This is a genomic window from Rhizobium sp. P1_E6, from assembly GCF_056405875.1.
This window is the reverse complement of record NZ_JBFUBG010000001.1, coordinates 115,343-170,728: the sequence shown is the minus strand read 5'-3', so window position 1 is coordinate 170,728 and position 55,386 is coordinate 115,343. Positions and strand designations below refer to the sequence as shown.

Annotated in this window: 59 protein-coding genes, 1 tRNA gene, 1 pseudogene and 1 riboswitch (2 of these 62 only partly in view); of the genes and pseudogenes, 26 read left to right on the top strand and 35 right to left on the bottom strand. The window is 61.2% G+C overall.

The genetic code is table 11. The annotated features are described in order from the left end of the window. Window positions 1-35 carry the 5' portion of a glycosyltransferase family 2 protein gene (locus AC1D35_RS00835; protein ID WP_113311142.1) on the bottom strand. It extends 1,045 nt beyond the left edge of the window, so 35 of the gene's 1,080 nt are visible here — the first part of the coding sequence; its start codon is at window positions 33-35; its stop codon lies beyond the left edge, outside the window. A 189-nt stretch (window positions 36-224) separates the two neighbouring features. Here AC1D35_RS00835 and AC1D35_RS00830 point away from each other — a divergent pair, with 189 nt between their 5' ends. Further along, window positions 225-914: a methyltransferase family protein gene (locus tag AC1D35_RS00830; RefSeq protein ID WP_113311143.1), complete on the top strand. Its 690-nt coding sequence runs from the start codon at window positions 225-227 to the stop codon at window positions 912-914. Between the two features lie 15 nt (window positions 915-929). Here the strand turns inward: AC1D35_RS00830 and AC1D35_RS00825 are convergent, their stop codons facing one another. From AC1D35_RS00825 to AC1D35_RS00790, 8 genes are all read right to left on the bottom strand, one after another. Beyond that, window positions 930-1,586 carry a DUF1442 domain-containing protein gene (locus AC1D35_RS00825; protein ID WP_113311144.1) on the bottom strand — a complete coding sequence of 219 codons (657 nt, stop codon included), beginning with the start codon at window positions 1,584-1,586 and terminating at the stop codon, window positions 930-932. Window positions 1,587-1,813: 227 nt separating this feature from the next. Beyond that, window positions 1,814-1,889, bottom strand: a tRNA-Lys gene (locus tag AC1D35_RS00820). Window positions 1,890-2,015: 126 nt separating this feature from the next. After that, a complete protein-coding gene (locus tag AC1D35_RS00815) occupies window positions 2,016-2,927 on the bottom strand; it encodes a PhzF family phenazine biosynthesis protein (protein ID WP_113296712.1) in 912 nt (303 codons plus the stop codon). Window positions 2,928-2,991: 64 nt separating this feature from the next. Then, complete coding sequence (locus tag AC1D35_RS00810) at window positions 2,992-3,735, bottom strand: NUDIX hydrolase (protein WP_113311145.1); 744 nt, start codon at window positions 3,733-3,735, stop codon at window positions 2,992-2,994. Further along, a complete protein-coding gene (locus AC1D35_RS00805) occupies window positions 3,732-4,841 on the bottom strand; it encodes an endonuclease/exonuclease/phosphatase family protein (protein WP_477938167.1) in 1,110 nt (369 codons plus the stop codon). The genes AC1D35_RS00810 and AC1D35_RS00805 overlap by 4 nt, the downstream gene beginning before the upstream one ends. 68 nt (window positions 4,842-4,909) lie before the next feature. Next, window positions 4,910-5,929: an ABC transporter ATP-binding protein gene (locus AC1D35_RS00800; RefSeq protein ID WP_113311147.1), complete on the bottom strand. Its 1,020-nt coding sequence runs from the start codon at window positions 5,927-5,929 to the stop codon at window positions 4,910-4,912. Next, window positions 5,917-7,611, bottom strand: coding sequence for an ABC transporter permease (locus AC1D35_RS00795; RefSeq protein ID WP_113311148.1), 1,695 nt, complete (start codon window positions 7,609-7,611; stop codon window positions 5,917-5,919). Before AC1D35_RS00795 ends, AC1D35_RS00800 begins: the two co-directional genes overlap by 13 nt. A 7-nt stretch (window positions 7,612-7,618) precedes the next feature. After that, window positions 7,619-8,596: an ABC transporter substrate-binding protein gene (locus tag AC1D35_RS00790; RefSeq protein WP_113311149.1), complete on the bottom strand. Its 978-nt coding sequence runs from the start codon at window positions 8,594-8,596 to the stop codon at window positions 7,619-7,621. Between the two features lie 236 nt (window positions 8,597-8,832). Here AC1D35_RS00790 and AC1D35_RS00785 point away from each other — a divergent pair, with 236 nt between their 5' ends. The 3 genes and pseudogenes from AC1D35_RS00785 to AC1D35_RS00775 all read left to right on the top strand — a co-directional run bounded on the left by AC1D35_RS00785 (window position 8,833) and on the right by AC1D35_RS00775 (window position 11,543). Further along, window positions 8,833-9,171: a hypothetical protein gene (locus AC1D35_RS00785; RefSeq protein ID WP_113296706.1), complete on the top strand. Its 339-nt coding sequence runs from the start codon at window positions 8,833-8,835 to the stop codon at window positions 9,169-9,171. A gap of 169 nt (window positions 9,172-9,340) precedes the next feature. Continuing rightward, entirely contained in the window at window positions 9,341-10,399 is a 1,059-nt protein-coding gene (locus AC1D35_RS00780; RefSeq protein ID WP_477938166.1) for an aldo/keto reductase, read from the top strand. A gap of 95 nt (window positions 10,400-10,494) precedes the next feature. Beyond that, window positions 10,495-11,543, top strand: a pseudogene (locus AC1D35_RS00775) (DUF2278 family protein). 25 nt (window positions 11,544-11,568) lie between these two features. On the opposite strand, the gene AC1D35_RS00770 reads toward AC1D35_RS00775, so the two are convergent. After that, window positions 11,569-12,786: an aminotransferase-like domain-containing protein gene (locus tag AC1D35_RS00770; protein WP_113311151.1), complete on the bottom strand. Its 1,218-nt coding sequence runs from the start codon at window positions 12,784-12,786 to the stop codon at window positions 11,569-11,571. Between the two features lie 313 nt (window positions 12,787-13,099). Here AC1D35_RS00770 and AC1D35_RS00765 point away from each other — a divergent pair, with 313 nt between their 5' ends. From AC1D35_RS00765 to AC1D35_RS00750, 4 genes are all read left to right on the top strand, one after another. Continuing rightward, entirely contained in the window at window positions 13,100-14,197 is a 1,098-nt protein-coding gene (locus AC1D35_RS00765; RefSeq protein ID WP_477938165.1) for a branched-chain amino acid aminotransferase, read from the top strand. Between the two features lie 167 nt (window positions 14,198-14,364). Next, entirely contained in the window at window positions 14,365-14,574 is a 210-nt protein-coding gene (locus AC1D35_RS00760) for an AbrB/MazE/SpoVT family DNA-binding domain-containing protein (RefSeq protein ID WP_113311153.1), read from the top strand. Continuing rightward, a complete protein-coding gene (locus AC1D35_RS00755; RefSeq protein WP_113296700.1) occupies window positions 14,574-14,951 on the top strand; it encodes a type II toxin-antitoxin system VapC family toxin in 378 nt (125 codons plus the stop codon). Before AC1D35_RS00760 ends, AC1D35_RS00755 begins: the two co-directional genes overlap by 1 nt. Further along, a complete protein-coding gene (locus AC1D35_RS00750; protein WP_113311154.1) occupies window positions 14,948-15,523 on the top strand; it encodes a class I SAM-dependent methyltransferase in 576 nt (191 codons plus the stop codon). Before AC1D35_RS00755 ends, AC1D35_RS00750 begins: the two co-directional genes overlap by 4 nt. A 51-nt stretch (window positions 15,524-15,574) precedes the next feature. On the opposite strand, the gene ilvC is transcribed toward AC1D35_RS00750, so the two are convergent. Then, window positions 15,575-16,594, bottom strand: a complete 1,020-nt coding sequence (gene ilvC, locus AC1D35_RS00745) for a ketol-acid reductoisomerase (RefSeq protein ID WP_113296698.1) — start codon at window positions 16,592-16,594, stop codon at window positions 15,575-15,577. Between the two features lie 47 nt (window positions 16,595-16,641). Then, entirely contained in the window at window positions 16,642-17,292 is a 651-nt protein-coding gene (locus AC1D35_RS00740) for a TetR/AcrR family transcriptional regulator C-terminal domain-containing protein (protein ID WP_113296697.1), read from the bottom strand. Between the two features lie 174 nt (window positions 17,293-17,466). Between AC1D35_RS00740 and AC1D35_RS00735 the strand changes: the two genes are divergently transcribed. Then, entirely contained in the window at window positions 17,467-17,823 is a 357-nt protein-coding gene (locus tag AC1D35_RS00735; protein ID WP_113296696.1) for a DUF4087 domain-containing protein, read from the top strand. A gap of 16 nt (window positions 17,824-17,839) precedes the next feature. On the opposite strand, the gene AC1D35_RS00730 is transcribed toward AC1D35_RS00735, so the two are convergent. Then, complete coding sequence (locus tag AC1D35_RS00730; RefSeq protein WP_113296695.1) at window positions 17,840-18,748, bottom strand: AraC family transcriptional regulator; 909 nt, start codon at window positions 18,746-18,748, stop codon at window positions 17,840-17,842. 192 nt (window positions 18,749-18,940) lie between these two features. On the opposite strand from AC1D35_RS00730, the gene AC1D35_RS00725 reads away from it, so the two are divergent. Next, window positions 18,941-19,987, top strand: coding sequence for an NAD(P)-dependent alcohol dehydrogenase (locus tag AC1D35_RS00725; RefSeq protein WP_113296694.1), 1,047 nt, complete (start codon window positions 18,941-18,943; stop codon window positions 19,985-19,987). A 56-nt stretch (window positions 19,988-20,043) separates the two neighbouring features. Here AC1D35_RS00725 and AC1D35_RS00720 read toward each other — a convergent pair whose 3' ends face one another. From AC1D35_RS00720 to AC1D35_RS00710, 3 genes are all read right to left on the bottom strand, one after another. Then, window positions 20,044-21,324, bottom strand: a complete 1,281-nt coding sequence (locus tag AC1D35_RS00720) for an NAD(P)/FAD-dependent oxidoreductase (protein ID WP_477852468.1) — start codon at window positions 21,322-21,324, stop codon at window positions 20,044-20,046. 111 nt (window positions 21,325-21,435) lie between these two features. Beyond that, the gene (locus tag AC1D35_RS00715) at window positions 21,436-21,981 is read right to left on the bottom strand and encodes a PH domain-containing protein (RefSeq protein WP_113312304.1); all 546 of its coding nucleotides are present in this window, start codon (window positions 21,979-21,981) and stop codon (window positions 21,436-21,438) included. A gap of 26 nt (window positions 21,982-22,007) precedes the next feature. Next, window positions 22,008-22,472: an Lrp/AsnC family transcriptional regulator gene (locus AC1D35_RS00710; RefSeq protein WP_113312307.1), complete on the bottom strand. Its 465-nt coding sequence runs from the start codon at window positions 22,470-22,472 to the stop codon at window positions 22,008-22,010. Between the two features lie 151 nt (window positions 22,473-22,623). Between AC1D35_RS00710 and AC1D35_RS00705 the strand changes: the two genes are divergently transcribed. The 4 genes from AC1D35_RS00705 (at window position 22,624) to AC1D35_RS00690 (ending at window position 26,331) form a co-directional block, all read left to right on the top strand. Beyond that, the gene (locus AC1D35_RS00705) at window positions 22,624-23,346 is read left to right on the top strand and encodes an aspartate/glutamate racemase family protein (protein WP_113312305.1); all 723 of its coding nucleotides are present in this window, start codon (window positions 22,624-22,626) and stop codon (window positions 23,344-23,346) included. A gap of 62 nt (window positions 23,347-23,408) precedes the next feature. Further along, window positions 23,409-24,332 carry a bifunctional helix-turn-helix transcriptional regulator/GNAT family N-acetyltransferase gene (locus AC1D35_RS00700; protein ID WP_113296690.1) on the top strand — a complete coding sequence of 308 codons (924 nt, stop codon included), beginning with the start codon at window positions 23,409-23,411 and terminating at the stop codon, window positions 24,330-24,332. Window positions 24,333-24,391: 59 nt separating this feature from the next. Further along, window positions 24,392-25,030, top strand: a complete 639-nt coding sequence (locus tag AC1D35_RS00695; RefSeq protein ID WP_113312306.1) for a TetR/AcrR family transcriptional regulator — start codon at window positions 24,392-24,394, stop codon at window positions 25,028-25,030. Between the two features lie 92 nt (window positions 25,031-25,122). Next, window positions 25,123-26,331: an MFS transporter gene (locus AC1D35_RS00690; protein ID WP_477938164.1), complete on the top strand. Its 1,209-nt coding sequence runs from the start codon at window positions 25,123-25,125 to the stop codon at window positions 26,329-26,331. Window positions 26,332-26,419: 88 nt separating this feature from the next. Here AC1D35_RS00690 and AC1D35_RS00685 read toward each other — a convergent pair whose 3' ends face one another. After that, complete coding sequence (locus tag AC1D35_RS00685; RefSeq protein ID WP_113311971.1) at window positions 26,420-26,851, bottom strand: winged helix-turn-helix transcriptional regulator; 432 nt, start codon at window positions 26,849-26,851, stop codon at window positions 26,420-26,422. 117 nt (window positions 26,852-26,968) lie between these two features. Between AC1D35_RS00685 and AC1D35_RS00680 the strand changes: the two genes are divergently transcribed. Beyond that, window positions 26,969-27,856: an SDR family oxidoreductase gene (locus AC1D35_RS00680; protein ID WP_113311970.1), complete on the top strand. Its 888-nt coding sequence runs from the start codon at window positions 26,969-26,971 to the stop codon at window positions 27,854-27,856. Window positions 27,857-27,916: 60 nt separating this feature from the next. Here the strand turns inward: AC1D35_RS00680 and AC1D35_RS00675 are convergent, their stop codons facing one another. Then, window positions 27,917-28,669 (bottom strand): pyridoxine 5'-phosphate synthase, encoded by a 753-nt coding sequence (locus AC1D35_RS00675; RefSeq protein ID WP_113296685.1) that lies wholly within the window; start codon window positions 28,667-28,669, stop codon window positions 27,917-27,919. A 414-nt stretch (window positions 28,670-29,083) separates the two neighbouring features. Between AC1D35_RS00675 and AC1D35_RS00670 the strand changes: the two genes are divergently transcribed. After that, a complete protein-coding gene (locus AC1D35_RS00670) occupies window positions 29,084-29,776 on the top strand; it encodes a MerR family transcriptional regulator (RefSeq protein WP_113296684.1) in 693 nt (230 codons plus the stop codon). A 68-nt stretch (window positions 29,777-29,844) separates the two neighbouring features. On the opposite strand, the gene AC1D35_RS00665 is transcribed toward AC1D35_RS00670, so the two are convergent. Further along, entirely contained in the window at window positions 29,845-30,972 is a 1,128-nt protein-coding gene (locus tag AC1D35_RS00665) for an ATP-dependent DNA helicase (RefSeq protein ID WP_113296740.1), read from the bottom strand. Window positions 30,973-31,129: 157 nt separating this feature from the next. Between AC1D35_RS00665 and AC1D35_RS00660 the strand changes: the two genes are divergently transcribed. Continuing rightward, window positions 31,130-32,806, top strand: a complete 1,677-nt coding sequence (locus tag AC1D35_RS00660) for a DHA2 family efflux MFS transporter permease subunit (protein ID WP_477938163.1) — start codon at window positions 31,130-31,132, stop codon at window positions 32,804-32,806. A 10-nt stretch (window positions 32,807-32,816) separates the two neighbouring features. Here the strand turns inward: AC1D35_RS00660 and AC1D35_RS00655 are convergent, their stop codons facing one another. Continuing rightward, the gene (locus AC1D35_RS00655) at window positions 32,817-34,118 is read right to left on the bottom strand and encodes a bifunctional folylpolyglutamate synthase/dihydrofolate synthase (RefSeq protein ID WP_477938162.1); all 1,302 of its coding nucleotides are present in this window, start codon (window positions 34,116-34,118) and stop codon (window positions 32,817-32,819) included. 21 nt (window positions 34,119-34,139) lie between these two features. Next, window positions 34,140-34,220, bottom strand: a riboswitch (ZMP/ZTP riboswitch). A gap of 173 nt (window positions 34,221-34,393) precedes the next feature. On the opposite strand from AC1D35_RS00655, the gene AC1D35_RS00650 reads away from it, so the two are divergent. The 4 genes from AC1D35_RS00650 to AC1D35_RS00635 all read left to right on the top strand — a co-directional run bounded on the left by AC1D35_RS00650 (window position 34,394) and on the right by AC1D35_RS00635 (window position 37,201). Next, complete coding sequence (locus AC1D35_RS00650) at window positions 34,394-35,425, top strand: sensor domain-containing diguanylate cyclase (protein ID WP_113311969.1); 1,032 nt, start codon at window positions 34,394-34,396, stop codon at window positions 35,423-35,425. Window positions 35,426-35,515: 90 nt separating this feature from the next. Next, a complete protein-coding gene (locus AC1D35_RS00645) occupies window positions 35,516-35,896 on the top strand; it encodes a COG4315 family predicted lipoprotein (protein ID WP_113311968.1) in 381 nt (126 codons plus the stop codon). Window positions 35,897-35,906: 10 nt separating this feature from the next. After that, on the top strand, window positions 35,907-36,422 hold the full coding sequence (locus AC1D35_RS00640) for an RNA polymerase sigma factor (RefSeq protein ID WP_113296681.1): 516 nt from the start codon (window positions 35,907-35,909) through the stop codon (window positions 36,420-36,422). Further along, complete coding sequence (locus AC1D35_RS00635; protein ID WP_113311967.1) at window positions 36,419-37,201, top strand: anti-sigma factor family protein; 783 nt, start codon at window positions 36,419-36,421, stop codon at window positions 37,199-37,201. Before AC1D35_RS00640 ends, AC1D35_RS00635 begins: the two co-directional genes overlap by 4 nt. Before the next feature lie 28 nt (window positions 37,202-37,229). On the opposite strand, the gene AC1D35_RS00630 is transcribed toward AC1D35_RS00635, so the two are convergent. The 4 genes from AC1D35_RS00630 to nthA form a co-directional block, all read right to left on the bottom strand. Next, complete coding sequence (locus tag AC1D35_RS00630) at window positions 37,230-37,754, bottom strand: hypothetical protein (RefSeq protein ID WP_162748643.1); 525 nt, start codon at window positions 37,752-37,754, stop codon at window positions 37,230-37,232. A 221-nt stretch (window positions 37,755-37,975) separates the two neighbouring features. Continuing rightward, on the bottom strand, window positions 37,976-38,347 hold the full coding sequence (locus AC1D35_RS00625) for a nitrile hydratase accessory protein (RefSeq protein WP_113296678.1): 372 nt from the start codon (window positions 38,345-38,347) through the stop codon (window positions 37,976-37,978). Further along, window positions 38,334-38,993 (bottom strand): nitrile hydratase subunit beta, encoded by a 660-nt coding sequence (nthB, locus tag AC1D35_RS00620; RefSeq protein WP_113311965.1) that lies wholly within the window; start codon window positions 38,991-38,993, stop codon window positions 38,334-38,336. Before nthB ends, AC1D35_RS00625 begins: the two co-directional genes overlap by 14 nt. Further along, entirely contained in the window at window positions 38,990-39,652 is a 663-nt protein-coding gene (nthA, locus tag AC1D35_RS00615; RefSeq protein ID WP_477938161.1) for a nitrile hydratase subunit alpha, read from the bottom strand. Before nthA ends, nthB begins: the two co-directional genes overlap by 4 nt. 97 nt (window positions 39,653-39,749) lie before the next feature. Between nthA and AC1D35_RS00610 the strand changes: the two genes are divergently transcribed. Beyond that, window positions 39,750-41,030 carry an SDR family oxidoreductase gene (locus AC1D35_RS00610; protein WP_113311963.1) on the top strand — a complete coding sequence of 427 codons (1,281 nt, stop codon included), beginning with the start codon at window positions 39,750-39,752 and terminating at the stop codon, window positions 41,028-41,030. Then, window positions 41,030-41,500 carry a DUF2269 domain-containing protein gene (locus AC1D35_RS00605; RefSeq protein ID WP_113311962.1) on the top strand — a complete coding sequence of 157 codons (471 nt, stop codon included), beginning with the start codon at window positions 41,030-41,032 and terminating at the stop codon, window positions 41,498-41,500. The genes AC1D35_RS00610 and AC1D35_RS00605 overlap by 1 nt, the downstream gene beginning before the upstream one ends. Here AC1D35_RS00605 and AC1D35_RS00600 read toward each other — a convergent pair. Further along, on the bottom strand, window positions 41,492-42,085 hold the full coding sequence (locus AC1D35_RS00600; protein ID WP_113296673.1) for a LysE family translocator: 594 nt from the start codon (window positions 42,083-42,085) through the stop codon (window positions 41,492-41,494). The two genes, AC1D35_RS00605 and AC1D35_RS00600, sit on opposite strands and share 9 nt — an antisense overlap. Before the next feature lie 150 nt (window positions 42,086-42,235). On the opposite strand from AC1D35_RS00600, the gene AC1D35_RS00595 reads away from it, so the two are divergent. Beyond that, window positions 42,236-43,081, top strand: a complete 846-nt coding sequence (locus tag AC1D35_RS00595) for an aldo/keto reductase (RefSeq protein WP_113311961.1) — start codon at window positions 42,236-42,238, stop codon at window positions 43,079-43,081. Between the two features lie 80 nt (window positions 43,082-43,161). Here AC1D35_RS00595 and ilvN read toward each other — a convergent pair whose 3' ends face one another. Further along, the gene (ilvN, locus tag AC1D35_RS00590; protein WP_113311960.1) at window positions 43,162-43,734 is read right to left on the bottom strand and encodes an acetolactate synthase small subunit; all 573 of its coding nucleotides are present in this window, start codon (window positions 43,732-43,734) and stop codon (window positions 43,162-43,164) included. A 26-nt stretch (window positions 43,735-43,760) separates the two neighbouring features. Beyond that, window positions 43,761-45,554: an acetolactate synthase 3 large subunit gene (locus AC1D35_RS00585; RefSeq protein ID WP_113311959.1), complete on the bottom strand. Its 1,794-nt coding sequence runs from the start codon at window positions 45,552-45,554 to the stop codon at window positions 43,761-43,763. A gap of 330 nt (window positions 45,555-45,884) precedes the next feature. On the opposite strand from AC1D35_RS00585, the gene AC1D35_RS00580 reads away from it, so the two are divergent. Continuing rightward, window positions 45,885-47,915, top strand: a complete 2,031-nt coding sequence (locus AC1D35_RS00580) for a helicase HerA domain-containing protein (protein WP_113311958.1) — start codon at window positions 45,885-45,887, stop codon at window positions 47,913-47,915. 7 nt (window positions 47,916-47,922) lie between these two features. Here AC1D35_RS00580 and AC1D35_RS00575 read toward each other — a convergent pair whose 3' ends face one another. Further along, window positions 47,923-48,180 (bottom strand): hypothetical protein, encoded by a 258-nt coding sequence (locus AC1D35_RS00575; protein ID WP_113311972.1) that lies wholly within the window; start codon window positions 48,178-48,180, stop codon window positions 47,923-47,925. An 88-nt stretch (window positions 48,181-48,268) separates the two neighbouring features. Next, window positions 48,269-49,165: a tRNA (adenosine(37)-N6)-dimethylallyltransferase MiaA gene (miaA, locus tag AC1D35_RS00570; RefSeq protein WP_113311957.1), complete on the bottom strand. Its 897-nt coding sequence runs from the start codon at window positions 49,163-49,165 to the stop codon at window positions 48,269-48,271. Here miaA and serB point away from each other — a divergent pair. Continuing rightward, window positions 49,164-50,054, top strand: coding sequence for a phosphoserine phosphatase SerB (gene serB, locus AC1D35_RS00565; RefSeq protein ID WP_113311956.1), 891 nt, complete (start codon window positions 49,164-49,166; stop codon window positions 50,052-50,054). The two genes, miaA and serB, sit on opposite strands and share 2 nt — an antisense overlap. Before the next feature lie 80 nt (window positions 50,055-50,134). Here serB and AC1D35_RS00560 read toward each other — a convergent pair whose 3' ends face one another. From AC1D35_RS00560 to AC1D35_RS00535, 6 genes are all read right to left on the bottom strand, one after another. After that, on the bottom strand, window positions 50,135-51,886 hold the full coding sequence (locus AC1D35_RS00560; RefSeq protein WP_113311955.1) for a Do family serine endopeptidase: 1,752 nt from the start codon (window positions 51,884-51,886) through the stop codon (window positions 50,135-50,137). A gap of 103 nt (window positions 51,887-51,989) precedes the next feature. Beyond that, a complete protein-coding gene (locus AC1D35_RS00555) occupies window positions 51,990-52,175 on the bottom strand; it encodes a DUF2065 domain-containing protein (protein WP_113311954.1) in 186 nt (61 codons plus the stop codon). An 11-nt stretch (window positions 52,176-52,186) separates the two neighbouring features. Next, a complete protein-coding gene (gene hflC, locus AC1D35_RS00550; RefSeq protein WP_113311953.1) occupies window positions 52,187-53,152 on the bottom strand; it encodes a protease modulator HflC in 966 nt (321 codons plus the stop codon). Window positions 53,153-53,155: 3 nt separating this feature from the next. Further along, window positions 53,156-54,247: an FtsH protease activity modulator HflK gene (gene hflK / locus AC1D35_RS00545; protein ID WP_477938160.1), complete on the bottom strand. Its 1,092-nt coding sequence runs from the start codon at window positions 54,245-54,247 to the stop codon at window positions 53,156-53,158. A 146-nt stretch (window positions 54,248-54,393) separates the two neighbouring features. Next, complete coding sequence (locus AC1D35_RS00540) at window positions 54,394-54,915, bottom strand: dihydrofolate reductase (RefSeq protein ID WP_113311951.1); 522 nt, start codon at window positions 54,913-54,915, stop codon at window positions 54,394-54,396. Window positions 54,916-55,028: 113 nt separating this feature from the next. Next, on the bottom strand, window positions 55,029-55,386 hold the 3' end of the coding sequence (locus AC1D35_RS00535; protein ID WP_113300157.1) for a thymidylate synthase. 437 nt of this gene lie beyond the right edge of the window; the window shows 358 of its 795 coding nt (coding positions 438-795); the start codon falls outside the window, past its right edge; it ends in the stop codon at window positions 55,029-55,031.

Genomic DNA, 55,386 nt, shown 5'->3' with positions numbered 1-55,386 from the left:
GTCTTCACGTCAGCACCATCAACGGATTTGCCCATTTCCACCGAATCTCCCAATCCCCGCAGGGCAGCATGATCAATCGCCTGAAGGCACACAAGACAGAGCACCCTTGCCCTGATGATCGGAATCCGTGCCTCCGGCGGTGGTTTGATATCACGCGTCTGCTTTGCATATTCTAAAGGCGAAGCCGCAAAGTGGATTGCGGATCATGAGTACAAGGAGGTGTCATGCAGAATGCAGCACCCGATCTCGGCCGCAGGGCCGCCGAAGCCAACGCCAAGTTCCTGGTGGCCCTCGCCGTCATGGTCTTCCTGGTGGCAGGCACGCTCGCCTATTGGCAGGGCTGGCTCTTCATCGCCAATTTCGCCGCCTGGTCGGCCGGCTCATCGGTGTATTTCTACTATCGCGACCCGGCACTTCTGGAAAAGCGCATGCGCGCCGGCCCGGCCGCCGAAACGGAGCCGGTCCAGAAGCGCATCCAGCTCTTCACCAGCGTGGTGATGATCGCCCTCATCATCGTCTCGGTGCTCGATTACCGGTTCGGCTGGTCGGCGGTCCCGGTGTGGGCAATCATTCTTGGCAACCTGCTGATATCGGCAGGTTTCCTCTTCGTCGTCTTCGTTCTCAGGGAAAATACCTTTGCGTCGGCCACCATCCAGGTCTCCGAGGACCAGAAGGTCGTCTCCACAGGCCTCTACGCCCTCGTGCGCCACCCGATGTATGCCGGCGTCCTGCCGCTTGCATCAGGCATTCCGCTTGCGTTGGCCTCCCTGTGGGGCCTCGTCATCGTACCGCTGATCTTCGTCGGCCTGATCCTGCGCCTCATCGACGAGGAGCGCCATCTGCGCCGGGACCTGCCCGGTTATGAGGATTATTGCCGCAAGGTGAAGTACCGGCTGTTTCCCGGCCTCTGGTGAAAATCCGTCTGAGACTCACTCCGGCTCGTAGCGGCTGACCTCCAGCCCCGATCCGACCGGCAGCAGCACGCTCGTGATCCCGGGCTTGCCGCGGATGGCCCGAGCATAGATCGTCACGTCTTCTGTCGCCGGATAAATCATGTTGTCGGCAACGACGATCGCACCCGCATTGAGCCTCGGATAGAAGGCTTCGAGGCACGGCAGATAGAGATCCTTCCAGAGATCGACGAGCACGAAATCGACCTTGCCCCGCAATTCGCGGATCATCGCGACCGCATCGCCCACCCGGAAATCGATATGGTCGCCAAGCCCTGCCCTCTCCGCCATTGCCTGCGCATGCGCAGATTTATAGCCGTGCACTTCCATGGTGATCAGCCGCCCGCCGGTCGCCCGTGCCGCCTCGGCGAGCCAGATGCCGGAATAACCGAAAGACGTGCCCAGCTCGAGAATGGTCGGCGCCGTCAGGCTCCGGACGAGAATGTTGAGAAACCGCCCCGTCTCGGGGCCGACCGCCCGCATCCGCTGATCCTGCCCGCCGTCGCGTCCGCCCGGCGCCTCCTGGCGCGGATTGCCGCGCTCCTCGTCGATCCGCTGGTGATAGGCACCGAGCACATTGAGCACCTTCTCATCCAGCCGATATGCGCCGACATTGTTCTCTTTGTCACCGCTCATTGGGCACTCCTCCGGGGATAGGGTTGCGAGGGTAGATACCGCAGCAAGGACTTCGCTCCAGCGAGTTAAATACCGGAGACGACTTCGGGCAAGGGCAGAATGTCTGGAAAGGGCAATTCGCTGATTCCCGCCAACGGAGGCGCCGGAATCAGAAAAACAGAAAAAGCCAACAAGCCTTTGATATCAAAGGCTTTGTTTCTGGCTTCTCTTCTCTTTGAAGGAGAAAGTGGTGGGTGATGTAGGGCTCGAACCTACGACCCGCTGATTAAGAGTCAGCTGCTCTACCAACTGAGCTAATCACCCGTCCGCGCTTGGCTGCGCGGTGTGACGGGGCATATAAATAGGATCGTCCGGCTTGTCTAGCGCCCTGTCGAAAATTCTTTGGTTAATTGCGAAGTTTTTTTGTCAGGTGCCGGAAATCCAATGAAATCAAAGGTCGAGCGTGCCGGTCGCAATCCGCACTGCCTGGCCGCCGATCCGGGCATTCGAAATAGCGCCGCCTTCGATATCCATATGCAGGTGAATGAAGGACGGGCGGCCCATTTCCAAACCCTGCTCGATGAGGAGCGGGTGATGCCCATCCGTCAGCCGGTCGAAATGGTTGATCGCGCCCGAGAGAGCGGCGGCTGCCGAGCCGGTGGCCGGGTCCTCGGAAATGCCCATGCCGCTTCCAAACATGCGAGCATGGAACTTGGCCACATGGTTCACGCCGCCGCGGCAGTAGATATAGGCCGAGGCGAGCGCGCCATCGACGAAGGGCACCGTCTTTTCCCAGAGCTGCGGGTCGAACTCCAGGCGCTCTGCCGCGCCGACGTCATGGACCGGCACCAGGAGAAAGGGAACGCCTGCGCTCCAGATCGACGGCACATGATTCTCGAAGCCGATTTCGGTCGTCTTCAGCGATAGCGCGTCGGCAATGCCGAGCTTGTCGAGCGGCAGTGGTATCTGGTGCGATTTGCGCGGCAGGTCGAATTCGGCAAAGCTCGCCTCACCTTCCCGCAGCCTGACGGCACAGCGCACCGGCCCGACATTTTCCTCCAGTACCGAAACGAGGTCGATTGTTCCCGCCCCATGCGCCTTCTCCGCCAGCGCAATCGCCGTACCGACGGTCGGATGACCGGCAAAGGGCAGTTCACGGCCAGGCGTGAAGATGCGGATACGCGCCGTATAGGCGGGATTGTCGGCCGGCTGCACGAACACCGTCTCGGACAGGTTCGTTTCGCGGGCGATCGCCTGCATCGCCGTGTCCTCAAGTCCCTCGCCGTCAAAGATCACGGCCAGCGGATTGCCGGCAAGCTTGATGTCGGTGAACACGTCATAGACACTGTAGCTTAACGCCACATCGGCCTCCCTGAATCGGTCATCGAGCCGCCAACCTGCCCGACGGGACGCCCGAGCGCAAGCTTCAGGCCCGCTTGCCTGTGAAATACCAGTCGATGATCGGCAGCATGGCGGCATTGTAAGGCTGAGCCTTGGGATCGGCGGAGCGGATCGCAACAGCGCCTGCGATTTCCTTGTCCTCGGCAACCAGCATATGACGGCTAATGAAATCGACCATCTCGTCGGCCGTCATATCGAAGCGGAAAAGCTTGAAAATCGAGACCGAGCGCCTGATGTGGCTGGCGTGGAGCCCGTCACCTGCAACGGCATCGGAGAGGTCGAGACCTGTCTCCTCCATCACCTCACGGGCCATGTTGCTGTCGATATCGCAGCGCCCGTCAACGATATCCTCGGGCTCCAGTGAGCCGGCGGCGAAATAGACCTGGCCGGCATTGGCCGTATGCGCGCCCATGCGAATCGCGACCAGCGCACCGTCGGCTGATTCCAGCACCGGATAGGCGAAGAGATGAATGGCGCCCTTCCGCTCCGGCTGCCTACGCCACCACATGAAGGTCGAGAACGGAACGGAATAGGCCTCGCTCGCAATCCCCTCTCGGGAGAGCTTCAGCCGGTGCTGCAATACCATGCGACCATCGAAGAGCGCCGGATTGGCGGCGATTTCCCGCTCCCAGTTCTCGCGGATCGCCGGTCTGTTCTCAACGAGCAGCGGGTGATCGCCATCGAGTACGCGCAGATTCGAGCCTGCGATCGGAAACACCGTCTGTTCCGGCGGAAAGGCTGAAAGATCTTCTGAAAAGTTTGGTGTCATAAGAGATCCAGTGTCATGACGACGGGGCAATGGTCGGATGCCTTCGGCCTGTCCCAGCCGGTGCGCGGGTAGCGCTCCACCTCCTGCCCGGGCGGGAAGATGGTACGGTAGGGCTGTCCGTGGCGGATGATTTCAGGGATGCGCTTGGCGTTGGCGGCGGCAAKGGCGGGCGATAGCCAGAGATAATCGAGCTGGCAGAGCCACTGCTCCTCCGGCCCGCGCGAATGATAGAGCGTCCAGCGATCAAGCGGCTCGCGGCGACGCACGACATTTTCCGCAAAGCCATCCTGACTGAACACATCGAGCGCGCTTTCGACCTCGTCCTGATGCTCGAAGCGATAACCGATGGTGCGCCGGCCGATGACGTCGACGCGCTCCTGGTAGTCGTTCATGTCGCCGCAGATAACGAAGTTCTTGCTTGCCGTATGCGCAGCTCCGAACCGGTTTTCGATGATTCGGCGAACGGCACGCGCCTCGGCCCGGCGGATCGGCAGGGTCGATTGCCGCCCGTCCAGCCCGTCGCGCGGGCTGCCCATCGACTTGAAATGAACGACATAAAGCGTCATCGGCACCCCGCCGATCCTCAAGTCCAGTTCCAGGCAATCGCGCTTGAAGACCTTGTCGTCGAGCCGGTTGGTCTTGCCGATCTCTTCATCGAAGAGGTCGAAATCGCGATAGGTCACCATCGCATGGCTCTTGATATCCTTGAGCTCGATCTTCTGCCCGTCGCGCGTTTCCTCGCGCATCAGTACGGCGACATCGATGCCGCGGCTGTCATTGCCCTCGACGAGGTATTTCTGCCGGTAGCCATTGCCGACCATGCGATAGAGATAGCCATATTCGAAGGCCTGAAGTGCAGCCATATTGTCGATTTCCTGCAGGCAGAGAATATCGGCATCCGCATCGGCGATGGCGAGCGCCGTCATCTGCCGCGTATCGTCGGTCGACGCGATCACCCGCGCCTGCTCCAGCTGCTGATAGGTGCCCTCGTTATTGACCTCGAAGAGCTTGATGACGCGATCCTGTCGAAGCTGGTTGCGATAGCCTGTAAAGTCGAAACGGGTGAGCAGGTTCTCGACATTGAAAGTAGCAAGGCGAAGCGACATCAGGCATTCCCGGTTGGCATCAGGGCATTACTAGACACGAATAAGCGGCTAGCAAAGCCTATTGTCCCTCAAAGCCGCCAGCCGGCGCGGATGACGACGCGCACCGCCTCGCCGGTCTCGACAACCACGCGGCTGTAGGCGCGCAACGCCTGGCCGTTGCCGAGCGTCAGCTTCACCGCATAACGCTCGCCTTCGAAGAGCACGGATTCGACGATCGCAGGAGCCCCCTCGCCGCCGATAACAACATCTTCCGGACGCACCAGTATATCGGCGCCATCGGTATTGGCGGCCACCAGCGCATCTTCCAGCTCGTCCCATTCCAGATGACGTTCGCTGCCCATGACAGGCAGCGTGACGATCGCGCCGCGGCCGATCAGCCCGCCGACCATGCGCCCTTCCGGCCGTGCATAGATCTCGGCCGGAGGCGCCACCTGCAACAGCCGTCCTTCGGACATGACGGCGACGTCGGTGGCCAGCGCCATCGCCTCGCTCTGGTCATGCGTCACATAGATCATCGTCGCACCGGAGCGCTGGTGAAACTCCCGGAAGGTTTCCTCCATCTCCTGCTTCAGATGCCGGTCGAGATTGGCGAGCGGTTCGTCGAGCAGCACGACATCGGGCGATGTCACCAGGCAGCGGGCAAGCGCCACGCGCTGACGCTGGCCGCCGGAGAGATCGGCCGGCCGCCGTTCGGCATAATCGACGAGCCTAACAGTCGATAGCGCTTCGCGCACCTTCGCCTTGTAGACTTCGCCGGAGATGCCGCGCACCTTCAGCGGATAGCCGACATTGTCTGCCACGCTCATATGCGGCCAGAGCGCATAGGACTGGAAGACCATCGCCATGTTGCGCTTTTCCGGCGGCAGCGATTGCGAGGCATCGGCAAGCAACCGCTCGCCGAGATGGATGGAACCATCGCTCGGCGTCTCAAAGCCGGCAATCATGCGCAGCACCGTCGTCTTGCCGCAGCCGGAGGGGCCGAGCAGCGCCAGGAAACCGCCCTCGCGCACGTCGAGCGAAAAGCCGCTGACCGCCGCCCGTCCCGTGCCGAAATCCTTGGCAACCTGATTGAGGATCAGCTTCGCCACGGCACCACTCCCTTGGGCAGATGTTTCGCCAGAAGCTCCAGAAGCAGCATCATGGCGACGACCATGAAGACGACGAGCACTGACAGAGCCGAGGCAAGGTCGGAACTGCCGCTGTCATCGAGATTGTAGATGGCGACACCCAGCGTCTGCGTGCCAGCCGACCAGAGCAGCGCCGAAATCGTCAGCTCGTTGCAGGCGATCAGAAAGACGAGGATGACCGAGGCACCAGCCGCCGGGGCAATCAGCGGCACGATGATATCCTTCAGCCGCCGGAAGAAGCCGGCGCCCGAAAGCCGTGCCGCCTCTTCCAGTGCCGGATCGAGCTGATGAAAGGCGCTGACCACAGGCTTCAGGCTGACGGCGAAAAAGGAGGAGAAATAAGCGATGAGAATGATCCAGACCGTGCCGTAGAGCGTCACGTTCAGCACCGGGATGGGTGCGGCGAAGACAAGAATGAAGCAGACCGCCATGACGATGCCCGGCAGCGAATAGGGAATCTCGACAAGGCTGGAAACGATTCGCGAGAGCGTATCCCTGCGCCGCGTGAGCGCATAGGCAGCCAGCACCGTCACGAAGAGCAGTCCGACCGCCGCCCCGCTCGCGAGCGACAGCGAATTAACGAAGGCCGTGCGTGTCACCGCCTGCCGGAAGAGGATCTCCTCGAAGGCATGAAACGTCATGGTCTTGAAAGTCAGCGGCACGCCGTAAGCCGGCACCAATGCGCCGGCCACCAACGCAAAGAAGGGTGCCGCCAGCATGAAGAATAGCACGATCCACAGCAGCGGCGTGAAAATGAGCTTCCAGCCGCCGAGTTCGAAGGCGGCCGTTGCGCCAGACAGGCCGATCACCCGGTAATCGCGCCCGCGCAACGCCCGGTCCTGGATGGCAAGGCCGGCGACAGAGATCAGCGCGATGATGGCAGAGAGCAGCGCCACATCGCCGAAGGTGCGGCCGGTAAAGGCGGTGAACTTCGAAAAGATCAGCGTCGGCAGCGTGAAGATCGAGGCCGGAATGCCGAGAATGGCGGGAATGCCGAAATTGCCGGTACAGGACACGAAGGAAATTGCCGCCCCCGCAATGACGCCCGGCAGCGACAGCGGCAGGATGATATCGCGAAACACCCTGAGACTCGATGCGCCCGACAGCCGCGCCGCTTCCACGCCGTCGCGCGGCAGGGTCATCAGCCCTGCCCTCAGCGCCAGATAGACAAGCGGCGCATGCTGCACGCCATAGAGCAGCGCAATACCGCCAACCGAATAGAGCGGCTGCGGCGATCCCATCGGCGGCGCAATATGCAGCGCCTTCAGAAGCGGGCTTGACGGTCCCGACATCTGCACCCAGGCAAGCGCCGTCACCTGCGGCGGGATCATCATCGGCAGCACGAAGAAGAAGCTGAGCGGCCCCTTGGCCGGGATGTCCGTCAGCGTCAGCAGATAGGCGAAACCGCAGCCGACGATAAGCGAGATAACAGTGCCGAGGATGGCCGTGACGATGGTGTAATAGACCGCCGACCAGACCATGGGATCGGAGAGAACCACCATGACGCCGCCATTGGCAAAGGCGGAAATGCCGACGACCGCGAGCCGTGCCAGAGGCAGCACGCTGAGGAAGAGAACCACTGAAACAATGAAAGGAAACAGCCAGACGGGCTGGCTGCTCCCTGCACGTACATAACCCTGCATGGGTCTATTATTTCGAACCGAAGAGATCCGTAAAGGTCTTCAGGTCCTTGTCGGTATTTTTCAGCGCCTCGGCGGCGTTGATGGGCAGAACCTTGATCGTGTCGCGTGCCGGGAAACCTGCGGGCAGCTTCATGCCGTTGCGGGCCGGAATATAACCGAGTTTCAGGAAGCCTTCCTGGCCTTTTTCGGAGAGAACGTAGTCGACGAACTTCTTAGCGGCATCGGCATTCTTGGCGCTGGCGAGAATACCGACCGGCTCGGTCACAGCCGAAACGCCTTCGCTCGGGAAGACGAATTCAACCGGAGCGCCCTTGGCCTTTTCGCGGATCGGCAGGTAATCGACGACCACGCCGTAAGCCTTTTCGCCAGTGGCGACGGACTTCAGGACAACGCCGTTGCCGCCGGAAGCGACAGCAGCATTATCGGCAAGCGATTTGTAGAAATCCCAGCCGAGGCCGGGAACGGCGGCCAGCGTCTGGGCATGAATAAGAGCTGCACCCGAAGCAAGCGGGCTCGGCATGGTGACGAGGCCCTTGGCTTCCGGCTTGGCAAGATCTTTCCAGCTCGTCGGCTTCATGGCAGCCGACGTGTTGTACATGATGCCGGTCGTGATCAGCTTCGTGGAATAGTAATAACCGCCGGCGTCATAGAGAGCAGCGTCGTAGTTTGCTGCTTCCGGCGACTTGTAGGCGAGCAGCTTGCCGTCTTCCTTGAGGCGCTCGAGCGTCACGACATCGGCGATCAAGAGAACGTCGGCAACCGGATTGCCGGCCTGGATTTCAGCCTGGAGCTTTGCCATGATCTTCGGCGTGCCGTCGCGCACCCAGTCGACCTTGATATCGGGGTTGGCGGCCATGAAACCATCGACGGTCGCCTGCGCATCTTCGTTCGGCTGGCTGGTGTAGAGAACGAGATTGGCGGCGGAAGCCGGGACGGCGAGAAGGCTCGCGGCAAGCAATGCAGCGGCGGAAACTAGCGTTTTCATGGATGACCCTCGGATTGCGATACCCCTCCCTTATTAGGGGCGTTTGACAGCGATGTGACAGGGCACAGCGGCCTCGGCTTGGTCAACCAGGCCAGCCGATTGCCGCGCCTTCCTATCTGCTTTCTCAACAAAACACGCATTTTTCCGATAGGGGTAAAAGCAAATCATATAAACTTTAGATTGAATCATCTACGGCTCTGCGATGCCCGATCCGCTTTCAACACGCTGGAGCCCCAATGAAGATCTGTATTGCGACCGTGCTTGCCTGTGCGATTCTCGCCGGATGTCAGACGACAGCCAATAAACCGTCCAAAGAATTGAAGGATTATCCCGAGGGGGTAGCCTATCAGGACTGCCTCTTGTCGCGCGCAGTCGCCTATGCCCCGCAACAAGGCTCGCCATTGGAATTGGGATTGATCGCCGCCAACTCCTGCAGCTCCGCTCGCCAGGCCCTGCTCGACGCAGTCAGCAAAAATGAAAGCCCGGGCTTTGTGCGTGAACTGTCACGCGCTATGGAACGAAATCAACCGCTAGTCGCGGCAGATATGATCCTCGCGCTGCGGACAAAAAAATAGCGTTTATCCCGAAGTCTGCTCGCCGACCTCGTGTCGAAATCCGCTGGCTATTGTCCTCGCGCAAGCGTCGGCAAGAGCGTAATCTCACGGAGGCGTGAACGTTTTGCTGTTTGACGATCAGCTGCCCTGCGGTACGTCAATCAGGCCATTTTCATGAGGAGGAATTTCAATGGAATATCGTTTGCTCGGCCGTTCCGGCCTGAAAGTTTCCACTGCAACCATGGGCACGATGACCTTCGGCGGCGTCGGCTGGGCAAAGACGGTCGGCGATCTCGGCGCGCAGGAAGCCCGCCGTATGGTCGATATCTGCCTCGATGCCGGCGTCAACCTGATCGATACGGCCAATGTCTATTCTTCCGGCGAATCCGAAAATATCATCGGTGAAGTGCTCGGCGGCAAGCGCCCTGATGGAGTGCTGCTCGCCACCAAGGCCCGCTTCGGCATGGGCGATGGCCCGAACGACCGCGGCCTGTCGCGCTACCACCTGATCCGCGAATGCGAGGCGAGCCTCAAGCGCATGAAGACCGATGTCATCGACCTCTATCAGGTCCATGAATGGGACGGCCAGACGCCGCTCGAAGAAACCATGGAAGCGCTCGATACCCTGATCAAGCAGGGCAAGGTGCGTTATGTCGGCTGCTCGAACTATTCCGGCTGGCACATCATGAAGGCGCTAGGCGTCGCCAACGAACACAAGTACCAGCGCTTCGTCAGCCAGCAGATCCACTACACGCTGGAAGCCCGCGACGCCGAATACGAACTGCTGCCGATCTCCATCGATCAGGGCCTCGGCGTCCTCGTCTGGAGCCCGCTCGCCGGCGGTCTTCTCTCCGGCAAGCACCGCCGCAATGCCGCCGCTCCCGWAGGCACCCGCCAGTTCGCCGGCTGGACCGAACCGCCGATCCGCGACGAAGACCGCCTCTGGAACATCGTCGAAACGCTGGTGGCAATCGGCGAGGAACGCGGCGTTTCGGCAGCGCAGGTCGCACTCGCCTGGCTGATCGGCCGCAAGGCGGTCACGTCTGTCATCATCGGCGGCCGCACAGAGGCTCAGTTCAAGGACAACCTCGCCGCCGCCGATCTGAAGCTCTCGGAGGAGGAGCGCAAGCGCCTCGACGATGTCAGCGTACCGCCGGTGATCTACCCCTACTGGCACCAGCTCAACACGGCGAATGACAGGCTGAGTGAAGCCGACATGGAACTCTTCGCGCCGCACCTGAAGAAGTAAGCTCTCCAAAGCATTGCATGGCGGAAAATCAGCGTCACAAAAGATGCATTTCCGCCATGCTATCGTGAACCCCTGCCCCCATCACGAGGTTCACCATGCTCCGGAATTACAAGGTGCTGAAGGGTACGGCTTCGGCGCTCGCCCTTGACGACGACAACGATCCGCATATCGAAATCCGCATCGAGGCCGGTGGCGTCAGCTATCGCATCGCCATGAACGTGCGCTCGAAGGAATCGCCGCACGACTTGCTCTATGCCAATGTCATGGATTTCCAGCACGAGACGCTGACATCAGAACTCACCGCTTTGCCTATGGGTCTGACCGATATCAGAGGCGACCGAAAGGATCTGGCGATCGACTATGTGCGCGGCGGCATGATCGAGCGCGAGGACATGGACGTGGCGCCCTTCCAGCTCGACGGGCCGAAGAACGATCTGCGCGATTTCATCGAACCGATCGTGCAGGAAGGCATCGCCGACAAGTCCATCCACTTCTACGCCTTCGGCGAAGCCTGGGGGCCGGAGAACAACAAGCCGGATGAATATTTCGGCTTCGAGCCCGGCAACGGCATTCACGATATCCATATGAATCAGGGCGACAGCGGCAGTTTCCGCGCCACCAACGCGCCCAATCAGGACGGCGCACTTCTGATCCATTTTTCGGATGAGGACCACTGGGCAGCGATCTTCCTCGGCTTCCAGTCGCAAAACTGGAACACCGATGCCAACACCGGCCATCCGGTCGGCGACAACAGGGGCGGTCAGGGCCGCGGTGAAGGCACCCGTCGGCCGCAGCCGATCGTCGCCTCGTCGCTGCGTATCGTCGCCGCCATGATCAGATCAATCCCGTGAACCGCGCCGACGGCACCGAGGAGGAGACGGTGACGCTCGTCAACCGCTCTGATGTCGCGATGTCGATCGAAGGCTGGTCGCTGGAAGATGGTGAAGGCCGCAAACAAAAGCTGACGGGATCCCTCGCCTCGGGCGAATTCCGCACCATCACGCTCGACCCTGACAATGGCGGCCCGCAGCTTGCCAACAAGGGCGGCGACATCATCCTGCTCAACGCCGATGGCGCGATTGCCGACCGGGTCGGCTACGGCAAGAGCGAGACCGCAAACGAAGGCTGGACGACGATTTTCTGATCGCCGCCCAGACCAATATTCGGTATCAGCCGATCTCGCTGGCGATCAGCCTGCCGAGACGGCTGATGCCCTCTTCGATCATCTGCTCGTTGGCGCAGGAGAAGCTGACGCGGAACGTGTTGGCACCCGAACCATCGGCGAAGAAGGCCTGGCCGGGAACGAAGGCGACCTTGGCGCTTTCCAACGACTTGGCCAGCAGTTTGGCGCCATCCATACCCTCCGGCAGCGTGACCCAGATGAACATGCCGCCTTCCGGCTTCGTCCAGCGCGAGCCTGCAGGCATGTACTTCTCGAGTGCCGCCAGCATGCTGTTGCGGCGCTGGCTGTAGGCGGCCCTGACCTTGGCGACCTGTGCATCGAAACCGCGTTCGGCAACTTCCGAAATCGCCATCTGGTTGATGGTCGAGGAATGCAGATCGGCCGCCTGCTTCATCAGCACCAGCTTGCGAATGACAGGCGCATTGCCGACGATGAAGCCGACGCGAAGACCCGGCGCCAGCGTCTTGGAGAAGCTGCCGCAATAGATCGTGCGCGTATCGTTGATATGGCCCTTTTCGGCAATCTCCAGCGCCAGGATCGGCGGGATCGGATCGCCGTTATAGCGTAGCGACTGGTAGGCGGCGTCTTCGATGACGGCGATGTCGAGCTCTTCGGCAAGTTTCAGAACCTTCTCGCGGCCATCGCGGTCGACGGTCTCGCCGGTCGGGTTGGAGAAATCGGCAGAGAGATAGGCGAATTTCACCTTGCCGCCCTTTTGCGCTGCAGCCTCGCGGTAAGAATCCGGCGTGCGGTTACCGCCGGGCGTCAGCTGGTCATAGGACGGCTCGTAGGCATTGAAAGCCTGCAGCGCGCCGAGATAGGTCGGCCAGGTGACGAGTGCGGTATCGTTGGGCGACAGGAACAGCTTGCCGAGATAATCGAGGCCCTGCTGCGAGCCAGAGACGATGAAGACATTGTCGAGCGCGCAGGGAATGCCGAGGTCCGCCATCTGCTTGACCAGCCATTCGCGCAACGGCTTGTAGCCTTCCGAGACCGAATATTGGAGGGCGGAGTTGACGGCCGAGCTGTCGAAAATGTCAGCATAAGCCTGCTTGAATTCCTTGTCCGGAAACAGCGCCGGGTCGGGAATGCCGCCGGCAAAGGAGATGATGTCAGGCCGGTCGAGAAGTTTCAGAAGCTCGCGGATTTCCGAGGCGCGCATCCGTGAAGAGCGCGTCGCAAACATATTGTCCCAGTTCAGCATGGGGTTTCCTCATATTTTTATAATATCAGCAGCTCACCATGCAGTGAAATTTATGTCAACAATACTGACCTATTTTCTTGTCACTGTGACAAGATTGGAGGTCTTATATTTGAAAGCCCTGGTGTCGATCGGGCTGACATCAGAGATTTCACACAACCAAACCGAATGCCTGCCTCGTTGCGTGAAAGTTCGGCACATCACGCGATTATTCCTCTGATCAAAAGCCGAAACCGGCTGATTCAGACCTTTCCAAAACCGGTCCGGCAGCAGTAGTGTGCCGGCCATTATTCAATGGACTATCAAGGTGCCAGCAATGACCGCGACGTCGACCTCTCCTGAAATCAAGATCGAATTCCACAAGTCTCCCGTCTCCGATGCCGACCGAATCCGGGCACTGGAAACGCCCGGTTTCGGCAAGATCTTCACGGATCATATGGTCCTGGCACGATGGACTGCCGACAAGGGCTGGCACGATGCGAAGGTAACGGCGAGGCGGCCTCTGGAGCTCGATCCTGCGAGCGCCGTGCTGCACTACGCGCAGGAAATCTTCGAAGGCATGAAAGCCTACAAGGCAGACGATGGCCGCATCCTGCTCTTCCGGCCTGAAGAAAACGCCCGCCGCTTCGCGCAGTCGGCGGCCCGCATGGCGATGCCTGCCGTGCCGGAGGAACTTTTCCTGAAGGCGGTTGAAGAACTTGTTCGCGTCGACAAGAACTGGATACCCTCAGGTGACGCCAGCCTCTACCTTCGCCCCTTCATGTTCGCCAACGAAGCATTCCTCGGCGTTCGTCCGGCGCAGGAATATATCTTCTGCATCATCGCCTCCCCGGTCGGCGCCTATTTCAAGGGCGGCGCGAAGGCGGTCTCGCTCTGGGTCGAAACCGCCTATACCCGCGCAGCCGCCGGTGGCACCGGTGCCGCAAAATGCGGCGGAAACTACGCAGCCAGCCTGGTGGCCCAGGCCGAAGCGGCGAAGAAGGATTGCGATCAGGTCGTCTTCCTGGACGCAGCAGAGCATCGCTGGGTCGAAGAACTCGGCGGCATGAACGTCTTCTTCGTGATGAACGACGGAACGGTCGTGACCCCGCCGCTCGGCGGCACGATCCTGCCCGGCATCACCCGCGCCTCGGTCATCGTGCTGGCTGAAGAAAAAGGCCTGCGCGTAGAACAGCGCCCCTACTCCTTCGAGGAATGGCAGGCCGATGCGRCAAGCGGCAAACTCGTCGAAGCCTTCGCTTGCGGCACAGCCGCGGTGCTGGCCGGCATCGGCCTGGTTCGCCACGCCGACGGCGAATTCAAGGTCGGAGACGGCCAGACCGGCAAGCTGACATCAGAACTGCGCCAACAGCTCGTCGGTCTGCAGAAGGGCGTCACGAACGACGAGCGCGGCTGGACGCGCCGTGTTCTCTGATCTGAAGTCCGGGAATGCTGCTGCGTTCCCGACGTAGATCTCCCGCGACAGCGCGACAACATCGAAGCCGGGCTTAATGCCCGGTTTTTAATTGCTGGAAACGGTTCGCCGTTGACCGCAACGAGCCAAATTCTTACTATCTAATGATCGATAGAGGAAAGGTAAGAATGGCAACCACAACTCTCTCCGCAAAATTCCAGATCTCCATTCCGAAGGAAGTGCGCGAACAGCAGCACTGGTCCGCAGGCCAGGAATTCGTCTTCATCCCCAAGGGCAAAGGCGTCCTGCTCATCCCCGTCCCCGAACTCGCCGATCTCAAGGGCATGGCCAAAGGCGCCGACCCCGCCAACTATCGCGACAGGAAAGACCGGTTCTGATGCGCGTCGTCGATAGCTCGGCTTGGATCGAATGGCTGACACAAGGCCCGGCAACAGACCGCCTGCAGGGCGAAATGCCCGTGCGCACAGAATGTATCGTCCCGACTATCGTACAACTCGAACTCGCTAAATGGCTGGAGCGCGAACGTGGTGAGGACGCCGTCGATTCCTTCTTCGCCTACACAGCCACCTGCATCATCGCGCCCCTCGATACGGCGCTCGCCCGCCGCGCTGCCGAAGTCTCGGCCAGGCGGAAGCTCGCGCTTGCAGATGCCATCATCTACGCCACCGCCGAATTGCACGATACCGATGTCCTGACACTGGACGCCCATTTCAAGAACCTGGACCGGGTGATCTATATCGAGAAGAATCTATGACCATCTCCTTCTACGACGACAACGCCGAGGCTTACGCCACCCGCGATCGCAAGCCAAAGGCGACAAGGCTCGATGCCTTCCTGGCCGCCCTCCCCGAACAGACACGCATCCTGGAGCTTGGCTGCGGTGGTGGACAGGACTGCGCCTACATGCTGTCCAAGGGCTTCGACGTCACTCCGACGGATGGCTCGGCTGCGCTTGCCCGGCAGGCCGAGAAGCTGGTCGGCAGGCCGGTAAAGGTCATGCGCTTCGAAGATCTATCAGCCAGCGAGGAATTCGGTGGCATCTGGGCGGAGGCAAGCCTCCTGCATGTGCCTCGCGCCGATCTCCCCACCATCCTCACTCTCATCCGCAACGCCCTGAAGCAGGACGGCGTCTTCCACGCGAGCTTCAAGGCCGGTACCGCCGAAGGCCATGACAGCTTCGGTCGCTACTACAACTATCCTTCGAGCGAATGGCTGCAGGAGTTGCTCGTTGCCGGAGGCTGGAGGCATATCGCGATCAACGAAGCCGATGGCGGCGGCTACGACGACAAGCCGACCCGCTGGCTGTATCTCAGCGCCAGTAAATGAAAAGGCCGGAACTTTCGTCCCGGCCTCTCATAATCACAATCTTGGAACAGCTTAGTTGACGGACTTGTCGACCAGCTTGTTCTTGCCGATCCAGGGCATCATGGCGCGGAGCTTCGTGCCGACTTCCTCGATCTGGTGGCTGTCGTTCAGGCGACGAATGCCCTTGAAGCGCGCGCCGCCGGCGCGGTATTCCTGCATCCAGTCCGAGGTGAACTTGCCGGTCTGGATGTCCTTGAGGACACGCTTCATCTCGGCCTTGGTCTCGGCGGTGATGATGCGCGGACCGGAGACGTATTCGCCCCACTCGGCCGTGTTGGAGATCGAGTAGTTCATGTTGGCGATGCCGCCTTCATAGATCAGGTCGACGATCAGCTTCACTTCGTGCAGGCATTCGAAATAGGCCATTTCCGGAGCGTAACCGGCTTCGGTGAGCGTTTCGAAACCAGCGCGGATGAGTTCGACGAGGCCGCCGCAGAGAACGACCTGTTCGCCGAAGAGGTCGGTTTCGCACTCTTCGCGGAAGTTGGTTTCGATGATGCCCGAACGGCCGCCGCCGACGCCGCAGGCGTAGGAGAGCGCGAGTTCAAGTGCATTGCCGGACGCGTTCTGGTGAACGGCTACGAGGCAGGGAACGCCGCCGCCCTTCTGGTATTCGCCGCGAACCGTGTGGCCCGGGCCCTTCGGGGCGATCATGACGACGTCGACCGAAGCCTTCGGCTCGATGAGGCCGAAGTGGACGTTGAGGCCGTGGGCGAAGGCGATGGCTGCGCCGTCACGGATGTTGCCGGCGATGTCGGCCTTGTAGATGTCGGCCTGCAGTTCGTCCGGGGTTGCCATCATCATCAGGTCGGCCCAGGCGGCAGCTTCGGCAACCGTCATGACCTTGAAGCCATCGGCTTCGGCCTTCTTGACGGTCGGCGAACCGGCTTTGAGCGCGATGACAACGTTCTGGGCGCCGGAATCCTTGAGGTTCAGCGCATGTGCGCGACCCTGCGAACCGTAGCCGATGATGGCGACTTTCTTGGACTTGATGAGGTTGAGATCGGCATCACGATCGTAATAGACGCGCATTGAAATTCCTTCCCTTTTGCTTGTCTTGTTGACTGTCAGTAAGCGGGTCAGCCGAGGATCGGCATCTCCGCCAGAACTTTCTCCGTGCCGTAGAGGCGCAGGAAAGCGGTGACCGCCTTCTCCGCCTGACGCGCGGTATCCTTGAGGCCTGGCTCGCCGAGCAGCATGCGCACATGCAGATCGGAAACACTAAGACCGTAAAGCGTGTGATAGGCCTCGTCGGCATCATGGAAGCGCAACAGCCCTGCCCGTTTGCCGGCATCGATCAGCGCCATGGCACGGCGGTCGATCTGCCGCCGGCCGCGTTCGAGCAGAAGCTTGCCAAGCTTGGAGCCGTCGCGATGCGACTGGCCGATTGCCAGCCGGTTCAGCGCCAGCGAGACATCGCCGGCCAGAACCTCGAGCAGGTCGCGTGCAAAGATGACGAGATGGTCGTGCAGGCTCGTATAAGTCAGCCGCTCTCCGCTGCGCTCGAAGGTGCGCACCTTGCTCGCCTGGTAGGCGATCATCGCAGACAGCAATCCATCACGGTCGCCGAACCACTTGTAGAGGCTTTCCTTGGAGCAGTTGGCCGCGCGCGCCACGCCCGAGGTCGTCAGCGCCTTCTCCCCGCCATCGACGAGAAGCTGCAGCGCCTGCTCCAGAACAGCGTTCTGGCGTGGCGAAAACTCGCTCGGCTCTGCGACATCGACTGACACGGATTCAACTCCCCATTTACGTACCGTACGGTACGGTTCGTGGCGTTTATGCGCCAGATCGAGGGCTCTCGTCAAGAAGCATCAGGAGATTTTTTCGTATCATATGAAACAGTGGAATTCGGCTGTTCGAAGGCAGGCAAATAGCCGAGTATCGAGGCCCAAGGAGAATCGCCCGTGAAGACAGCAGTCCTCGCCGCAGCTTTGTCGCTCGCTCTCGCCTTTCCCGCTCTTGCCGCCGAAACGCGCTGCGGCTGGATCCAGAACCCGACACCCGCCAACTGGTGGCTGGACGATGCGGAAAATACCTGGACGATCATGACGCAGGGAAGCGGTGACGAGCCTGAGGGCATGGACCTCATCCCCGACATTTCCGAGCACGATTACGTGCAGACCAACGGCAATTACGGCTATGCCTGCGCCTGTATGAGCGTCGAGACCGATGGCAAGGAACGCATCACGCGCATCCTCTCCTTCCGCCAGTTGAAGCTTGCGAAGTGCCGTGCCGACAAGGCGCTGAAATTCCCAGGCTGAGACTTACTCCCACGCCTTATTCCGCTGCTACAGCATCTCGCGCGCCATCGACATCGCGTGCGGGTGAAGCGCCGTAGAGGCGGCTATATTCGCGGCTGAACTGCGACGGGCTCTGATAGCCGACCTGATGACCGGCAGTCCCTGCATCCAGCCGCTCCACCAGCATCAGCCGGCGCGCCTCATGCAGGCGAAGCTGCTTCTGATATTGCATCGGCGTCATTGCCGTCACCGATTTGAAGTGGTGATGGAAGGATGACGCGCTCATGCTGACGTGGTCGGCTAGTTCCTCGATGCGCAGGGGCCGAGCGAAATTCTCCTTCAGCCAGGCGACGGCGCGCGCGATCCTGTTGCTGTGGCTGTCAGCCGTCGCGATGTTGATCAGCCGCTCGCCATCCGGCCCGGTCAGTATCCGATAGAGGATTTCCTGCTCGATCAGCGGCGCCATGGCCGGAATGTCGTCTGGACGATCGAGCAAGCGCAGCAGGCGCACGGCGGCGTCCAGAAGCTCCGGCGGGGCGACGTTGACGGTCATACCGCGCTGCCCGTCTGTGTGGGCGCCTGGGCGAGGAACATCAATGCGGCTTAAGAGCTCCAGCAGCTTTTCGGAGTCAATCGCGAGCCCCAGACAGAGATGCGGCACCTCCGGGCTGGCCTCGGCGATACGCCATGCGACCGGCAGATCGAGCGAAGTCAGCAGATAGTCCCCGGTTCCGTAGCTGATGAACTCATTGCCGAGGCGGAGGCTCTTGGCGCCCTGCAGCACAAAGGCGAAGCAGGGCTTGTAGCTACTATGCAGCGGATCACTGGGGTTCGAGCGGCGGCTGATGTGGAGGTTGCCGATCGACGTGCGGAACTCGCCATCGCCTGGCGCAAAGCGCATCGCGATATCGACGATTTCCTGATAGGGATTGAAGGGCAATGTCATGCGGCAACTCTTTCTGTCTGACACCAGCGATACCGCTTCTATCTAGGCCGCCTTTTCCATTTCGCAAACAGGTGGCCGGCTCACTTTTGCAGGATCGTGCAAAAAGCTGAGAGTATCGCTCTAACGCTGCAGCACGGTTCCGGGCAATATTCCGCCCACCCCCACCCCTCCCAATCGAAAAGGAAGGTTCCCATGCCTATTGCAAGAGGCTACGCCGCGACTGACGCTTCCAAGCCGCTGACCCCCTTCACCTTCGAACGCCGCAATCCGAACCCGGATGACGTCGTCATCGACATCAAGTTTGCAGGCATCTGCCATTCGGACATTCACACCGTCCGCAACGAATGGAAGAACGCCGTTTATCCGATCGTGCCGGGCCATGAGATCGCCGGCATCGTGACCGCTGTCGGCTCCGAAGTGACCAAGTTCAAGGTCGGCGATCGCGTCGGCGTCGGCTGCTTCGTCGATTCCTGCGTCGGCTGCGCCACCCGCGATGTCGATCTGGAACAGTATATGCCGGGCCTCGTCGGCACCTACAATGAGTTCGAAGCAGACGGCAAGACCCGCACCCAGGGCGGCTATTCCGATAGCATCGTCGTCAAGGAAGGCTATGTCATGTCCATCCCGGACAACCTTCCGCTCGACGCGTCCGCTCCGCTTCTCTGCGCCGGCATCACGCTCTATTCGCCGCTGCGCCACTGGAAGGCCGGTCCCGGCAAGAAGGTTGCCATCGTCGGCATGGGCGGCCTCGGCCATATGGGCGTCAAGCTGGGTGCTGCCATGGGCGCCGATATCACCGTGCTCTCGCAGAGCCTCTCCAAGAAGGAAGATGGCCTGAAGCTCGGCGCCAAGGAATATTACGCCACCAACGACCCGGAAACCTTCAAGAAGCTCGCCGGCGCCTTCGACCTCGTCATCTGCACCGTCAGCGCCGAGATCGACTGGAATGCCTATCTCGGCCTCGTGAAGGTGGATGGCGCTTTCGTCGTGGTCGGCGTTCCCGAAAACGCAATCCCGGTTCACGCCTTCTCGCTGGTCCCGGGCCGCAAGAGCATCTCCGGCTCGATGATCGGCTCGATCAAGGAAACCCAGGAAATGCTCGACTTCTGTGGCGAGCACAACATCGTTTCCGAGATCGAGAAGATCAACATCCAGCAGGTCAACGAAGCCTATGAGCGCGTCCTGAAGAGCGACGTCCGCTACCGCTTCGTCATCGACATCGCCTCGCTGGCAGCCTGATGAAACAGAAAGGGCGGCTCCCGGAGCCGCCCTTTTCCTTTATCGTCTGTTTGCCCCTACCGGTCGTCGCGCATGGTCTCGCGCTGGGTGATCAGCCGGGCGCTGTGCTGGCCGCTCATATAGATCCAGAACCAGTTCCAGGCGACGGCGAAGCGCGAGCGCGTGCCGATCAGGAAGTAGATATGGGCGAGCCCCCAGATCCACCAGGCGAGCCAGCCCTTGAGCTTGAACCGGCCGAAATCGATGATCGCCGCACTCTTGCCGATCGTCGCCAGACTTCCCTGATGCCAATATTTGAACGGTCCCGGCGCCGGCTTGCCGGATAGCCGCGCACGGATGACCTTCGCGACATAGCCGCCCTGCTGCTTGGCCGCCGGCGCAATGCCCGGCACCGGCTTGCCATCCTCACGTATCACAGAAGCCGTATCGCCGATCACGAAGACATCGGGCAAGCCCGGCGCCGTCAGATCCTTCTCGACGATGGTGCGCCCCGCCCGGTCGGCCGGCACGCCGAGCCAGCGCGCCGCATGCGAAGCCTGCACGCCTGCGGCCCAGACGATCGTGCGGCTCGGAATGAAACTTTCGCCGACCGTCACGCCATCAGCCGTACATTGCGTCACCGGCGTACCCGTCAGCACCTCGACGCCCAGCTTTTCCAATGCCTTTTGCGCATAAGCCGAGAGATCCTCGGCAAAAGCCGGCAATACCCGCGGCCCCGCCTCGATCAGCACGACGCGGGTCTTGCGCGTGTCGATGTTGCGGAATTCCTTGGGCAGCGTGAAATGCGCCAACTCGGCGATGATGCCGGCAAGCTCGCAGCCCGTGGGGCCTGCACCAACGATAGAGAAAGTCAAAAACGCGTCGCGCACAGCGGGATCGCTTTCCACTTCCGCCCGCTCGAAGGCGAGCAGCACGCGGCGGCGGATGGTCGTCGCATCCTCGAGCGTCTTCAGGCCCGGGGCGACAGGTTCCCATTCGTCATGGCCGAAATAAGCGTGCGTTGCGCCAGTCGCCAGCACCAGCGTATCGTATTTCAGCACCATGCCACTGCGCAGGGACACGGTCTTTGCATTGGGATCGACGCCATTGACCTCACCGAGCAGCGTGGTCACCTCGGGCCGGTCGGCATAGAGATGGCGGATCGGCCAGGCGATCTCTGAAGTGGATAGGATGGTGGTAGCCACCTGATAAAGCAGCGGCTGGAAGAGATGGTGGTTGCGCCGGTCTATAAGCGTGATCTTCACGCCCCCTCCCCTTGATCCCAGGCCTTTCAATCCATTGACGAGCTGCAGCCCGCCGAAACCGCCGCCGACAACGACGACGTGATGCTCGCTCATGACCTACCCCTTTTTGTCATTCTGCTGCAGCCAATGTCGCCTTTCACACAAAGGTTTCAACTGCCTTTTCGGCATGCCTGCCCTGCGCCGCCGACGGTCGATACGCTAGGGTTACCGGCTCCCCCTGATATCCGATCGTGCTTTTTCGAGAATACCGTAAACGTGCTGCGCATTTTCGATCCCGAGAAGCTGAGGTTCATTGGCGAGGGCGGGTGTCCAGCCGCTCATCCGTCGATCTGACCTTACGCCGAATTTGATCGTGCCCCTGCCCCGGTCGCCTTCTTCAAGGCTGATCGACGGCAGAAGTTCGAGTTGGCTCGTGGATAAATTTCGAAAGAGGCCGCTTCTCCTGATGATGATGCGTCTGTCGGTCACCGCGTATTCCGTCCGCGCCCGCGCGGCAGCATCGACGAAGAAACGTCCTGCCATGATGTAGAGCCCGATAAACACGAACGGCAGACCCCACAATTTCATGAGAACCGGCCCATTCCCGAGCACGGCAGTGGTTTCCCAAGAGATCGCGAAGCCGCCCCAGAGAAGCGAGAAGGGAATAAGGAGGAAATCCCGCGATGTCAGGAGAAATCCCTGCGCCGGACGCCCTGACCAGAGAAGCTTTTCCCCCGGCATAAAAAGACTAAGAATATCTCTATCGTTCATTCAACCATGCCCCTCAACACCGTAGCTCATCGGGCATAGCCCACCGGTATCGCCGTCCCGTGTTTTAATTCTTCCATCGAGATCGATGCCGAAACGTCGAAGAGTTCGAGCTTGCGGACGATTTGCTTGTAAATCACGTCGTAATGCTCGACGCGCGGCAGCACGACCTTCAGGATGTAATCGTAATTGCCGGTCAGCCGATGTGCCTCGACGATCTCGGGGATATCGCTGATCGCGCGGCGGAAGGCCTCCGTCCATTCGTCGGAATGATGCGCCGTCTTGATGAGCGCAAAGAGCGTGGTCGGCACGCCCATCCGCTCGCGATCCAGCACGACGATGCGACGCGCGATGTAGCCGCTCTCCTCCAGCCGCTGGATGCGCCGCGAACAGGCCGAGACCGATAAAGCCACTCGCTCTGCAAGGTCGGTCACGGAGATGCCTGCATCGTCCTGCAGGATATCGAGAATCCGCCTGTCGCGATCGTCGATCATGATGGAGACCACGCTGAAATTTTGCAAGAAACCGAAAAATCCCGCAAAACCTTAGCACGTATCGATGCAAAAGCACAAACAATGCAAACACGTCGCGCCTGATCTGCTGCATCATTACCGCATTCGAAAACACCATAGGGAGCGAGAATCCATGAAAAACATCGGCCTGATCGGCGGCATGAGCTTCGAAAGTTCCGCGGTCTATTACCGCCTCATCAACGAAATGGTGCGCGAGCGCCTGGGCGGCCTGGCCTCTGCCGAGCTCACTTTGCATTCGGTGAATTTCGAGGAGATCGTTGCCCTGCAGAAGGCCGGCGCCTGGGATATGGCGGCCTCGCGTCTCGGCGATGTCGCTCTGCGCCTGCAGATTGGCGGCGCCCATTGCGTGCTGATCTGCACCAACACAATGCATCTGATCGCGCCCGAGGTTGCCGCACACATCTCGGTGCCGCTGATCCACATCATCGACGAGACGGCGAAAACCATCCATCAATCCGGCTGCAAGCGCCCGCTGCTGCTTGCCACGCGCTACACGATGGAGCACGGCTTCTATACCGACCGCATGAAGGGCCTCGGCCTCGATATCATGGTGCCCGAAGCCGCCGACCGCACCACTGTCCACGACATCATCTTCAACGAGCTATGCGCCGGCAAGGTGCTCGACAGTTCGCGCGAGAAACTGATGGCCGTGATCGAGCGCGCCCGCGCCAAGGGCTGTGACAGCATCATTCTCGGCTGCACCGAGATCTGCCTGATCCTCGACCCCGATCATCTTCCCCTTGTTGGATTCGACACGACGGCGATCCATGCCCGCGCTGCCGTCGATTTCGCGCTCGAGGGTGAAATAACCAAGGAAGAGGAAGACGCAGCCTGAGTCATCAATTTAGTTGACTCAGTCAAATAAAAACAGCAGGGTTTCCATCAGGAGACCCTGCCATGACCGATCTTGCCCTCATCGAATCCGCCCGCGAATTCAACCGTTTCTACACGAACTTCCTTGGCCTTTTGAACAAGGCCTATCTCGACACGCCCTTCACGCTGACGGATGCGCGCGTGCTCTTCGAGATCGGCGCGCATGACGGCGTGAGTGCCGGCGCGCTTGCCCGCGACCTGCAGCTCGATCCCGCCTATCTCAGCCGCATTCTCAAGCGCTTCCGTGCCGAAGACCTCATCGAGGCGACGCCCGATCCGGCCGACCAGCGCAGCCAGATCATCACTGTCACCGACAAGGGACGAGCCCAGTTCGAGGAATTCGGTCGTCGCTCCAACGCCCAGATCGCCGCCCGGTTCGACACTTTGACCGATGGCGAGCCACAGGCCGCCGTTGCCGCCATGCGCACGATCCGCGCCATCCTCGATCCGCAGGCGAAAGCGGCTGCCGCCATCATCCGCCCGCATCGAGCCGGCGATATCGGCTGGATCGTCCAGAGCCAGGGACGATTCTATGTGGAGGAATATGGCTGGGATCTGCGCTTCGAAGGGTTGGTCGCCGATGTCGCCGGCAAGTTCCTCGCCAATTTCGACCCCGGGATGGAATATTGCTGGATCGCCGAGCGCAGCGGCATCAATCTCGGCTCGGTGCTGATCACCAATGGCGGCGACGGCATTGCCAAACTCCGCCTGCTCTATGTCGACAAGGCTGCCCGTGGCCTCGGCCTCGGCAGGCAGCTGGTCGATGAATGCATCGCCTTTTCGCGGGGTAAGGGATACCGGCAGATCTCTCTCTGGACCAACGATTTCCTCCATACCGCCCGCGCCATCTACCAGAAGGCCGGATTCCGGCTTGTCTCCGAGGAGAGACACCGCATGTTCGGCCCGGAGGCCAACGGCCAGACCTGGGTGCTCGATCTGAACCTGTGAACAGGTGGTGTCGCAAAAATTCACTTGATTTGGAAATGATCATTCCCTAATTAGGCGTCATGACCATCGACGCCCTCATATCCGCTGCCGTTGCGCCCAACACAAAAACCCGCAGCCGCGGCCGCCCGCGCGAGTTCGATATGGACGCCGCGTTGGATGCGGCGCTTCGCGTCTTCTCCGAGCGCGGCTACCATGCCGCCTCCATCAGCGAACTTACCGAAGCCATGGGCCTTGCCTCCGGTAGCGTCTACAAGGCTTTCAAAGACAAGCGCGGCATCTTCCTTGCCGCCTTCAAGCGCTACCGCCAGCTCGGCCGCGGCCGGCTGGAAGCAAGGATCGCGGCGGCGAAGACCGGCCGTGAGAAGGTCTTCCAGATGGTGATGTACTATGCCGAGCTTTCCCACGGCGAAGCCGGCCTCAAGGGTTGCCTCGTCGTCGGCGGCGCAAACGACCTCTCCCTGCTGGATGCTGAAGCTGCAGGGCATGTCGCCGCCGCCTTTTCCGCCGATGAGAAGCTGATGGCCGATCTGATCCGCATCGGCCAGGCCGATGGCACCATTCCGCCGACCTTGGACGCTGATGCTACGGCCCTCACCTTTCTCTGCCTGACCAAGGGCTTTCGTGTCATCGGGAGGACGGGACGCGCCGAGGAAGAGATGATGGCTGCGGCAGAAGCCGCCATGCGGCTGGTGACTTGACGACCGAATGCCGGAATCCGATCAAGGATCGGGTGGCGGCAGACGATTAAATTGCATTCAATCCTCCCAATCATTGCCTATTGGAGTTTCTGATGAGCGTTTCAGCCACCACGCCGGATACGGCCGTACCTCGTGTCCTATCCCCCTGGCTAACCTTCCTTTTTGCAGCCTCCTGCGGCTTCGTCGCCGCCAACCTTTATTATGGCCAGCCGCTCGCCGGCCCGATCAGCGCCAATCTCGGCTTCTCGCCGGCCGCGACCGGCCTCATCGTCACGCTGACTCAGATCGGCTATGGCCTCGGCCTCTTGTTGATCGTGCCGCTAGCCGACCTCTTCGAAAACCGCCGCCTCATCCTGACGCTGATCGCCGCCTCGGCGCTTGCGCTGATTGGCGCTGCCTTCTCCTCCACGCCGGGCATGTTCCTGACAGCCTCGCTCTGCATTGGCCTTGCCTCGGTCGCAGCGCAGGTCCTCGTTCCCTTCGCCGCCAGCATGGCGCCGGATGCGACGCGCGGCCAGGTCGTCGGCAATGTCATGAGCGGCCTGCTTTGTGGCATCATGCTTGCCCGCCCCTTTGCGAGCCTCGTTGCCGAAGCCTCCTCCTGGCATGTGGTTTACTACGTCACCGCCGCGGTCATGATTGCGCTCGGCATCGTGCTGCGCGCCAACCTGCCGGTCCGCGTCCCTCATACGAAGCTGCGTTATAGTGAGCTGCTGGCCTCGATGGGCCATCTGGCAGTTAACTCGCGCGTGCTGCAGCGCCGCGCCCTCTATCAGGCAGGCATGTTCGGTGCCTTCAGCCTGTTCTGGACGACGGCGCCGCTGCTGCTTGCAAGCCCCGCCTTCGGCATGTCCCAGAACGGCATCGCCCTCTTTGCGCTGGCCGGTGCCGCCGGCGCCATCGCCTCGCCGATCGCCGGCCGCCTTGCCGACCGTGGCATGACGAAGGTCGCTTCCACGCTCGCCATGCTGCTCGGCATGGGCTCGTTCCTCATGAGCCATTTCGCCACTGACGGCTCGCTGATGGCGCTTATCCTGCTGACGGCTGCGGCGATCCTGCTGGATTTCGGCGTGACGACCAACCTCGTCTGCGGCCAGCGCGCCATCTACGGGCTGAGCCCGGAACACCGCGGCCGCCTGAACGGCCTCTTCATGGCGACCTTCTTCACCGGTGGCGCTATCGGCTCAGCGCTCGGCGGCTGGGCTTATGCAACGGGCGGCTGGTCGATGGCGGCCTGGATCGGCTTCTGCTTCCCGGCGCTCGCCTTCCTGTTCTTCCTGACGGAAGGCCGCGAGAAGTGATTGTCTCGGGATCAGGCGGGTCGTCCGCCTGATCCCCTAAAGCAATTCCAGCAAAAGTGTACTGCGGTTTTGCGTCCGGAATTGCGCTCTATAAAGCATCTGCGTCGAACCGCAGCCGCGCAGCGCGAACCTCATCATGGTTCGCCTCCGCCCAGTTCAGAAGCTGCGACAACACCGTGTAGAGCGACCGCCCAAGATCGGTCAGCCGATATTCGACGCTCGGCGGCTTCGTTGGAAAAACCTCCCGCTCGATATAGCCGTCCCGCTGCAGGTCGCGCAGCGACTGGGTCAGCATGCGCTGGGAAATATCGGGGATCATCCGGCGCAATTCGCCGAAGCGATAGGGCTGCTTGGCGAGCGCCTCCAGCAGCAGCGTCGACCACTTGCCGCCGATCTGCTGCATCACGTCGCGAACCGGGCAATTGGTGAAATCCAGACTGGCAAGGTCGATGTCGCGCCGCGCGCCCAACCCTTCGGATTGGCCTGTTCTCGCTTTCAGATTGACGATTGTTCCGGCCATGCTGGTTCCCTTTTGGTAACGAAGTCCCGAAAAACTGCCTTCTTTACAGTTTCCGGTCAATTCCTATTCTAGTGTTACTCTCTTTTTGAGACCACCTGTCAACCACTAGAGGATATCATGAGCGAAACCATTCTCGTCACCGGCGCCGCAGGCCAGCTCGGCCAGCTTGTCGTCCATCACCTGATCGAAAGCTACAAGGTCACCCCGGCAAACATCATTGCCGCGACCCGCAGCCCGGAAAAGCTCGCGAGCCTCGCCGCCAAGGGTGTTCTCACCCGCAAGGCGGATTTCGATGACGCCGCCGGCCTCGAAGCCGCTTTTGCCGGTGTCGACCGCCTGCTGATCATCAGCACTGACGCCCTCGACACACCCGGCAAGCGCCTGACCCAGCACAAGGCTGCTGTCGCCGCTGCAGTAAAGGCCGGGGTGAAGCACATCACCTACACCTCCATGCCGGCCCCGGATGGTTCGCTCGTCACCTTCGCACCCGACCATCTCGGCACCGAAAACGCCATCAAGGCGAGCGGCATCCCCTACACCATCGTCCGCGACGCCTGGTATCACGACAATTACCTGCACGGCATGCCGCACAATCTGCAGTCTGGAAAGTGGTTCACATCGGCCGGCGACGGCAAGATTTCGACCATCTCGCGTGACGATTGCGCACTCGCCATCGCTTCGGTTCTCGCAGCCGGCATCTCGGCCGGCGCCACCTATACGCTGACCGGCAAGCAGTCGCTGACATCGAAGGAGATCGCCGCCCTCGTCACCGAAGCGACCGGCAAGCCACTGGATGTCGTTACCGTGACCGATGAACAGCTTGGCCAGGGTATTCGCGGCGCCGGCCTGCCGGGCTTCGTCGCCGACATGCTGGTTTCGGCCGATGCCAATACCCGCGCCGGCAAGTTCGACATCGTCACCGACGACTTCACAAAGCTGACCGGCAGAGAGCCGCAGCCGCTGAAGGATTACTTCGTCGCCAACAAGGCCGCTCTCACCGCCTGAGCCGGCCTCATCTGAGGCGACTTTGGGCCCGCCCTCGCATCCACCGAGGGCGGGCCGCTTTCAGATCTTCTGGCCGCAGGCCCTGCAGAAGCGTCGCACCGTCTCCGCCATCCCATATTCCAACGCATCTGCCGTCAGCCCGTGGCCGATCGAAACCTCGGCAAGGGCTGGAATGCGCTTCACGAGCGCGGGCAGATTTGCCACCGTCAGGTCATGGCCGCCGTTGACGGCAAGACCCAGCGCAATCGCCGCATCCGCCGTCTTTCCCAGCCCTTCGAGGATCGGCCCTACCCGCTCCGGCGCATCGTAGCAGCCGCCATAGGGGCCGGTATAAAGCTCGATCCGATCAGCACCCGTCGCCTTCGCGGCCTTCACCGCTTCTTCGTCGCCATCGCCGTCGGCAAACAGCGAAACACGGCATCCCATTTTCTTCAGCCGGGTCACGACATCCGACAGCAACGCCTGATGCTTGCGGAAATCCCAGCCGTGATCCGAGGTCGCCTGCGAGGGATCGTCAGGCACCAGCGTCACCTGCTCCGGCTGAGCGCCGGCACAAAGCTCCAGGAATTCCTCGGTCGGATAACCCTCGATATTGAACTCCGCCTGCGGAAACTCGTCGTCGATCAGGTTGCGGATGACGGGAAGGTCGGAAAAACGGATATGCCGCTGGTCCGGCCGCGGATGCACGGTCAGTCCCGAAGCGCCGGCCGCAAGCGCAATGCGCCCGAGCCCTTCCACATCAGGCCACGGCAGATCGCGCCGGTTGCGCAGCATGGCGATGGCATTGAGGTTCACGGAAAGTTTGGCGGGCATGGCAATATCCGTCAGGGGTGGAGACTGGCCCTGCTTTTAAGCCAAGCCGTCCGCGAAGGCCAATGAGATTCGCATATGCATTCCATGTCCGGTCCTGATGGCCGCGCCTGCGGTCATGCGCGTACCGCAAACAATAATTTCCGTTCTTTTCGAAGATCATTTGTCAGCCGCAACATGCCATATGGTAGTAGTGACGAAATGACGCTCTCGACATTGCTATCCCATTTAAAAGCGGTTAGTTTTAGCACTTACAAAAGAAACCGTCCGCGCATAATGTGGGCGCTGCGTAACGAGTAAGTACGCCGAGTACTGCTTCTTCCAACGATAAGAACGCTAGAGGAAACCCCGCTCGCCGCGCTCCGGAAGCAACTGGCAAAGCCGCATGAGGTGCAACTATCTGCCCCAGGAGGGTTCATGCCTGACGGTTCCAGACGTTTGTTTGCCGCCGCCGGTATTGCTTCGGAGGCCCGGTCCAAATACCGGTTTCTGCCTTCGGCCGCATTGCCGCCGGATATTCCACAAGGCCCTGTTGCCATCGCCGATATGGCGAACGCTTTCGGCGTCACGCACAGGACACTGCATTTCTACGAAGAAAAAGGTCTGATTTCCGCAAACCGCATCGGCCTGATGCGCGTTTACGATCAGGATGACGTCATGCGCATGGCGGTCATCACCGTCTGCCGCGAAACCGGCATGCCGATCGCCGTCATCCAGGAATTGATGGACGTACTGCGCAGCGCAGCCTCACAGGAAGAGGCCGAATCGATTTTCCGCGAGGCCCTCTCCCAGCGCAAGCGCGAGCTGACGGCCGAGATGTCGACTTTGCACCGGCAGCTACAGCAGGTGAGCGATCTTCTCGATTACGACAGCAGCCTCGACCTGCCGCCGATCAACGACAACAGGGATCCGGCAAGCCTGACCGATCAGGAGCGCCAGTGCCTGGAGCTGATGGCTGAGGGATATTCGACGCAGCGCATTGCCCGCGCCCTTGACCTCAGGCATGAGGAAACGCGCGCATTGGAAGCCGACATCATCATGAAATTTCACGCCAACAATCGCTTTCAGGCGATCGCCAAGGCGGTTCTCCTTGGCGTCGTGCAGGCCTGATCACTGGGCAGCGGCCGCCACCGCAACCCTGTACGAGCAGATACGCCAGTTTTCAGCGGACGCCAATCTTAGCGGACAATCGTCAGCGTCTCCGCCGCGCGCGTAATCGCCGTATAGAGCCAGCGCTCGCGCGTATCGCGGAAGGCCCAGCTTTCGTCGAACAGCACGACATTATTCCACTGCGAACCCTGTGCCTTGTGCACCGTCAGCGCATAGCCGTAATCGAACTCGTCATAGCGCTTGCGCGTATTCCAGGGGATCTCGCCTTCCACATTCTCGAAGGCCTCCTTCAGGAGCTTGATCTTCGCAGCCCCCCGATCCATGTCGTCATCTTCCGGACGCACCAGCAGGTTGATGCCGGGCTTGGTCGTTTCCTTGGATGAGGTCATGACCTGCCAGAGCGAGCCGTTAAGCAGCCCCTTGGCCGGGTCGTTGCGCAGGCAGACCAGCTTGTCGCCGGTCTGCGGATGTTCGGTCGTAAAACCCTTGAGTTCCCGCAGGCGCTGGTTATAGCGCCGCCGCGTCTTGTTGGTGCCGACAAGCACCTGATCGGCATCCATAACCAGGGGCTGTGTCACCTCGTTCTTCGAGATCACCCGCGCCTTGCCATAGTCGCCATACATGATCTCATTGCCTTCACGCACCTGCATGGCGAGCTTGATGATCGGGTTGTCGCGCGCCTGCCGATGGATATCGGTGAGCAGATAGTCCGGTTCCTGATTGGTGAAGTAGCCGCCGCCGGTGACCGGCGGCAGCTGGCCGGGATCGCCGAGCACGAGGATCGGCGTGCCGAAACTCATCAGATCCCTGCCGAGCGCTTCGTCCACCATCGAGCATTCATCGACGATGATAAGTGCTGCCTTGGCGACCGGGCTCTGACGGTTGATAGAAAACATCGGCGCGATCGAGGTCTTGCCGGTTTCCTCGTCGGCAACCTCTTCCTCGCCGCGCGGCCGGTAGATCAGCGAATGGATGGTCTTGGCATTCGATGCCCCGCGCGAGCGCAGCACCTGCGCCGCCTTGCCGGTGAAAGCCGCAAACAACACATCGCCATCGACATGCTCGGCGAAATGCTTGGCAAGCGTCGTCTTGCCTGTTCCGGCATAGCCAAACAGACGGAAGAGTGGAGACCTGCCCTCCTTCAGCCAGTTGGAAACGGCCTTCAGGGCTTCATCCTGTTGAGGAGCGAATTGCATGGAGGCGACTTGGCAGGATTCGCCTCCGATAGGCAAGGCGGAAATTCCCCGGCGGCGCAGCTTGCGCACCTTTGAGCATCGGCAACTCTGTGCCTTCACTCCACCGATTTACAAGCCACGCTTTATAGTCCTTCCGCAAAATCCCCGATTATCACGAATGACGCCTCGCGCGATGATCGTCGAATGGCAGACCGACTATGCCTGCAATACCAGGAGAACCGTGATGGCCCATTTTCCAGTTGAGACCGACAGGCGCTCGTCATTGTCTGGCGCATGTCTTCTGGTCGGAGCAATGTTCGCAGCGCTGACCGAAGCGGTCGCCGGAACTGTCCTGTCGATGGCAAGACTGGACATCATGGGAGACACCTATGCGTCTTCCGACGAGTTTGTCAGGCTTGAAGTCGGTTACGTCGCAGCAAAGCTTGTGGCCTTCGCGCTGACTCCCTGGATCGCCGGCCGGTTCACGTTGCAGAATGCGCTGACAGTGGCAACCGCCAGCATGACCGTTGCATGCGCACTTGCCGCCGTCTCCAGCGAATTGAACATCCTCCTGGCATTGAGGCTCATTCAGGGTTTCTCAGGCGGGGTCATTCTTGTGAGCGCCCAGACGCTTCTCTTCCAGGTTTTCGCCCGCAGGGAGCAGCCGCTTATCCAGACGCTGTTTGCAATCGGCGCTGTGGTCGCTCCCGCAACGCTTGCGCCATTCATGCACGGCTGGCTTCTCGACACCCTGTCATGGAGGTGGATCTTCACCGCCGTCGTTCCCGTCGGCCTCGCGGCCGTGCTGCTTCTTGCATGGACCGATGCCGGGCAAACGGCCGAAGCACGCCGCTCCCGCTTCGACTGGTTCGGAACCGCGATGTTTGCGATAGCGGCCTTCTCGATCACCTACCTGCTCAACCGTGGAAACCGTTGGGACTGGTTGCGAAACGACGACATCATCATGCTGACGCTCGCCGCCGCGGCCGCCTTTCTTCTGCTCATCATTCATTGCCTGCGCGGTAAACGTGAAGACAAACTTCTCGATCTCGGCGTCTTCGGCAATGGCGGTTTCTCCTTCGGCTTCCTTGCGAGTTTCGTGGCGGGTTTCGCGCTGCTCGGCAGCAGTTACCTCATCCCGTCTTTTTCCATATCGATCCTGAAGATGACCCCCACCGCAGCCGGTGCCTTGCTCTTGCCGAGCACTGCCATGTTCGTGACGACGCTGTTCCTCACCGCAGCCCTTATCCAGCGCCTCGGCATGACACCGGTCGCAACGGTTCCGTTCGGCGTGATGGGCTTGATGTGCGCCATGTGGATGTTATCGGGATCGTCAGGCGGCAGCGGGATTCCCGATATGCTCCCGGCAATCCTGCTTCGCGGCGCGGCCCTCGGTTTTCTCTTCCTGTCGATAACCCTCGTCACAATGCTCGGCCTCAGCAAGGCGCATCTTGTTTATGGCGTGGGCCTGTTCAATGCCGGGCGCCAGATCGGCGGTCTCATCGGAATAGCCTTTCTTCAAACCTTCATCGAGAATGAAACAGCCCAGAACCGGGCTGTCCTTGCCGCCCATATCATACCCGGTCGTCCTGAAGTGATTCAGCGGCTGGCGATGATGAGCCGCTATTTCGCAACCCATGGAATAGAGCTTGGAGCCGCCGCAAAGGCCTCCGGCGCCTTGCTCGGAAAACAGGTCATGATGCAGGCGAGCGTCATCGCCTTCAACTCCGCCTTTTTCTCTCTCACCCTGTTCTTCCTCGGCGCAGCACCCTTCCTGATCCTTTCGAAAGTGATCATCGGCAAGCTCATCGCTCGCAGAACCGCGTCGGCAGGTGGTCTGGCGCATACCCGATGAGATACGCCCGTCAGGCCTTTTTCGCTTCCCCCAGCACCCGCTCGCGCAACAGCCCGACGAGATAGAGCGACCCCGTCAGGATCACCCAGGCGCCGGAGGCGGCTGCCCGTTCGAGCGCCTTTTCGTAAGCAGCCTGCGGATCCTCGATCACCTCGCTGGCAAGGCCGATCTTCGCGGCAAGCTGCTGCATTTCGGCAGGCGGACGGAAGCGGTCCGAAACCGAGGTGAAAATCGGCGAGACGCCRTAACGGCGCATCACGTCGAGAAGCCCCGGCGCATCCTTGTCTGCCGCGATTGCGACGACCGCGATGCCCTGCCCGGCAAATCCCTCCATGCCGGATAGATCGTCGAGAACAGCTTCGAGATTGAAGGGCACATGCGCCCCGTCGAGCGCGATGGAAACGGGCCTTCCCGCCACGGGAACAACGAATCGCTCCAGCCGCCCGGGCAATTGCGATTCCTGCTCTGCCGCCTTGTCGATCAACCATCCGCCGGCCTTCCGGCCATCCCCAGCCGCGACGCCGAGTTCGCCAAGCACATCGAGCGCCGCAGCCGCGACCGCGACATTGCGCTCGGCAATCGTCTTCAACGCGGAAAAATCCGGCCGGATGAGCCGCGCTTCGATCTCTGCAGCACGCTTCGCAATAACGACACCCGCCTCGTCATCAGCTTCGAGCGGTGTCACGACGGTCGACCTCGGCTTGATGATGCCGGCCTTTTCAAAGGCGATGGCCGCTCGCGTCTTGCCAAGGATCTCCGTATGTTCGAGGCCGATATTGGTGACGATGGAAACGTCGCTTTCGACGATATTGGTCGAATCCAGCCGTCCGCCGAGACCCGTTTCGACCACGGCCCATTTCACGCCCGCATCCCGGAAGATCAGGAAACCCGCCGCCGTCAAAATGTCGAACCAGGTCGCCGCCTCCGCCGCCGTGCCCTCCGACCTTGCAGCCTTGAGTGCATCGAGCCCCAGGAAGAGCGCCTCGGCCAGCACGCCCTCATCGACTGCCTGGCCGTTGACGCTGACGCGCTCGGAGATATGCTCCACATGTGGCGAGGCATAACGCCCGACGGAAATGCCGGCATGGCGCAGACCCGCTTCGAGCAGCGCCGAGGTCGAGCTCTTGCCCTTGGTGCCTGCCACATGGATCGAGCGGAAGGCGCGGTGCGGATTGCCGAGACGGGCCGAGAGATCGAGGATCGGCTCCAGCCCGACCCGCATTTCGCCGCGCGGGCGCTGTTCCCAGTTGGTGAGCTGATCAAGTTGCGAAAGGGCTTCGATAAGGCGGGGGTTCTGTATCTGCATGGGCATGGCACACGGGTATCGGGGTTATGTTTGTGCCCAGGCGAGCGGCATCGGCAACCTGCGCTTCCCGATGGTTATCCATCTGTCTCGCCAGTCACGCAGGCGGGCCGACATTAGAACCTTTCCCTTGCCCTGCCTAGCCTCGCAAGCGTCATCAGCACGGCTCCGCCGCGACGCCACCTGCAGCAACTGCCGGTTAACGCTGGTGAATTTTAGCCCTTGCGGAGATTTCCAAGAACGCCACTTTAGCTCCTGTCTGTGACAAAGAGCCGGAGATTCGAATGGGACAAACTGTCCGAATTCCAGTCAACGAACCGCAGAGACTGCTTGCCGTGCGCTCGCTGAGCGCCATCGGCAGCAGCCCGACGCCGGAGCTTGCAGCACTTGCCGAGCTCGCCAGGAATGCATTCGCAATGCCCTATGCTGCCGTCAACATCGTCGACGAGGATTGGCTGCGCATCGCCGGCGAAGCGGGCATGCAGCTTTCGGAATGCCCGCGCGACCTTTCCTTCTGCACCCGCGTCGTCTTCGCCAACGACATGGTCATCGTTCCCGATCTGGAACAGGATGCGGAGCTCAATGCCGCGCCCTATGTGACAGGCCCGCCCCATTTCCGTTTTTATGCCGGCGCACCGTTGGAACTGGAAAACGAACTGGTCATCGGCGCCTTCTGCATCCTCGATCAGAAGCCGCGCCTCTTCACCGAAAAAGAGACGGCCAATCTTCGCCGTTTCGCCAGTGTCGCGAGCGCTCTCCTGCGGCTGCAGAAGGCCAATTTCATCATGGGCCTTGCCGAAAGCAGCTTGCGCACTGCGGCCATGACCGATCCGCTGACCGGCTTCCTCAACCGTTCGGCGCTCGACGCAGTCGTCGACCGTGCGCTGGAATCAGCCCTTGCCTCCGGCCAGACCTTCGGCGCTCTCTATCTCGACATGGACGGCTTCAAGTCGATCAACGATACGCTCGGCCACCATATCGGCGACGAGGTGCTGCGCGAGGCGGCAAATCGCATCCGGTCGGTTATTCGATCAGGCGACATCGTCGTGCGCATGGGCGGCGACGAATTTGCGATCTTCGTGCCGAACCCGCCAAACACAGAAGCGCTGGTCTCCGTCTCCGAACGCCTGCTCTCGGCTTTCCGCAGCCCCTTCACCATCGAGGGAAATATTGTCCGCGCCCGCCTGAGCATCGGCACCGCACTCGCCCCGCAAGGTGGGGCCTGCCGCCGCGAACTGCTACGCAACGTCGATGGTGCCCTCTATAGCGCCAAGGCTGCCGGACGGGACTGCCATGTGGCTTTCAATCCGAACTGACGTTTGAAAAAGAAACGGGAATAAAACGGACGCCTGCCGTGTCTCATGTCCGGTATCGCAAAAATGCGTGCCTAACCGAGGAGAGAGACCATGAAGTCCGTGAAATTCCTGTCCGCGCTGGTGCTCGTCGCTGCCACCGCGACTGCAGCCTTCGCCGCCCCTGCCGTCACCGAAGTCGATACGGCCAAGGGCAAGGTTCTTGCCGGCGAAAAAGGCATGACGCTCTACACCTACAAGAAGGACGAAAAAGGCGTCACGAATTGCTACGACAAGTGCGCCACCAACTGGCCGCCCTTCCTCGCCGCTAGCGACGCCAAGGCCAGTGGTGCATACTCGCTCGTCGAACGCAAGGATGGAAAGAAGCAGTGGGCCAAGGACGGCATGCCGCTCTATTACTGGGTGAAGGACACCAAGTCCGGCGACATCACCGGCGACGGCGTCGGCGGTTCCTGGGATCTCGCAAAGCCCTGATGAGGCCAGCGTGAAGACGCCCCCACCCGATACGTTCGAGGGCCAGATCCTGGCCCTCCTTCCCTCGCTCCGCCGCTATTCCCGCAGCCTCACCCGCTCGGATGCCGAGGGCGAGGATCTGCTCCAGGATTGCGTGGAAAAGGTTCTGGCCCGGCGCGGCCAGTGGCGCGGCATCAACCTGCGCGGCTGGGTGCTGACGACCATGACCAACCTCTACCGCAACACCCGCCGCGCAAGCCCCCGCGACCGGCTGGTCGAACTCGATGCCGCTGAAGAGATGGCAAGTCCCAACGCCCAGGCAGACCCGCTGGAGCGCCTGCGGCTGGAACAGGCCCTCGACAGCCTGTCGGAAGAATACCGTGCCGTGCTGATGCTCGTCGTCATCGAGGGCTACAGCTACAGCGAAGTGGCCGCCATGCTGGATATCCCGATCGGAACCGTCATGTCGCGCCTGTCGCGCGCCCGCCAGCGCATGAGCGAACATATGAAAGCCGATAATGTGATTACGCTTCGGAGACCGAAATGAACGAGACCAACCCCACCGTCACCGAAGCGGACCTGCATGCCTTTGCCGACGGGCAATTGCCGGAGACCGCCCGCGCCCGCGTGGAAGCCTATCTCGCCGACAATCCCGAAGAGGCCGCGAAGGTGGCCGCCTGGCAGACGCAGAATGCCGGCATCAAATCGCTTTTCGCAGGCTACGAGAAGAGCCGCGACAACGATCTCCAGCTGCTGACGCCAGCAGAGCCGGCATCCCCCTGGAAGGCCCGCAGCGCGCTCGCCGCTGCCGCTATCATGCTCTTCGCACTCGGCGCGGTCAGCGATCGCTTCATCCCCCCGCTCTTCGAACGCCCGCCGCTGCAGCTTGCCGAATCCGAAACCCTGCCGAAGCAGGCCGAAACCGCCTTCCTCGTCTATGCAAACGAAGTACGCCACCCGGTCGAGGTCTTCGCCAATGAGGAAGCGCATCTGGCCACCTGGCTCGGCAAGCGCCTGGCAATCCCCGATCTCAAGGTGCCGGACCTCAAATCTCTCGGCTTCCACCTCGTCGGCGGCCGCCTGCTGCCGGTCGATAACAGGCCGGGCGCCATGTTCATGTACGAGGATCAAGGCGGCGAACGCCTGACCGTTATCGTCGGCCGCAACAAGGAAAACAGGACGACGAGCTTCCGCTTCGCCTCCACCAAGGATGTCGAGACCTTTTACTGGATCGATGGCGAACTCGGCTATGCGGTAACAGGCGAAATCTCCCGCGACATGCTGCGCAAGGTGGCCGAGGAATGTTATCGGCAGTTCCCGTCGTGAAGCGGGAACTGCAGCGCAAGCCATTCGATCAGGCGGCGACGATCTGGTAGCGGCCGATTTCGTCCTGGCGAAGGACGGATCCACCCTCAGCGTCCTCGCCGAGTTGCTTCTTCAATGCCTGCGTGACCTTGTCGTTTTTATCGGGATCACCAGCACTTTTGATCAGGTCGTCCAGTGAGATACCGAGCTTGTCCAGACCGAGATCACGCTCGATCTTCGCAATGGCCTGCTGCCCGTCCGGCTTGCTCTTGAGATCTGAAAAAGCCTTTTTCGTCGCGGCGACAAACTCGTCCATCGACGCATAATCGCTCTTTTTCACGCCCAGCGCCTCGCCCGCGCGGTCGATCAGATCGAGCTTCATCTGGGTAACGCTTCGGTCGTTCACGCTGAACAAGGATTCCGAAATCTTGGATTGTGCCGCGGTCGGCTGCGGGGTCATCCCCGATGTCTGTCTGGTTGGCTGACCATGGGCAATCGCAACGAGATTGTCGCCGTCCGATTTTTTGGCTTCGCTGGAATTAACAGGGGAAACTGTCTGCTGAAGGATCAGCAAAGCCGCTTCATTGGTCGATGAAATCGAAGTCATGCATGGTCCTCGACCGCATTTGTTCGACCGTCATGGGAACCATGCGCATGTTTGACCGGGCGTCATGCCTGAGTGTGAATCAGATGGGTTTTCGATCGCATCATCGCAATGAATCGTTGCATAAATATAAAACTTCAGCGTGTGCCCGTCGACAGGTGTCATCGACAGCCTCAGGACAGTGCGTGATCTCAGCGCAGCGGATCGTTGGCGAGCTCGATCGGCTTGCCGTGCGGTGTCGCTTCCGCCGCCCGCTGCCAGCTCTTCTGCAGGTCGAGAATGACGGAAGCCTCGGCCACGCCTCGGCTGACCAACAGCTCGCAAAGGGCTGCCACCCAGCAGTCGAAATAATCGCTGCCATCTTCGGCGCGGCCAGGCTTGTGCAATTCCCTCGACAGCGTTTGCGCCCACTCGCTCCAGGCAAACAGCCCCTTCGCATGCAGATGCACAGTCATGGCGAAAGCTTCCGCCGCCCAGGGCTCCGGGAAGACGGGATCACCCTCCGGCGACTTGGGCAGGCCGGGCGATTGCGCCAGTTGAGAGGGCGCCTCACACACGCTCAAGATAGCTCTCCCAAGCATCGATGGAGACGGTCAGCGACGGGTCCGCACCCTCGCCCCAGATTTCAGCCCCGTCGAAGACGACAGTATAGAGCCATTGCGGATTCTCGCCTTTGCCATGCGCATTGTCATCGGGAAACACGAAGGAACCCTGCACCGCCTCGATGATGCCGGTCTTGGCGCGTGCGTAACGCGGCAGCCGCGTATGGGTCGCTGGATTGAAATTCTTCGTCTTCACCTTTTCGCCGACGACGAAGAGCGGCGCGCTGTCGACCGGCCGGTCGCAAGGGCCGCCCTTGGCGAGCGCACCCGATACCATATCGGCTTTCAGCACGCGCTTCGGCACAGTGCCGTCCTGCAGCTTATGGCCTGACAACAGCTCCTCACGCGTCGCAAAACCATGCCGCTCCAGGAGCGTGTCGATGCCACGGATCCAGACCTCGTAATAGCTCGCCGCGAGATAATCAGCCGGCGGAATGTTTTCCCGCGCGTGCCGGCTCTCATCGATCGTCCAGGCGCCAAACGCGCCGCAGGAGAGCGTGATCCCGAGCGCCCGCTTTTCCCATTCAGCGTGGAAATAGGGTTCGTTCTTTTCTGGCGCGACAGGCCCGAAGCCCATCTGCCCGCCGAGATCGTGCGGGCCGTTCACGTCAGCACCCTTGTGCCGGCAGCCGCCGTGCCGATCATCGCATCACGGCTGACGAGATCGGCAAGTGCCTCTTCGTCCATGCCTTCGGTGCTCTCCGGCCGCTCGKGAATGACGAGATAGCGCAGTTCCGCCGTCGAATCCCAGACGCGGACCTTCTTGCCTTCGGGCAGCGTCAGCCCGAATTCGGCAAGCACACCACGCGGATCGATGACAGCGCGTGAACGATAGGCCGGCGCCTTGTACCAGACTGGCGGCAGGCCGAGCACCGACCACGGATAGCAGGAGCAAAGCGTGCAGACTACGAGATTATGGGTGTCTGATGTATTGAACACGGCGCGCATATGCTCGCCCTGCCGGCCCGTATAGCCGAGACTCGCAATCGCCGCCGTTGCATCCCGCTTAAGCCATTCAGCAAAATCCGGATCGCTCCAGGCTTTCGCAACGACACGCGCGCCATTGCGCGGGCCGACCTTCGTCTCATAGGTCTCGACAATCGCATCGATCGCCGCAGGGTCGATCAGCCCTTTCTCTGTCAGCAGCGTTTCCAGCGCTTTCACGCGCGCCTGCATATCCGAATAATGGTTGTCATGATCGTGGTGGTGGCCATGATCGTGCCCATGATCGTGATCGTGCTGATGATCGTCGTCGTGATCGTGCAAATCGAAGCCCTCCCGGATTGTGCCGTCCGTTTTAGCACTTGCTGAGGCTGAGCCAAGCCCTTCCGAGACCTTAAACTTTTTGCGCTAGGTTCGCAGCATGAACATCCTGATTCTCGGCGCTACAGGTTTTATCGGCTCGGTCGTCGCGGCACGTCTCTCCGCGGAGGGTCATGTCGTCACCGGTCTCGGACGCAATGCCGCCCGCGCCGCACTCAAGCAGCCGCTGATCCGGTGGCGCCGCGCCGACCTTTCCGACATGACGCGTCCTGACGATTGGCGCGATATCCTCGAAGGACAGCATGCCGTCGTCAATTGCGCCGGCGCATTGCAGGATGGCCTTAGCGACGATCTCTCGGCGACACAGACGCAGGCCATGCTCGCCCTCTATGCTGCGGCAAAGCCGACCTCGACACTCGTCGTCCAGATTTCTGCGCGCACTGATGGCGCCGGCAGCAACCTGCCCTTCCTCGCGACCAAGCGCGCAGCCGATACGGCCCTGGCGTCATCCGGCTTGCCTTACGTGATCCTGCGCCCTTCCCTCGTCCTCGGCCGCAATGCCCATGGCGGCACGGCGCTCCTGCGCTCCCTCGCGGCGTTCCCCCTCGTCCTGCCGCTCATCCACGCCGACCGCCCGGTCGAAACCGTCGCGAGCGAAGATGTCGCCGCCGCCGTTTCGGCCGCAATCTCAGGCACGCTTCCCTCCCGCAGCGATATCGACCTGGCGGCAGAGGAGCGGCACACGCTCGCGAGCCTCGTAAAACTGCACCGCGCCTGGCTCGGCCTCCCGGACGCACCGGTCCTTTCCATCCCGCCTGTTCTCGCGCGACCGGTGACGTGGCTTGCCGATATCGCCGGCCATCTCGGCTGGCGCTCGCCTTTGCGCTCCACCGCCATGACCGTCATGTCCGAAGGTGTCAGCATGGATCGCCCGACGCCGTCAGGCCTTCCGGCACTCTCGGCCGCCGAGACACTTGCTGCCAATCCCTCCGGCGTTCAGGACCTCTGGTTTGCCCGCCTCTATCTCCTGAAAGCACCCGTCATATCAGGCCTGTCGCTCTTCTGGCTGCTGTCGGGCCTCATCCCGCTTCTGGCGCCGCAGCAGGCAAGCGCCCATTTCCTGCCCTTCATGCCGGCAGGTGCAGCCATCGCGCTGACGGTCCTCACCTGCCTGATCGATATGGCGCTCGGTGCTACCGTGCTCGTCCGTCCCTTCGCCCGCCGCGCCCTTCTCGGCATGCTCGCCGTCTCGCTTGCCTACCTCTTGGGCGCTACGGCCCTGGAACCGGCTCTCTGGCGCGATCCGCTCGGCCCGCTCGTCAAGGTACTGCCTTCGCTGCTCCTGACGTTTGCGGCACTCGCCATCCTGGATGAACGTTGATGCTTGCCGAACTGCTGCTGCTTGCCCATGTGGTCGGCGCGACCGTGCTCTTCGGCACCGGCGCCGGCATCGCCTTCTTCATGGTCATGGCGCACCGCACCCGCAATCCCGTGCTGATCGCCCATGTCGCCGGCACCGTCGTCATCGCCGATACGATCTTTACCGCCACAGCTGCCATTCTCCAGCCGGTGACAGGCTATCTTCTCGCCCGCATCATCGGCTGGGAGCTGACGGAAAGCTGGATCGCGCTGTCGCTGGTTCTCTATGTCGTGACCGGCATCTTCTGGCTGCCGGTCGTCTGGATCCAGATCCGGCTGCGCAATCTCGCGCGCGCCGCAGCAGCATCAGCCGCTGCACTGCCGCCAGCCTATTTCAGCCTTTACCGCATCTGGTTCGCCTTCGGCTTTCCGGCCTTCTTCGCGGTGCTCGGCATTCTCTGGCTGATGTTGGCGAAACCGACGCTATTTTAGCATCGGCCAGAGGCTGAGCACGAGCAGCACCGCCATCGTGATATTGAACCATTTCAGCCGCACTGGATCGGAAAGCCATTCCCTGAGCGCCGAGCCGAAGCCTGCCCAGGTGGAGACGGAGGGCACGTTGACCGCCGCAAAGGCGAGGCCGACAAGCAGCACGCTGATCATATAAAGCTCTGGATTGGTGTATGTCGCCATGGCCGTCACCGCCATCACCCAGGCTTTCGGGTTGACCCACTGAAAGGCCGCAGCGCCGAGGAAGGACATCGGCTTCACGCCGCTCTTGCCTTCGCTCAGCGACCGCGAGGTCGCGATCTTCCAGGCGATCCAGACGAGATAGGCGCCGCCGGCAAATTTCAGCGCGGTATAGATCGCCGGCACCGTATGCAGCAGCGCCCCGAGCCCCAGGCCAACGCCAAGCAGCAGCGACAGGAAACCAGCCCCGATGCCGAACATATGCGGGATGGTCCGGCGGAAACCGAAATTCACACCCGAGGCAAACAGCATCATATTGTTCGGCCCCGGCGTGATCGAGGTCGTGAAAGCAAAGAGCAGGAGTGCCAGAAACGTATCCAGCGGCATGAAACCCTCCCAGTGCCGCACATGTTCAAGCCCATGCGGCTTATTGCAATTAGGTCAGCATAACTGCCCTAAACCCTTGACACCATAACATGATTGTCATGGTGACAGGATTACCTGATAGTCTACTGAGCACTCAAAGGACAGGCTGCCATGAACGACCCGATCCCCACCATCACTTTTGCCGATGGCACCGAAGTCCCCTCGCTCGGCCAGGGCACATGGGGCATGGGCGAGGATGCCGGCCATGCGAAGGAAGAGATCGACAGCCTCAAGGCCGGCCTCGACCTCGGCATGGCGATGATCGATACCGCTGAAATGTACGGAGACGGCGGCGCAGAAGAAATCGTCGGACAGGCGATCAAGGGGCGCCGCGACGAAACCTTCATCGTCAGCAAGGTGTATCCCTGGAATGCCAGCCGCACGGGCACGATCGATGCCTGCGAAAGCAGCCTCGAACGCCTCGGCACCGACCGCATCGACCTTTACCTGCTGCATTGGCGCGGCAACTATCCGCTCACCGAAACCGTCGAAGCCTTCGAGACGCTGAAAGCGGCCGGGAAAATCCGCGCCTGGGGTGTTTCCAACTTCGATACCGACGACATGGAGGAGCTGCTCTCCGTTCCCGGCGGGCGGAATGTCGCCGCCAATCAGGTGCTCTACAATCTCGCCCGGCGCGGTATCGAATATGATCTCCTGCCCTGGTGCCAGAGCCGCAACATTCCGATCATGGCCTATTCGCCCATCGAACAGGGCCGCATCCTGCATCATCCGGAGCTGATCCGCATCGCCAAGGCCAATCAGGCGACCCCGGCGCAGCTGGCGCTGGCCTTTCTGCTCGAACGCGACGGCGTCTTCGTCATTCCGAAGACCTCCACTATCGAGCGCGGCCGCGAAAACCGTGATTGCGTCTCCCTCGACATCACCGACGAGGACTGGGAAGCCCTCGACGCCGCCTTCCCGCCCCCGGCAAAGAAAACGCCGCTGGAGATGCTCTGACCTCCAGCGGCGTGAATGGCTTTTCTAAAGCAGACGATTATCTGCTCGGGCTGTAACCCTTACATGCCCGGGCTGTCTCTTTACATGCCCTGCCCGCCGCGGTTCATCGCAGCAATGCCGGTGCGGCAGACCTCGATGAGGCCGAGCGGCTTCATGATCGCTACGAACTGGTCGATCTTCGAGGATTTGCCGGTGATCTCCAGGATGAAGTGATCCACCGTCGCATCCACCACCTTGGCATGGAAGGCATCGGCAAGGCGCAGCGTCTCGGCGCGGGTCTCGCCGCTGCCGACCACCTTGAGCAGCGCCACTTCACGCTCGATCGGCCGCTCCTGGCCGAGTTCGCGGGCGCGAACCGTCAGGTCCACCACGCGGTGGACGGGCACGATGCGCTCGAGCTGCGCCTTGATCTGTTCCAGCACCTGCGGCGTGCCGCGGGTGACGACGGTGATGCGCGACAGATGCGCCTGATGTTCCGTTTCCGAAACCGTGAGGCTTTCGATATTGTAGCCGCGGCCGGAGAACAGGCCGATGACGCGCGCAAGCACGCCTGGCTCGTTATCGACCAGCACCGAGAGCGTGTGGCTCTCGATGGCTGCCGTTTCCGGAGAGATGAAGTAGGCAGAGCCGGTGGGTTGAAGGTGTGCGTTCATGATCCTGAGGTTCCTCTGACTTCTTCTTAGACGAGCTGACGGCCCTTGGCGTCGATCGCGTTGGCGACCGCTTCGTCCGTGGCTTCGTCCGGCAGCAGCATTTCATTATGTGCCTTGCCCGAGGGGATCATCGGGAAGCAATTGGCGAGATTGGCAACGCGGCAATCGAAGATAACAGGCTTCTTGACGTCGATCATCTCCTGGATGGTCGCATCGAGGTCATCAGGCTTCTCGCAACGCAAGCCGACGGCGCCATAGGCTTCTGCGAGCTTCACAAAGTCGGGCATCGCTTCCGTATAGGAATTGGAGAGACGATTGCCGTGCAGCAGTTGTTGCCACTGGCGCACCATACCCATGTACTGGTTGTTCATGATGAAGATCTTGATCGGCGCATCGTGCTGGATCGCCGCCGACATTTCCTGGATGCACATCTGGATCGAGGCATCGCCGGCAATATCGATGACCAGGCTTTCCGGATGGGCGATCTGCACACCGAGCGCTGCCGGCAGGCCGTAACCCATCGTGCCCAGGCCACCCGAGGTCATCCAGCGGTTCGGCTGCTCGAAGCCGAAGAACTGGGCTGCCCACATCTGGTGCTGGCCGACTTCGGTCGTGATGTAGGTGTCGCGATCCTTGGTCAGGGCGAAGAGACGTTCCAGCGCATATTGCGGCATGATCACGTCCTTGCTCATCGTATAGGCAAAGGAATTGCGGGCGCGCCAGCGGGCGATATCGCCCCACCATGCGTCGAGACGGCTCTTCTCCGGCTTCTTCGGCAGTGCCCGCCACAGGCGGATCATGTCTTCCAGGATATGGCCGACATCGCCGCGGATGCCGACATCGACACGGACATTCTTGTTGATCGAGGACGGATCGATATCGATATGGATCTTCTTCGAATTCGGTGAGAAGGCGTTCAGGCGGCCGGTGATGCGGTCGTCAAAACGCGCGCCGATGCAGACCATGACGTCGCAATCATGCATTGCCATGTTGGCTTCGTAGGAGCCGTGCATGCCGAGCATCTTCAGCCAGTTCTTGCCGGAGGCCGGATAGGCGCCGAGCCCCATCAGCGTCGAGGTGATCGGGAAATCGGTGAGCTCGACCAGCTCGCGCAGCATGCGGGAAGCTTCCGGGCCGGAATTGATGACGCCGCCGCCCGTATAGAAGACCGGCTTGCGTGCATTCGCCATCAGCTCGATTGCCGCCTGGATCTGGTTGATATCGCCCTGGATCTTCGGCTGGTAGCTCTTCTGGATCGCATGATCGGCCGGCGGTGTATAGGTGCCGGTGGCAAACTGCACGTCCTTCGGAATGTCGACGACGACGGGACCCGGACGGCCGGACTGGGCAATGCGGAAAGCTTCGTGGATGACGGCGGCGAGTTGGTTGACATCCTTGACCAGCCAGTTGTGCTTGGTGCAGGGGCGCGTGATGCCGACCGTGTCGCATTCCTGGAACGCGTCCGAGCCGATGAGCGGTGTCGGAACCTGCCCCGTCAGGCAGACGAGCGGAATGGAATCCATCAGCGCATCCTGCAGCGGCGTGACGGCATTGGTGGCGCCTGGACCTGACGTGACCAGCATGACGCCGACCTTGCCGGTGGAGCGGGCATAACCTTCGGCCGCATGGCCGGCACCCTGCTCGTGGCGCACGAGGATATGCTTGATGTCCTCCTGCTGGAAGATCTCGTCATAGATCGGCAGAACCGCGCCGCCGGGATAACCGAAGAGATGCTCGACGCCATTGTCCTTCAGTGCGCGGAGAACGATCTCCGCTCCCGTCATCCTGTTGTCTGTCGCCTGATTATCCGTGCTCGCCATGTGTCTGTTCCGTTTGATGCTGGAGATTTGAGTTTCGTGGCCGGAGGCCCGAATTCCGGGCATAAAAAAAGGCCCCTGAGGAGCCTTCGTCTTGCGCATGGGTGGCTACCGCCGGATGGTTACACCATCCTGCCCATGCGCTTGCCCACCACGATAAGAACGTTCGAAATTGCCATGGGCGGAATTGATAGACAGAAAATTTCGCAGCGTCAACGCATTCCGCAATAAAAAAACAGGGGCCAGTCGACCGTCTCGCCCGTCCAGATCCCGGGCTGAAGGATTTATTAAAGGATGGATTATATCCTGTGCGTTAATGCAGGGAGTAACCCTTTGCTCAACAACGACATGATGACGACAGGCAAAGCAGGCGAACAGGATCGCCGCGATAGCCTTGCGCCGGGGAATCGATTTCTCGGGCGTGTCGTTGCATGCAGCGGGTCGCGCGCCACCATCGCCGCTGTGGCGGAAGCCGGCGGCACCGATCTTACCGAATTATGGTCGGTCGGCCGGCTGATCTCCATCACCGTCGGCCGCAATCGTGTCGTCGCCCTCGTCTTCTCCATGAATACTGGCAGCCAGGGCTGGGGCGAAGGGCAGGACAATGTCTTCCGCATCGAGACGGAACTGCTCGGCGAAGTGCGCGTCGAGGAAGATGGCCGCGAGGAATTCTCGACCGGCATTTCCCAATATCCCTATCTCGGCGCCATCGCTCACCGCATCCGCGCCGCCGACCTGATGCGGATCTATGATGCCGGCAAGGGCGCTACCGCCGTCATCGGCAACCTGACGCAGGATGAAAGCATCGACGCGGCGATCCACGTTCCCTCGATGCTGTCGAAGCACTTTGCCGTCGTCGGCTCGACCGGCGTCGGCAAATCGACCGCTGTCTCGCTGCTGCTGCACAAGGCAATCGAGGCCGATCCGAAGCTGCGCGTACTGATCCTCGATCCGCACAACGAATTTGCCGCCGCCTTTCCGAAGCACGCCGTCACCATCGATACCGACACGCTCGACCTGCCCTTCTGGCTGATGCGGCTCGAAGAATTCGCCGAGGTGGTCTTCCGCGGCCGCCCGCCGGTGCCCGAAGAACTCGATATGCTTCGCGATATCCTGCCAGAGGCCAAGCGCGCCTTCCGCGGCAGTGACAGCTCGCTGGTGCGCCGGCAGACGGAAAAAAGCTCGATCACTGCCGATACGCCGGTGCCCTACCGCATCGCCGATCTCCTGGCTCTGATCGATGAGCGCATCGGCAGGCTGGAAGGCCGCGCCGAAAAGCCCTTCCTGCGCTCGCTGAAGATGCGCATCATCGCCGCGATCAACGATCCTCGCTATCACTTCATGTTCTCCAACAATACGATCAGCGACACGATCACGGAGACCATTGCGCAGATCTTCCGCATCCCCGGCGACAACAGGCCGATCTGCACCTTCCAGCTCGCCGGCATTCCCTCCGAAGTCGTCAATTCCGTCGCCTCGGTGCTTTGCCGCATGGCCTTCGAAATCGCGCTCTGGAGCGAAGGCGCCATTCACATGCTGGTCGTCTGCGAAGAGGCGCACCGTTACATACCCTCAGACCCGAACCTCGGCTTCGTCCCGACGCGGCAGGCCATCGCGCGCATCGCCAAGGAAGGCCGCAAATACGGTGTCTCGCTCGGCATCATCACCCAGCGCCCCGGCGAACTCGACCAGACGATCCTGTCGCAGTGCTCGACGCTCTTTGCCATGCGCCTTGCCAACGACCGCGACCAGGAAATCATCCGCTCGGCAATCCCCAATTCCTCCATATCGACGACGAGCTTTATCTCCTCGATCGGCAACGGCGAGGCGATCGCCTTCGGCGAGGCAATCCGCGTGCCGATGCGCATGCGCTTCCTGCGCGTCGACGAAAGCCTGTTGCCGAAGGCCCATAGCGCCACCAGCGTACATGCCGAGGAAGATCCCGATACCGTCGACCTGCGTCGCATCGTAACCCGCATGCGGGCGATCACATCAGGCCCTGATATCTCCACCTTCCAGCAGAACTACAGCTCCGCGCTGGCGGATTACGAGCCGGAAGAGGATTTCGCTGACAAGGCCGCCGATCAGCCCTATGCCGCTCAATCAGCAGCAGAGCCGCCGCTCGAACCCTATCGCCCGGCATTGCTGCCACAGAACCGCGCGCCACACCCTGAGACCCCGCCTCTTTCGCCGCAGAGCTCAATCGACGCGCGCCTGGAAGCGCTGCGCCGGGAAATGCGACGCGACGAGCAGCCGAAGCCGGCCTTCGGCGAACAGGCCTCGTCGCCGCGTCGCGATCCGGGAATGTCGCTGCGCGAAAGCATCCTGAAGAAGCCGCTGAGCAGCCTTTACAACAAGGATTGAGTGCTGCTTACGGGCGCGGCTGGCGCGTTGCCGCTGCGATTTCGGAGAGATGGCGCTCGATCAGCGCCAGGAAGGCGATGGTGCCGCAGATCAGCGCCGCGACCACGATGCCGCCGATGGCGCCGAGAATTGCTCCGACGATGAACATGCCCGATCCGCCCTGCGCCGCAGCAGCGGTCGCGCCCGAAAGCGTGGAAAACGCGAGAATGATGATGGCGATCAAGGCGTTGATAGAAGAAAGCGTCTTGGCGAGAAAATTGTTCATGCAGGCCCCCATAGCTCCGCCAGTTATGATTCGAGGATCATTCTAGCCGTTTTGCGGGCGTGAAGGATGCGTAGATCCAACGGACGTCCTAAGGCGAAACCCGCTCCCAGCTTTCGTCCATCTGATTGCGGAACCAGGTCATCTGCCGCTTGGCATATTGCCGGGTGGCGGCCGCACCACGCTCGATCACTTCGCCACGGTTCATCTCGCCGCGCAGCATCGCTGCGATCTGCGACACGCCAATTGCCTTCATGACCGGCATCTCGGCGGGAATATCCAACGCCAGYAGGGCCTTCACCTCATCCTCCGCCCCCTGCTCCAGCATCCGCTCGAAGCGCCCGTTGATGCGCTGATGCAGCAGGGCACGATCCGGCAGCACGACGATCTTGCGTGCCGTATCGGGATCGATGATCTGAAGCCCCGCCTGACCCTGAAATTCGGCGATCGACTGACCCGTTGCCTCGAAAACCTCCATCGCCCGCACGATCCTCTGCCCGTCCTGCACGTTCAGGCTTTTAGCAACTGCAGGATCAGCTTTCACAAGTTCCGCATGCAGACCCTCCGCCCCCTCCTCGATCAGCCGCGCCCGCAGCCGTTGACGTATTTCGTCCGGGATGACAGGCATTTCCGAAAGGCCGCCCGTCAGCGCCTTGAAATAGAGCCCCGTGCCACCGACGAAGACCGGCAGCTTTTCTTCGGCGCGAATGCGCGGCAAGAGCGCCGTCACGTCCCGCAGCCAGGCGCCCGTCGAATAGGCCTGACCTGCCGGCACATGGCCGTAGAGATGGTGGGGAACGCCCTCCATATCCTCCTGCGAAGGGCGCGCCGTCAGCACCCGCAATGTGTCATAGACCTGCATGCTGTCGGCATTGATCACCACGCCGCCATGGCGTTTGGCGAGGTCAACGGCAAGCGCGGACTTGCCGCTGGCGGTCGGCCCGGTTATCAGGATCGCGTTCACAGTGCTCAGAAGGTTTTCCATCATGGCCCTCGTTGCCACGCTTGTTGCCAATCCGTCAAACCCCGTTCTTTCGCCTGAGATCGCCGAGCGCGCCGCCGGTGCTGTCAAGGCGTCCGGGCTCTATTGGCTGGCGGATGGCATTGCCTGCGATATCGTACTCGCAGACGGCAGCGACAGGCAGGCAGCCGAGGCCAACCTGCTCGCCGCCATCGCCGGCAGCCCGATCGACCTGGTCATCCAGCAACAGGAAACCCGCCGCAAGAAGCTGCTGATCGCCGATATGGATTCGACGATGATCGGCCAGGAATGCATAGACGAACTCGCCGCCGAAGTCGGCCTCAAGGATAAGGTCGCGACGATTACCGCCCGCGCCATGAACGGCGAAATCGCCTTCGAGCCCGCATTACGCGAACGCGTCGCCCTGCTAAAGCGTCTGCCGATCTCTGTCGTCGACGAAGTCATTGAAAAGCGCATCACGCTGACACCAGGCGGCCCCGAACTGATCGCCACGATGAAGGCGAAAGGCTATTATACCGCCCTCGTCTCCGGCGGCTTCACCGTCTTCACGAGCCGCATCGCCGCCACGCTCGGCTTCGACGAAAACCGTGCCAATATCCTGCTGGAGGAAGGCGGCTTCCTGTCCGGTCACGTCGCCGAGCCGATCCTCGGCAAGCAGGCGAAGGTCGACGCCCTCAACGACATCGCCGCCCGCCTCGGCATCTCCCCTGAAGACGCCATCGCCGTTGGCGACGGCGCCAACGACCTCGGCATGCTGCATCTGGCCGGTTCCGGCGTCGCTCTGCACGCCAAGCCCGCCGTCGCCGCCGAAGCCGACATGCGTATCAACCACGGCGACCTGACGGCGCTGCTCTATATCCAGGGATACCGGAAGACGGATTTCGTGACGGCCTGAGCCTCACGATGCATCGCTAACATTGAAAAGGAGCGGCTAACCGCTCCTTTTTTTGATTTTCGGATCTGTATTCGACGACCCTACTCCATCGGCACCGCAACGAACCGCAGGTCGCCATTCGCGGCAGCGACCATCATTTGCGCATTGCGCCGGCCTTCCTGCTTCAAAGTCTGCACCTTGCTGGCGACAGCATCCGGCGACTTCATGAATTCCTGGGCGACCTCGACGATCACGTCGCCGGGCTTCAGGCCCTTTTCCGCGGCTGCCGACCCCGGTGCCACCTCTGTCACGACAACGCCGTCGACGCTCTCGGCAATGCCGAAGGTCTTGCGGGTCTCGGGGCTGAGCAGCGAGAGCGACAGGCCGAGCACGTGCTTGGGAGCGGCCTGACCGGGCGTTGCCTGATCCTGGCCCATTCCTTGTCCCTGGCCCGTTCCTTGTCCTTGGCTCTGATCCTGTTGCTGCGGATCCTGCCCGTCAGGTGCGGCCTGCCCCTGATCGCCATCCTGATTCGGTTCGTCCATATCGTTGTTTTCGCCGGGATCAGGATTGATGACGCCGTCATCAGTCGAATTGTCGGCAGCCGCCGCCTGGTCGCTGTCCTCGAGACGGCCGAGCGTCACTTTGACGGTCTGCTCCTTGCCGTCGCGCAGCACCACTACGTCGACCTGCTTGCCGACAGAACTTTCGGCCACCACGCGCGGCAGATCGCGCATCTCGCTTACGGTCTTGCCGTCGAATTTCAGGATGACGTCACCTGCCTTGATCGAGCCGTCATCGACCGGCCCGCCTTTGATGACACCCGCGACCAGCGCGCCCCTGGCGCTGTCGAGGCCGAGACTGTCGGCCACTTCGTCGGTGACAGGCTGGATGCGCACGCCAAGCCAGCCGCGCCGCGTCTCGCCATATTCGCGAAGCTGATCGACGACGCCGGAAGCAAGCTCCGACGGCACGGAGAAGCCGATGCCGATCGAGCCGCCCGACGGAGAGATGATTGCGGTATTGATGCCGATCACCTCGCCCTTCATGTTGAAGAGCGGACCGCCGGAATTGCCCTTGTTGATCGCCGCATCCGTCTGGATGAAGTTGTCGTAGGGACCGGCATTGATGTTGCGGCCGCGGCCCGAAATGATGCCGACCGTCACCGATCCGCCGAAGCCGAACGGGTTGCCGATCGCCATCACCCAGTCACCGATGCGCATCGTGCTGGAATCGCCGAACTTGACGGATTTCAACGGTTGCTTCGGCTCCACCTTCAGCACGGAAAGGTCGGTCTTGGTATCGGTGCCGATCAGCTTGGCCTTGAGCTTGGAGCCGTTGGCAAAATTGATCTCGATATCGTCGGCGCCCTCGATCACGTGGTTGTTCGTGACGATATAGCCCGAGGGATCGATCACGAAGCCGGAGCCGAGCGAGCTGACATTGTGGTTGGGGCCGCGATTGCCCTGCTTCTTGTTGAAGAAGTCGTTGAAGAATTCCTGGAAGGGCGAGCCGTCGGGGGCGCGCGGTGCGGGGCCTGCGCCCTCGTCATCCTTCACGTTCTGCGAGGTCGAGATATTGACCACGGCATCGAGCAGCCCTTCGGCAAGATCCGCGACGGAAGCCGGTCCGCTGCCCGGAGCCGTCATCTGCATCGGCGGAGCCGCGGGCGCAACTGCAGCCGGTGAGATGGGCGCGGGCTGAGGTGCCGCGGGCGCTGCCTGTTCAGGTACAGCGGGCGCCGGGGCGGTTTGCGCATGCGCAACACCGCCTGCACCGACATTTGCCAGGAGGGCAGTGCCGGCCAAAAGCGCGAGCGTTCGTCTGAAGGGCGAGCGAGTCGTGGGGGCCATCAAGCTTCCTCGTCTGGGGATAAAGCGCACATACACCATCAGCATAAGGCGGAATGATGGAGGGCGAAATCACCTTTTCGAGAAATCCCCGTGCGAATATGACTTAGCCTCGTAAAAGCCAGACACAGCCGACGCCGAGCGCCATCGCAGCAAGCCCGAAGACCCTGAGTTGTCGTTCGGGCACGGTAGGAAGAAGCTTCGCCATCTCGACAAGAAAACGAGGGGCCAGTGCGTAGACCAGCCCCTCGATGATGAGGAAGAATGCAAGCCCGGTGAGGAGGTCCTGCATTCCGTCTGTCGTCAGTTCGCCGGCTGTGCCGGAGCGGCCGGCTGCGCGGCTGCGGGCGGCAAGAGGCCACCGGTCTGGCCCGGTCCAGCGGGCTGGCTGCCGTCAGCATTCTCGAAGTAGCGGAAGAACTGCGAGCTCGGCGAAAGCACCAGCGTCGTATCCTGCGAGGAAAGTGCCGTGGAATAGGCGGCCATCGAGCGATAGAACTCGAAGAAGGCCGGGTCCTTGCCGAAGGATTCAGCGAAGATCCGGTTACGGTCCGCGTCACCCTGACCGCGTAGGATTTCCGAATCGCGTTGCGCGTCGGCGGTGAGCTCGACGACCTGGCGGTCGGCGATAGCCCGGCGGCGCTGGCCCTCTTCATTACCTTCGGCGCGGATGCGCTCTGCTTCGGCCAGACGCTCGGAGCGCATGGCGTTGTAGGTGTTCGGAGCCACTTCCGGCGAAAGATCCGTCCGACGGATACGGACGTCATCGATATGCAGGCCGAGATTTTCGGCATCCGTGCGAAGATCGTCGCGGATTTCGAGCATCATCGCCACGCGCTCTTCCGAAAGCGCTGCGTTGTAGTCACGCAGACCGTAGACACGGCGAAGCGAGGAATCGAGCTGCGCGCGCAGCCGTGCCTCGGCAGCGTCGCGGTCGCCTGACACCGTTTCACGGAAACGGCGCACATCCGCGATGTTGTAGATCACGAAGGCATCGACATCGAAGGTCTGGCCGTCCTGAACCTGAACGCGGATATTATCGAGGTCGAGCCGCAGGGCGCGCTTCTCCACAAACTGTACGCGGTCGGCATCCATGAAGCCGAACGGCAGCTTGAAATAGAGACCAGGCTCGGTCTTCACCGACTGGATCTGACCGAAGCGTACGACGATTGCCTGTTCACGCGCATTCACGACGAAGATCGACGAATAGAGAATGGCGAGAAGGATCGCGAGCGCGATGAGGATTACGGGAAGTCTGTTCGATACCATGGTTCAACCTCCCTGCCGTGCCGGAGCCGGTCTGTTGATCTCGTTGAGCGGCAGGTAGGGCACGACGCCCTGCTTGTCGTCGATCAGGACCTTCTTGGAGTTCTTCAGAACCTGCTCCATCGTTTCGAGGAACAGGCGCTTGCGCGTCACGTCGGGAGCCTTCGAATATTCGTCATTGATGGCCGTAAAGCGCTGTGCCTCACCTTCCGCTTCCTTGACGACGCGGTCCTTATAGGCGGCTGCGTCTTCACGGATACGGGCGGCATCGCCTCGCGCCTGGCCGAGCTTCTGGTTCGTATAGTGGTTGGCGTCCTCGATCGTGCTGTCGCGGTCGCGGCCGGCACGCTGAACTTCTTCGAAGGAGTCGGCAACTTCGCGCGGCGGCGCCACGTTCTGGATCGTTACGCCCGTCACGGTGATGCCCGCGCCGTAGCGGTTCATCGTATCCTGAACGATGTTGAGAACCTGCGTCTCGATCGGCTGGCGGTTGCTGCGGAATTCGTCCAGTGCAGGACGGCGGCCGACGACTTCGCGCATGGCGCTGTCGGAAACCTGCTGCAGCGTCTCGGCCGCGTTCTCGACGCCGAAAAGATAGGCCCTCGGGTCGCTGATCGTATAAAAGACAGCAAACTGCACGTTGATGACGCTCTTGTCGCTCGACAGCATCAGACCGCTGGAAGAGCCAGCCGTGGTCGCGCCGATATTGAGCTGCTGCACCGTCACCTTGACCGTCTCGACGGTCTCAAGCGGCCAGAAATGGAAATGCAGGCCCGGCATGGAAATTTCTTCCTTGGGCTTGCCGAAGCGCAGCTCGACGCCGCGCTCGTCCGGCTGGACGACGTAAATACATTGGAAAAGCCAGAAGATCGCGATGACAGCCACGACGATCGCAACGACACCGCCGTTGAAACCGCCCGGAATAAAGCCGCGCAGCTGATCCTGCCCGCGCCGGATAATGTCTTCAAGATCGGGCGGACCGCCCTTGCCGCCGCCACCGCCGCGTGGACGGTTCGGCCCCTGCCCCCATGGTCCCTGATTATTACCGCCGCCGCCGCCCCAAGGGCCGCCGCCGCCATTCTGATTGCTCCAGGGCATCAAAACCTCGTTGTTCGTTACGTCATACACATCCAACCGCCGTGGGGGCTGCCGGCGGATGCGATCCGACCGTTATAAGTATCACAGCACCGGCTTTCAACGCGGTGTCAGAAACTTGGTCAATATAATTGGAAAATAGTTCCTTTTCAGGCGTCTCGACGTTCATAAACGACGAAACGGGTGGGAAAGGTATCCTTCTCCCCGGCCGGAACATCAAGGCTCTCCGTCGCCACCCAGACAGCGGGATCGATGTCAGGAAAAGATGTATCGCCATCCACGTCGGCCTCGACATGCGTCACGCACATCCGGTCGGCCAGCGCCATCGCCTGCGCGTAGATCTGCCCGCCGCCGAGAATGGAGATCTCGTTTTCGCCCTGATTGCGAGCGAGCTCTTCGGCCATCGTGATCGCTTCGTCGAGCGAGCGGGCCATATGCACGTCGGCATGATCGATATCGGCGCCGCGCGAGATCACCACATGCTGGCGCCCCGGCAGCGGCTTGCCGCCGAAGCTCTCGAATGTCTTGCGGCCGACCACGACAGGCTTGCCTGTTGTCATCGCCTTGAAGCGCTTGAGATCGGTCGAAAGCCGCCAGGGCATGTCGCCGTCGCGGCCGATGATGCCATTGCGCGCAACGGCAACGAAGATGGTCTTGCGGATATCGGACATCGGCCTTCCCGGCTTGGAGCATGTCGCTCAAAACTGTGCAGCCGTCTTGCGATAACGACATGCGAAACAAAAGTCTAAAGCGTGGGAAGCGATCAGAGAGATCGCGACACGCTTCAGACGGCGATCGGCGCCTTGATACTGGCATCGGCATCATAACCGACGAGCTCGAAATCCTCGTAGACGAAGCCGAATATATCCTTCACGTCACGCTTGAACACCATGCGGGGCAGCGGCTTCGGCTGACGCGTCAGCTGCAGCTTCGCCTGGTCGAAATGGTTGTGGTAGAGATGCGTATCGCCGAGCGTATGAACGAACTCGCCGTATTTCAGCCCCGTCACCTGCGCCACCATCATCGTCAGCAGCGCATAAGAGGCGATATTGAACGGCACGCCGAGGAAGATATCGGCAGAACGCTGGTAAAGTTGGCAGGAAAGCTTGCCGTCGGCCACATAGAACTGGAACAGGCAGTGG

Excerpts from the sequence above, each read along its gene's own strand:
- AC1D35_RS00830 (WP_113311143.1), top strand. The coding sequence starts at position 225 with ATGCAGAATGCAGCACCCGATCTCGGCCGCAGGGCCGCCGAAGCCAAC.
- AC1D35_RS00825 (WP_113311144.1), bottom strand. The coding sequence starts at position 1,586 with ATGAGCGGTGACAAAGAGAACAATGTCGGCGCATATCGGCTGGATGAG.
- AC1D35_RS00810 (WP_113311145.1), bottom strand. The coding sequence starts at position 3,735 with ATGACACCAAACTTTTCAGAAGATCTTTCAGCCTTTCCGCCGGAACAG.
- AC1D35_RS00795 (WP_113311148.1), bottom strand. The coding sequence starts at position 7,611 with ATGCAGGGTTATGTACGTGCAGGGAGCAGCCAGCCCGTCTGGCTGTTT.
- AC1D35_RS00790 (WP_113311149.1), bottom strand. The coding sequence starts at position 8,596 with ATGAAAACGCTAGTTTCCGCCGCTGCATTGCTTGCCGCGAGCCTTCTC.
- AC1D35_RS00785 (WP_113296706.1), top strand. The coding sequence starts at position 8,833 with ATGAAGATCTGTATTGCGACCGTGCTTGCCTGTGCGATTCTCGCCGGA.
- AC1D35_RS00770 (WP_113311151.1), bottom strand. The coding sequence starts at position 12,786 with ATGCTGAACTGGGACAATATGTTTGCGACGCGCTCTTCACGGATGCGC.
- AC1D35_RS00760 (WP_113311153.1), top strand. The coding sequence starts at position 14,365 with ATGGCAACCACAACTCTCTCCGCAAAATTCCAGATCTCCATTCCGAAG.
- AC1D35_RS00755 (WP_113296700.1), top strand. The coding sequence starts at position 14,574 with ATGCGCGTCGTCGATAGCTCGGCTTGGATCGAATGGCTGACACAAGGC.
- AC1D35_RS00750 (WP_113311154.1), top strand. The coding sequence starts at position 14,948 with ATGACCATCTCCTTCTACGACGACAACGCCGAGGCTTACGCCACCCGC.
- ilvC (WP_113296698.1), bottom strand. The coding sequence starts at position 16,594 with ATGCGCGTCTATTACGATCGTGATGCCGATCTCAACCTCATCAAGTCC.
- AC1D35_RS00730 (WP_113296695.1), bottom strand. The coding sequence starts at position 18,748 with ATGACATTGCCCTTCAATCCCTATCAGGAAATCGTCGATATCGCGATG.
- AC1D35_RS00725 (WP_113296694.1), top strand. The coding sequence starts at position 18,941 with ATGCCTATTGCAAGAGGCTACGCCGCGACTGACGCTTCCAAGCCGCTG.
- AC1D35_RS00720 (WP_477852468.1), bottom strand. The coding sequence starts at position 21,324 with ATGAGCGAGCATCACGTCGTCGTTGTCGGCGGCGGTTTCGGCGGGCTG.
- AC1D35_RS00715 (WP_113312304.1), bottom strand. The coding sequence starts at position 21,981 with ATGAACGATAGAGATATTCTTAGTCTTTTTATGCCGGGGGAAAAGCTT.
- AC1D35_RS00710 (WP_113312307.1), bottom strand. The coding sequence starts at position 22,472 with ATGATCGACGATCGCGACAGGCGGATTCTCGATATCCTGCAGGACGAT.
- AC1D35_RS00705 (WP_113312305.1), top strand. The coding sequence starts at position 22,624 with ATGAAAAACATCGGCCTGATCGGCGGCATGAGCTTCGAAAGTTCCGCG.
- AC1D35_RS00700 (WP_113296690.1), top strand. The coding sequence starts at position 23,409 with ATGACCGATCTTGCCCTCATCGAATCCGCCCGCGAATTCAACCGTTTC.
- AC1D35_RS00695 (WP_113312306.1), top strand. The coding sequence starts at position 24,392 with ATGACCATCGACGCCCTCATATCCGCTGCCGTTGCGCCCAACACAAAA.
- AC1D35_RS00690 (WP_477938164.1), top strand. The coding sequence starts at position 25,123 with ATGAGCGTTTCAGCCACCACGCCGGATACGGCCGTACCTCGTGTCCTA.
- AC1D35_RS00685 (WP_113311971.1), bottom strand. The coding sequence starts at position 26,851 with ATGGCCGGAACAATCGTCAATCTGAAAGCGAGAACAGGCCAATCCGAA.
- AC1D35_RS00680 (WP_113311970.1), top strand. The coding sequence starts at position 26,969 with ATGAGCGAAACCATTCTCGTCACCGGCGCCGCAGGCCAGCTCGGCCAG.
- AC1D35_RS00675 (WP_113296685.1), bottom strand. The coding sequence starts at position 28,669 with ATGCCCGCCAAACTTTCCGTGAACCTCAATGCCATCGCCATGCTGCGC.
- AC1D35_RS00670 (WP_113296684.1), top strand. The coding sequence starts at position 29,084 with ATGCCTGACGGTTCCAGACGTTTGTTTGCCGCCGCCGGTATTGCTTCG.
- AC1D35_RS00665 (WP_113296740.1), bottom strand. The coding sequence starts at position 30,972 with ATGCAATTCGCTCCTCAACAGGATGAAGCCCTGAAGGCCGTTTCCAAC.
- AC1D35_RS00660 (WP_477938163.1), top strand. The coding sequence starts at position 31,130 with ATGACGCCTCGCGCGATGATCGTCGAATGGCAGACCGACTATGCCTGC.
- AC1D35_RS00650 (WP_113311969.1), top strand. The coding sequence starts at position 34,394 with ATGGGACAAACTGTCCGAATTCCAGTCAACGAACCGCAGAGACTGCTT.
- AC1D35_RS00645 (WP_113311968.1), top strand. The coding sequence starts at position 35,516 with ATGAAGTCCGTGAAATTCCTGTCCGCGCTGGTGCTCGTCGCTGCCACC.
- AC1D35_RS00635 (WP_113311967.1), top strand. The coding sequence starts at position 36,419 with ATGAACGAGACCAACCCCACCGTCACCGAAGCGGACCTGCATGCCTTT.
- AC1D35_RS00610 (WP_113311963.1), top strand. The coding sequence starts at position 39,750 with ATGAACATCCTGATTCTCGGCGCTACAGGTTTTATCGGCTCGGTCGTC.
- AC1D35_RS00605 (WP_113311962.1), top strand. The coding sequence starts at position 41,030 with ATGCTTGCCGAACTGCTGCTGCTTGCCCATGTGGTCGGCGCGACCGTG.
- AC1D35_RS00600 (WP_113296673.1), bottom strand. The coding sequence starts at position 42,085 with ATGCCGCTGGATACGTTTCTGGCACTCCTGCTCTTTGCTTTCACGACC.
- AC1D35_RS00595 (WP_113311961.1), top strand. The coding sequence starts at position 42,236 with ATGAACGACCCGATCCCCACCATCACTTTTGCCGATGGCACCGAAGTC.
- ilvN (WP_113311960.1), bottom strand. The coding sequence starts at position 43,734 with ATGAACGCACACCTTCAACCCACCGGCTCTGCCTACTTCATCTCTCCG.
- AC1D35_RS00585 (WP_113311959.1), bottom strand. The coding sequence starts at position 45,554 with ATGGCGAGCACGGATAATCAGGCGACAGACAACAGGATGACGGGAGCG.
- AC1D35_RS00575 (WP_113311972.1), bottom strand. The coding sequence starts at position 48,180 with ATGAACAATTTTCTCGCCAAGACGCTTTCTTCTATCAACGCCTTGATC.
- serB (WP_113311956.1), top strand. The coding sequence starts at position 49,164 with ATGGCCCTCGTTGCCACGCTTGTTGCCAATCCGTCAAACCCCGTTCTT.
- AC1D35_RS00560 (WP_113311955.1), bottom strand. The coding sequence starts at position 51,886 with ATGGCCCCCACGACTCGCTCGCCCTTCAGACGAACGCTCGCGCTTTTG.
- AC1D35_RS00555 (WP_113311954.1), bottom strand. The coding sequence starts at position 52,175 with ATGCAGGACCTCCTCACCGGGCTTGCATTCTTCCTCATCATCGAGGGG.
- hflC (WP_113311953.1), bottom strand. The coding sequence starts at position 53,152 with ATGGTATCGAACAGACTTCCCGTAATCCTCATCGCGCTCGCGATCCTT.
- hflK (WP_477938160.1), bottom strand. The coding sequence starts at position 54,247 with ATGCCCTGGAGCAATCAGAATGGCGGCGGCGGCCCTTGGGGCGGCGGC.
- AC1D35_RS00540 (WP_113311951.1), bottom strand. The coding sequence starts at position 54,915 with ATGTCCGATATCCGCAAGACCATCTTCGTTGCCGTTGCGCGCAATGGC.